Raw genomic sequence first — 57671 nt, forward strand, 5'->3', positions numbered from 1 at the left:
TGCTTTATTATCAACACGTAGAGAATTAATTATGACAGTATATTTAAATGAAGTAAACCAAACATATTTCTGCAACTTTCGTTATAAAAACTATCTTTGTGAACGAAAAGGGAAAACAAAACGAGGTTTCAAAACTTATGATGAAGCACTGAGTTGGGAAATCTTTTTTATGAACGAGAATATGGGATTTGGCGAATTAACATTCAAACGATTATCAAAGATATTTGTCAATGATTCAAAGAACCGTATCATGCAAAGTACCTATTCCAACAAATACAACTATATAAATGCAAGACTATTACCTTTTTTCGGTTGTATGAAAATTGGAGAAATCAAGCCACTTCATGTAAGAGAATGGTAAAACGAAATACTGAAAGAAAAACTTAGTTTAACTTATGTGAAGAATTTAAATGGCACACTTAGTCAGATGATGAAACTTGCGCAACTAATGTTTGATTTACCCGTAAATCTTTGCGACATTGCAAAACCGATTGGCAAGAATATCGTAAGAAGATATCCTATTATTTCTCCATCTGATTTTAAGATGTTACTAAATGCAACTCAAAACAAAGAGTTTAAGCTCATCTTTCAAACATTCTATCTAATTGGATTACGTCTTGGAGAACTACTAGCGCTGACACCACATGATATTAATTTTAAGAACTCAATAATTCATGTAACCAAATCTTTAACAAGGCTTCATGGCATTATAAGAGTATCTGAACCAAAATCAAAAAGTAGTGTTCGTACAGTCACAATTCCAAAATCATTGAACACCCTACTCGAACAATTCGCGAAAGGAATTAATCAAAATGAATTTATATTCAAGATTAATAAAGATGCATTACATAAAGAATTACGTATTTGTTGTGAGAAGATCAACCATTCAAAAATGCGAATCCATGATTTTAGACATTCACATGCATCCTATTTGATTCAAACTTGCACGAATCTATTAGAAGTATCCCGTCGACTTGGTCACAAGAATTTATACACAACACTTAAGACTTATGCACATTACATTCCTGAACTACATAACTCAATACCTAATCGTTTAGAAGAATTATGGAGTAGTTTACAATAGCGAGGGAATAGTAACAAAGTTTTAATACAAATATCAAAATGTCGTTTAAACAAAGGCTATATTGCATGTTAATCTTGGGAATGGTGAGAAAATAATCTCAGTGATGTCATAGTGATGTCAAAAAAATGCATCAATTTGACATCAAAATATTAAAAAAGCCTTTGTTTAAAGGCTTTTTTAACACTGAAAATCATTCCCACTCAGCCACAAGATTTGTCTTTGCATTACCAGCAGTCCCAAACAGAAGGCATTTAGCCACTGTTTTTCCCACCATTCTCCCTATTCCCAAAGTTCCCAGACTTTTTGACATCACTTTGACATCATTAAGTACTTAAATTGCCTATATTACTAAAGATTTATTATATTCACTAATTCACACTATGAAAAAATATTTTTTACCTAGTCTCTAAAGACACAGTTCAATATTGAATTTCAATGTAATCTGTATAAACAACATCAATATTGTATTGTAATTTTGTTGATGATGCATCTCAGAGTCGTTATATCTTACTGCCCCTTTAAGCGAATACCTATTTCTCATATCCAAACTATTCTACTAAATATTCATTGTAAACTTTGGATATTAGAAGTTCCAATGCTTGGCCATTTCCAGCTAACATCTTTTCATACAGTATTAATGATATTACAATCATTTGAAGCATCGATGTATTAGTATTTATTGGATACTCATTTTCACCCCTTTTAAAAAGTATATCCATTAATGAAGACTGATTGTTCAATTAATCAAGGTTCATTCTGCCTTTTTTCATTAACTCTATAAAGGTTGATGTGTTGAATATAAATCGAGCCTTAAAATCATCATTATCCTTTACTCAGTTTTCACTGAAAATAATTGCCGATTCTTCTTCATCAAATTCTTTATAATCAATATCCCAAGAACTTTTAACTCCAGATGTATAGGCATGACCTTGTTGTTCTTAAAAATAATTATCTTTCAATTCTTCATATTTTTTCTTTGCTGAGAACTTTAATTCTTTACTCAGTTTTAAATTCCTTGAGATTGAAAACATTCTCACTTTTTCCATTCTAGAATAATCATTTATTTTAGTTTCATCAATGAATTGTAAAACAATTACTGAAATATTATTTTTATCGTTTTCATTAGATGGATCGGATGGGCTGCACTATAGCGAACTGAAAAGATAAGGAGTAACTGGACTGTCAACAGTCCTTATAAATATTGTCCGTTTTAGTGTTGACATTCCAAACTCTAGATATTTCTTACCATTCTCCTTAGCTTCATCCACTACATATCTTTTCTTATTACGCTCTAACTTCTCTTTAATTATTTCTTCTAAGTCTAAATCTAACTTTTCTGCAAGCATCATTGAATACATGACAATATCTGCAAGTTCATCTTTAGCATTCTCTAGTTCATAATTATCTACATTAAGAACCATATTCAAACAATTATATCATAGTCCGATCTTCTGATTTAGGTATTTTAAAATCTATCCGAGATAGATTTTTAAAAATCAATTAAATCTTCTAATGCATCCTCATTAATAATTGTGATAATTCTATTATTTCGCGATAAATATCTTTCATCTTCTAAAAGTTTAAATTTACGAGATAGCGTTTCTGGTGTCGTCCCTAAAAATGCCGCAAGTTCCTTCATAAGAAGAGGAAGTTTGAATGTCAGACTATTTTGACTTTTACTTAAATTAATAAGATATGTCGCAAGCCTTTCCTCTACTTTTTCCATCACTAAGAATTGTGCTTGTTGTTCAGCCGAAACAGATTTTTGAGCATTTATCTCTAACAGTTTCAAGCTAAGTTGAGGATGTTCTAAAAGAATATTCTGAAAATCTTCTTGTCTTAAAACACATAACTCAGTTTTTTCTAAGGCTTCTCCAAAGAGAATGTCATTCTTAGCCCCAAACAATTGGTTCTCACCTTCATATCCACCTGGCTCTACAACTCTAAGCAGTTGTTCCTTTCCATTAGAAGATAGTTGGTAAACTTTCATATTACCTTTCGCAACGATGATAAGTTCTGAGTCACTGTATGGTGAAAATATTGTCTCACCTTTATCCACAATTACATGCTCGGCAATCTCATTAATCTTTTTTTGATCATCAAGATCTAAATGATTAAACAGTGGAACTAATGTTACACATAAATGTTCATGACTCATAATATACACTTACCTTTCTTTTGCGCTAATTACTTCATATCCTACACTCTCAATAGCTTTTTGGATTTCATCTAAATTTGTTTTTGTTTCATCAAACTCTGTTTTTAACTTACTTGCGTTAAACATAACTTTAGTCTTATCTTCATTAACACCATCAACACGCTTAACGGCACCTTCTATTTTCTGCATGCATGTTGGACATGCTAATTGTTCTAATTGTAAAATCGCTTGTTTCATTATACTGTTCTCCCTTCATTATACAATCTATTTGCTTCCTTCAACAAGTGATATGTTTTTTCATAAGTACCGCAAACATCATTTGGAATCTCATAATTGTTTGTAATTCTTTTGAGAGTTTCAAATTCATAATCAATATCTTTTATATCAACATCAATCTTATATTGTATTTTTACATACAACTCTCTTACAGCCTTTACTTCAGGATGTGCGTCAGCATGAGTTTTTGTAAGTGCTGAAGTAAATAAATCTAAATCTTCTTTGTGGTCGTTCATATAGTCTTTAATTGTCATTGTAACCCTTCTTTCTATCTCTATCCTAAGCAATCTATTGAATTAATAACTTGATATCTATCAATTTATCCTCTTTTCTTATATGCAAGAAGTCTCATACCATTCAAAATCACAACTAAGATACTTGCTTCATGGACTAACATACCAATACTCATGTTCATCCAATTACTAAATAATAAACTTGTGATTAGAATGAGTACTACCCCTACTGCGATTAAGATATTTTCCTTCATGTTTAATACTGTTTTCTTACTTAAAGTATATGCGTAAGATAACTTATCAAGTTGTGATCCTATCAATACAACATCAGATGTTTCAATCGCAACATCAGTACCACTACCTACTGCGATACCAATATCAGCTAACGCAAGCGATGGACTATCATTAATACCATCTCCTACAAAGGCAATCTTATGATTCTTACTTTGTAGATCTTTTATGTAATCAGACTTATCTTGAGGAAGCATATTACCATATGCCTCAGTTAATTCCAATTCTTTAGATACAACATCAACACTTCCTTGATTATCTCCGGATAACATTATCAAGTTCTTAATACCTAAACCTCTTAGTTCATTTAAGGTTTCTAATACACCATCTTTAATTTGATCCTTTATCCCAATCATTGTCACAAGTTTCCCATCAATACTCATTAATACGATTGAGTTTCCTTCATTTTCTAATGTATTTAATTCACTTAATTGTTTTTCAGTGAAGTTAACATGTGGTTCAAGTAGTGAGTAGTTTCCAACGAGAACCTCTTTATCCTCACACATAGATTTAATACCTTTCCCCTTAATAACTTCTGTATTAGAAATATCTTTTTGTTCGTATTCTCCAATATATCTTAAGATTGATTTACCTAGAGGGTGATCCGACTCACTCTCAATACTTGCGAGAATGTTTAGAACTTCTATATCTTCAGAATATTTAATTAATTTGGATACTTCTGGCTTCCCTTTTGTAAGTGTTCCTGTCTTATCGAAAATAAAAGTATTCACCTTAGTGAAATCATGAATCACTTCACTTCCCTTTAACAGAATTCCATTACGGGCACCATTTCCAATACCAGAGACATTTGATACAGGAACTCCTATTACAAGCGCCCCAGGACACCCTAGAACGAGTATCGTCACAGATAGCTCTACATCTTTAGTTATAAGATATATAACAAAGGCTAAAATGAGAACTAGAGGTGTGTAGTACTTTGAAAATTTATCAATAAATCGTTCAGTATCACTTTTCGTATCTTGTGCTTCTTCTACGAGTTCAATAATCTTCCCAAAGGTTGTATCTTCTCCTACCTTATCCGCAATAATTTGCAATGTACCGTTATCTAAGATTGTCCCTGCATAAACATAATCATCCCTTTCTTTTGAAATTGGCTTTGACTCTCCTGTGATACTCGATTCATCGATATATCCCTCACCACTTATTACTCTTCCATCAACGGGAACTCTTGATCCAGTCTTGATGAGCAATACATCATCAACATCAACAAAATCAATGTCCACTTCTTCAAAAGAACCATCGTCTTGTCTTACTAACGCAGTATTTGGAACAAGTTCAGTTAATTCTTTGATCGCTGATCTTGTTTGGGCAATTGTTCTTTGTTCAAGATAAGACCCAAATAAAAACAAGAAAGTTACAATCGAAGATTCTTCGTAGTTTCCAATTACAAATGCCCCAAACACAGCAATAGATACCAATAACTCAATACTGACAACTCTTACTCTCAACGCTGAAATTGCCTGAAATAGTATTGGAATAAGACCAAGTATCGATGCAACAATCAACAAATACTCAGAAATCCTTTCATTTAGAAATATAGAATATATAATAAAAGATACCGTAATAAAAATTCCACTTATAAAGGTAATCCGATTTTTATTTTTAAATACATACTTTTGCATAAATCTTCCCTCCACTAGACTTACTATATCAAGAAGTTCCTTTACTTAACTTGATAGGTATCAAGTTAAGTAAAGAGGAGGACTTATGTATAAGAAAGCTAAAAAATATTTTTTAATTTTCCCAATAATGCTATTGCTTCTAGCATAAATTCCTTTTCTAACGAAGAAAAAGTTGATCTTGACAAAATTAGTGAACTCGCTAAGGGATATAAACTTGCTGAAAATGAGAATGTCAAAGTAAAACTAAGGGATACTTTTCCTCTATTTCCCAGAATAGACAAGAGAAAATACCACTTAACAGTAGGTTCTAATGTCTTAACATAGGCGAGCTGTTGCTACTCCAATGGAATAGTATTACATAAATACTTATGTTATGATTATTTATAAAAAGGGGGGAAATGAAAACACAGAAATACTCTTTATATGCAATAATATTAATTACATTGTTTGCTCTTTACTTTTTACTCACGACACCTAATAATCAAATATTGTATGATATCTCCTTAGGTTTAATATCCGGTAATATTGTTGCAATTACATTAATTCTTATTGAATACTTCAATGAACGAAAACAAGTACTATCCTCTTTCTATGAACTAGCAACTTCTATTACAAGTAATATTGGGAATAATATTAAACATACAAACTAGTACCTGATTTTAGAGAATGTTTTATAAATGATGATATAAATAATACAGATCTGCATGAGATTGTTGGAACATACATCAGTTGTCCCAAAAACCTAAAATCACTTGAAAAGATAATGGACTCTTTTATTAAAGTCTCAACCCTTGCTACAATTGAATTAGGAGATCTTTTTAACGAATATCACACTTTGAAGCCTGTTAGAGAAGTAAATGACTGTGTAAGAAAGCAACTATATAATTCTTTTAATGAAATTAGGAACTTTCTTGAAGAAATATTTATACTAAGCTTTCATTTTAAAACCGAACTTGAATCAGATTCGATAAACTATGAAAATATTGTATACCGATTATTAGAGTTTACAAAAGATAAATATGATTTCGAAAATAAAGATGATTGTACTATTTTTTATACTAAATTTAAATTTGATTTAGATCAACCTGTTAACAAAATCCATCAAATCTTGAATTCAAATTTTGATGCTATACTATTGATAAATACATTTTATGACATCACTTTGACATCTCTCACCTCTGTTTTCCCTCCATTCTCAGAATGGACAAGAGAAAAACCCACTAAACAGTGGGTTTTCGTTTTTTCACTTAGCCAAAATGTTACTACTCCCACTCAGCAACAACATTTGTCTCTGCATTCCTTGCGGTCCCAAATAGAGGGCATTTAGCCACTGTTTTTTCCCAAGATTCCCCCTATTCCCGTGGTTCCCATACTTTTTGACATCATTTTGACATACTGATTCAATTTTGTGAATAGAGGCTTGTTTTTATTCGTATTATTCTCTGTCTTATCTTGCTTTATATTTCGTTCCTCTTCCAGAGCCGATTTTTTCAACGTGGCCTTTTTCGATTAGCCCCTTCAGTAAATTCAAAACTTTATCTTTTCCGAAACCAGTCAAATCAGAAATTTCGCTACTTGACAATATGAATCCATTAGCTAGTCTATCAAACACCTTTTCTTCATCAAATGTGAATTTATCTAGTTTGGTCTCTGTTGGTAAAATAGTAACAATGCTATTTTCACTAACATCAAAGAAAGGCTGATTTTGGATATTGTAATATGACTTTTTAATTCTTAAAATTCCTGTTCCAAACTTTTCTATAATATCAAGCCTAAAAAACACATTTGCAATTATTGGATTTCTAAGCATAGATATATAGCCACTTATATATTCTTCCTTTGTAAGACCTACCGGTAATCCTCCAGGTGAATAGATTTCTATCCTATCATCATACATAGCTATTCTAATGTGAGAACTGATATCCCAACTTCTATGAACGAAAGCATTAGCCACTGTCTCTCGAAACGCCTCTAGGGGGATTAGAAATTTTGTTTCTCTTTTCATTCCCACTATTTGTTCTATTTTATAATATCGAGAAAAGACTTCCTCTGCTTCTTTTAACTGCTTCAAAATAGAGATATTAGATATCGTTGTTCTATACTCAATCTCATTAATACTACTTCCAAATTTTACAATATCAATGCCTGGAAAATTATTGTTATCCGCCAACAACGATGCTGCATTATTATAAATTGAGTTCTTATTAATTAATCCCAGAGTCCTTAAAATATCTGCCTCTTTGGAATCTTTTGAAATTGATAACTGCTGACCTAACTCATGTAATAGAAAGTGAAAAGTTAAATCTTGTTTTTTAGCCGGAAGTTCTTCGAAATATAAATTCTCACCTATCAACGCTAGTCTTCTCAATTCAATCTGATCGACCTCAATGGTGGAAGTCCCATTTCTCTTATATGCTTTACCTTTATAAAAATATGGTTTAAATAGTCCTTCTTTAATTGTTAATGTAATTACATTTGTTTTTCTATCAATACTAAATAAATAATCTGGTTTAGGCTTAATAGAGTCATTAATAGTATTCTCAATATCTAAACAGGATTTATCTGGATCAACAAGACCTACCGCTTCCCCAGCATCAGTCACTCCAAAGAGTATCTTTCCTCCACCATAATTAGCAAAGGCAGCTACAGTTTTTAAAAATGTTTTATTAACTATTTCTTTAAATTCTAATTTTTTACTTTCTTTCATAATCATCACCTCGCATATATTATAGCACAAAACCGACGCAAATATTTGCGTCGGTTTTACATCGGTTACGTCGGTTTTGATTAATATCTTGAAGATAAAGTAAATCTTAATCTTCCTATTACCACTCCCACTCAGCCACGTGATTTGTCTCCCTAGTCCCTACAGTCCCAAATAGCGGAGATCTGACCGCTGATTTTCCCAGTATTCCCATGGTGCCTAGACTTTTTGAAATCACACAACAAGTAAATAATAATCAAGAAATAATTTAGAAAAGATTCAAAATTAAACTGATTTATTTGTTTCAAAAAAAACAACCTCTCCACAGTTCAAACATTAATCGCTGAGGATCAATTGACGAAACTGTATTGCATCAATTAGATTAATTGTAGTAATTTTTGAAACGCAGATTCATCGTGAATATCTTTCTGTTTTATTCACTATCTTTTAATATTAGCATATGAATTATTAATTCAGTTATAAAACTTTTACTTTCAAAATTACAATAATCACAGTCCAAAAAACAGATCTATGGCACTTTCTAGACTACTAAGAACTATTCTTAATATTATTCTTTTTGATCTCTTTCCCAAGTTTCGGCCTCATTGCGATTTGGAAACCTTTGAAACACCTGTCATTAAGCCATTCTCCTATTAACTGCTCTTATAGTAAATTTAGTTATCTCTAGTTTTTGAAAAAAAGTATTTAGAGTCCCGAAGCAATCGCTGTTCTTAGATTTCGACATTACTTTTACATCATTTATACTATTTTTAGACGAGTTACGCTAATTATTAATAAGTAAGCTATTAAGTATCTATATCCATTTGTTTAAAAGTATTGATTCGAATTGATCGACCTTTTATGTTTAAATACAATAGATATTTAGGAAAGTTCTTAGTACACATATTCTAATTCAATCAATGTTGTCTCTCAATGCATTAATAAAGAGTTCATACAACTGACCTCTATCTTTATCATCACTCTGTAAAAAATCATTTAATGCTTCTAACACTACATCGTCAAAATAAAGTTTCACTTTATTTGACTCATTGATTAAGAGTCGTCTAATATCCTCTTCTTGTTTCCAATAGTATGCGCTAGAGTAATCAATTAGATTTAGTGAGATAGTCGTTCTGATTTTATAAAGTTCATTTTTCTTCATATTTCTATGTTCAAGAAATTTAGAAAAATATCCACCAATAAAGACTGTAATAATCAGAGTAATTAGTGCTTGTATCACTGTGTTTTCTGAAAAGTCTTTATCGGATAATTTTAGTACCAAGTCATAAAACAAGTAACAAATATATGCTATCAGACCAAACCCAAATATGACCGCAAAAATACTATAGATATAATAACCTTTTTTATTCTCTTTCATTATATCCCTCCTTCAATTATATTAACATAGGTTGAAAAATAATTATAAGTTCAGCTAGAATTATGCTATGCAGATATTTTATTTATTAACCACTAATTGAGTATTAATTAATGATTTCAATTATTTTTATCGTACCTATGTTTCGTGTTTTCATTATCATATACATATTTTGTTCAATTACTTTTTCAACAAAATACCTAATGGTATTTCACCTTCTAACTAAAACAAGAAGCATGTTAATACTATTTACACAAAAACAGAAACTTACTTAGAAACAATCAGTTATAAAACGGAACAACAAGATGATTCAACTTTAGATAAAGGACTAACTAAAATTAAAAAGATAGACAATGATGAACAGCGCAAGATAGTCGTTGAAAAAACCTATAACAATAAACAAGCAATTAATAGAAAAATAATCAATGATACTGTAGTTACTGAACCTGTTAATGAAATTATTATTGTGCGTACAAAAGAAAAAGATATAACACTAACATATCTATGCCCCGCGAGTTATGACAGAAACAAAGCATGTGATGATACAGTTTATAACTCAGATTTAGACGCTGCTTATTTAGTAATAAAAGCTTGCGACTTATCAATTTGCCAAAATGAAGGACATAATGTTGGATGACAAAAAGTCAACGGAAAGTTCGTTGCTAGATGGAGTTGCCACGCAATTCTGCATAATGACATATCACTTAGTCAATGGGAATATGTTTTATACTTATACGATGATGACGAAATACCATTAAAATAGAAAAACTAAATATTTAAATAAAAGGTACATTAAAAGTGTATTTTTTTTATTGGAACAGGAGGAAGAAAGAATTAACTCGAAGATTAGATCACCCTAAATTAATGAAATAACAATACAATTCAAATATAAGGAGGCAATTAAAAATGAATTTGAATCCAATTAAATAATTTAAAAAGAAATCAATATTACTTGCAGCGGTTTTTGAATGATACTTACAGTATTTAACTTAAGAACGATTACTGCAAATGCATCAACTGTAGATATGGTTGTTGGTAGAGATTATTATGTTACCTATGATTTTGAAAGAACTTCCAACCATCCTAAGTATCACCCCTCTTATAAATACTATGACTGGCATTGGGGAGATTTAAGTGTTGGCGGACAAATTGTATATTGCTTAGATCCTGAAACAAAGATTCCTAGTCCTAATGGCTATACAGCATCAAACTGGAATAATTATACCAAAGCACAACAAGAACGAATGATTTTAATTGCTAACTATGGTGCTGGGTATAATGGTGAAAATAGTGCTAAAATGCGTTTTGCGACTCAGCTTCTTATCTGGGAAGAGTAGGATAAAAAGTAAAGAACTTACGTGCTTATAGTGGAAGCATATTTGATATTTCAAATGAAATTTCACTTATCAACAGTCGCGTTGCAAGTCATACTGCTCGACCTTCATTTCATAACACAACAAGAAAAGTAAAGATTGGAGAGACATTTTCTTTTACTGACTCAAGACTTTAAAGATATTGTGTCAACATTTTTATAATATTTTAAAAAACGTCAAGGGTAAACTCATCAATTCACTTAAAATAGGTCATAAGTTTTCAATTAGCAAAACACCTTTTATTTCTATGTTTTCAAGACTTTTGACATCTTTTTAACATCACAAAGATCTTATTCTTAAAAAAAGACCTCAATTTTTAATTGAAGTTATCTATCTTGTGACTTTTGATGATATATACAATAAATTGCAATAACTCGCAGAGAATAAAATACTTGGTATGAAGATTAGAGATACACATGTTCGTTCTATCAATTCACGATTAATAGCATTATTGAATCATGCTGAAAAATATTATAATCTCCAAAACAACCCTTGTAAAAGAGTTAGATGTATTGGATTTTAACATTAATCTAATATGAACTTTTGGACTAAAAATAAATTTCATAGTTTATCAATCAAGATGATGAATCTGAATGGATATATTGTAACGTTTTATTTTATACCGGACTTAGGGTCTGTGAACTTATTGCTATAAGACTTAGGGACATTGATTTTGTTAGAGGCCGCTTAGATATCAATGAACTAGTTCAGTATATTAACCGTAATTACATATTTACAAAACCCAAGACAAAAAAGGAGAACTTATTGTTACATTACTTATTTTCTTGGTTGATAAAATAAATCGTTGATAGATACTATACTATTGATTTAGATGAACAAGTATTTGTTACGGATTAAGGTAGACTAGCCAACTCTTAAAAGACTATTCTGAAAAAACGGTGTAAAAAGAATTTGAATTCGTACCTTCGACACCCTCACGCACCATTATTAATTGAGCAACGAATACAACCTAATTTGATTCAAGAAAGGCTAGGACATGAAAAAATCGAAACATCCTTAGACACTTATTCTTATCTTTTCCTTAATAAACAGTATCATCTTGCTGACTTCTTTATTACGTTAGCCTTGTCTGAAACTAACGAAGTAATTAATACTGATGGAAGTACTCATGATAATCTGATGATTGGAACAACATCGTAAATTAAACAATAAACTCTTTTGATGAATATTGACCTATTTCAATCATTAAATGGATGTGAATATGTATTTCCAATATCTTTTATATCTACTTTCAATGAAAAATTAATAGTATAAAGCCGTTTTAGTAACATATATAATGTAAAGTACCCAAGACTTTATGACAAGGATACTTTACATTATGTACTGTTAATGGTATTATAGACATATGATAAATAAGGAGGTTTAAATATGAAAAATAATATATTGGAAAAGGCTCAAAATGAAAACAGAGATGAAAGAGAAGAAATGATAAAAACAAAAGCTTTTCACATTGGATGGATATCTGTTTCTCTTGTAATGTTAATATTGATATTTATAAGAGGAGTTCATAATGAGTCTGCTAATGACATAATGATGATATTTATGGCACAAACTAGTGCGGTGTTGTTTTATCAATACGTAAGTATCCCTACTAAAAAATCATATTTATTATTTGGGATTATAGCGCTCATAGGATTTTTACTTGCTTTCGCATCTTTACTATCATCTTATATGGTTTACTAAGTATGAAAAAAGATAATGATAATTTGATACTTAAAAATTACTTAAAGGTAGCTAGAGCAGAGAAAAATATTACTCAAGAAGAACTAGCAAGACTAGTTGGAGTTTCACGACAAACCATAAGTTCAATTGAAACAACTCAATTTTATCCCTCTGCCAAATTAGCTTTAATTATCTGTATCGCCTTAGACAAAAAGTTTGAAGAATTATTTTACTTTGATTGATTATAGTTTTGAATGTTGATCATTTTTAAGTTCGTATTTTTGATTATCTATCATAATTTCTCATTAAAAAATAATTAATATTTTTAATTATATTTAAACTTCTCTTTAAAAAATATTCAACTACAAAGTCAAAATTTGGATAAAAAGCAATCAAAATTGATTGCTTTTATTACCGTTAAGGGTGTCTGATTCTACGGCTTCGTTTTGACATCACTTTGACATCACTCAAGCTCTTTTTCCCACCATTCCCATAATAGACAAGAGAAAAACCCACTAAACAGTGGGTTTTTGTTTTTTAAGTTAGCCAAAATTTTCCTACTCCCACTCAATTGTTGCTGGTGGTTTTGAAGTACAATCATAGACGATGCGGTTAATTCCTTGAACCTCATTTACGATACGAACTGAGATTTTTTGGAGAATATCCCATGGGATACGTGCAAAGTCTGCACTCATTCCATCAATTGATGTTACGGCACGGATTGCAAGTGTGTAATCATAAGTACGTTGATCACCCATGACACCTACACTTCTTAAGTTTGTTAGTACGGTAAAGTATTGCCAGATTTCACGGTCAAGACCGGCTTTCGCAATTTCTTCACGGAGAATGTAATCACTCTCTTGTACAATTTTAATTTTTTCTTCATCGACAGCACCAAGAATACGGATTGCGATTCCAGGTCCTGGGAATGGTTGACGGTGAACGATATGTTCTGGTAAACCAAGAACAAGTCCTAATTTACGCACTTCATCTTTGAAAAGTGTATCAAGTGGCTCAATCAATTTGAAGTCCATATCTTCAGGTAATCCACCAACGTTATGGTGTGATTTAATTGTTTGAGCGGTCTTTGTTCCTGATTCAATAACATCAGTATATAAAGTCCCTTGTGCTAACCATTTTGCATCGCGAAGTTTTTTTGTTTCATCTTCGAATACGTAAATAAATTCGTTACCGATAATTTTACGTTTCTTCTCAGGGTCATCAACGCCTGCAAGTTTGTCTAAGAAACGACGTTGTGCATCAACTTTAATTAAATTCATCTTAAAGTGATCTTGGAATACTTCCACTACACTGTCTGCTTCCCCTTTACGGAGTAGACCATGGTCTACAAAGATACATGTGAGTTGATCACCGATTGCATGGTGTAAAAGTGCTGCAACAACAGCAGAGTCAACACCACCTGAAAGCGCACAGATAACATGTTCGTTACCTACTTTTTCACGGATAATTGCAGTTTGTTCTTCAACAAAATGCTCCATATCCCATCCTGCTTCAGCTTTACATACGTTGAATACAAAGTTTTCTAACATTTCAATACCGTTTTCAGTATTGCGTACTTCAGTATGGAATTGGATTCCATATTGTTTCTTTTCATCATTACCCATCATAACGATGTCTGTATTTTCTGATGAAGCATATACATCAAATCCAGCAGGAACTGCTTTAACTTGATCGCCATGGCTCATCCAAACATTATATGATTCTGGTAATCCTTGAGTAATTGGGTTGTCTTGTTTTACTTCAATCGGTGCTAAGCCGTATTCACGTTTTGAATGTGATTCAACTTTACCACCATTTTGATGTGCCATGAGTTGCATACCATAGCATACACCTAAAATTGGTAATCCAAGTTCAAAAATTTCTTGATCAATGTGATATGCATTATCTGCATACACTGAGTTGGGTCCACCGGATAAAACGATACCAGCGATATCTTTATCTGCGCGGATTTCTTCAGCTGTAATCTCATTATCTAATAATTCACTGTATACGCCTAAATCACGAATACGACGAACAATTAACTGATTATACTGTGACCCAAAGTCTAAAACAATAATCTTATTTGCCATGATAATTTGGTGCCTCCTTCACGTTGTCAACATCGTGAGGGTGACTTTCACGAAGTCCTGCGCCTGTGATTTTCACAAACTGCGCTTTTTGGTGCATTTCTTCAATCGTTCCGCAACCACAGTAACCCATTCCAGAACGTAATCCACCAAGCATTTGATAAATAACATCACGAATTGATCCTTTAAAAGGAACCGTCGCTTCAATACCTTCTGGCACAAGCTTCTTCAATTCAGAAACGCCACCTTGGAAATAACGATCACTTGAACCACGTTGCATCGCACTTAATGATCCCATTCCAACATAACCTTTAACCTTTTTACCAAATACTTCCATTACTTCTCCAGGTGTTTCTTCAGTACCCGCAAGTAACCCACCTAGCATAACACAACTTCCACCGGCTGCAAGTGCCTTTGCAATATCCCCGGATAGTTTAATACCACCGTCGGCAATAACACCCACACCATATTGGCGTGCTACAGAGTAAACATCGTTTACAGCAGTCAATTGGGGAACCCCAACACCTGCTACAACACGTGTTGTACAGATTGATCCAGGACCAACACCAACTTTAATAACGTTAGCACCCGCATAGATTAGATCTGTTGCTCCCTGTGCAGTAACAATATTACCACCAACAATATCTAATTCTGGGAATTCGGCACGAATCATACGCACAGTGTCAATAACACCTTGTGAGTGTCCATGAGCACTATCAACCGCAACGATATCCACACCTGCTTCAACAAGTGCACGTACACGTTCTAATGATGATTCGCCAACGCCAACTGCAGCACCTACACGTAGGCGTCCTTGTGGGTCGATGTTTGCATCCTCGAATGATGATTCAACTTCAGTTTCTTTAACGGCTTTAATCATTGCAGCTTGAGCTTCAACGGGCATGTTTTTGTGCACAAATCCCATACCGCCCAATTTCGCAAGCATGATTGCCATGGCATCTTCAGTAACAGTGTCCATTGCAGCTGAAACAATAGGGATGTTCAGTGTAATTTTATCCGTTAGACGCGTTTGTAATTTAACTTGAGCTGGCACAACTTCTGACTTTGCAGGAACTAAAAGCAAGTCATCGAATGTGTAAGCTTCTTTAATTACTTTACCATTCATCATATTCATCTACCTCCATAAACTTATGGTATATTATACATAAAAGAACGCTAATATGAAAGCAAAATGTGCTAAAATAGTGAATATGGAAACTAAAAAAATAAAACTCGCGATTTTTGACATTGATGATACCCTCATCAAACGCGGAAAAGTCAAAATAGAAACAACAGCAGTTCAAGCAATTAACGATCTTAAAGCGAAAGGAATCGAAGTGATGATTGCGACCGGACGTGCTTTTTACTTCATCCATGATGATATCCACGAAACGATTAATCCTGATTACTATGTCACGATTAATGGAGCGTGTGTCTATGATCATAATAAGGATGTAATTTTTAATGTGCCAATGGTGCGCAGTGAGGTCAATGCAATTATTGACTATTGCAATCACCACGATATTGGTTTAGCCATGAAGATGCAGCAGGATATGCGTGTCTATCGAAATCTTGAAATCTTTCAAACGGTTTATATGCAAGGCAGTGAAAAACAAGACATTCTTGTGGATTATTCAGATGCTAAGTCTATCGAAGAAGGTGATGAAGTCCCTATGGGTCTCTTTTTAATGGGTGATGAATCCCTCATCGAAGCCTCAAAAGCGCTATGTCCCGATGGTCATTATGCCAAAGCCTATGCCGATGCCTATGATATATATTCAAACCGTGCTGGTAAAATAGCTGGTATCAAAATTGTATTAGACCGTCTTGGTTTAACATGGGATGAGGTCATCGCATTTGGTGATGCCGCCAATGACCTCACAATGCTTGAAATGGCTGCTATTGGGGTTGCCATGGGTAATGCACCTGAACATGTTAAGGAAGCAGCAGACTATGTCACAACCGATATTTTAGATAACGGCATCTATAACGCAATTCATACATTATTCTAAAACGCCGTACCAGGCGTTTTATTGCTTTCAAGGGGGATCTATGAAACCAACACTTTACACACTTTGCCTGCTCCTTTTATTAAGTGGGTGTCACAAAGAAACAAAACAGTATTCGAAAACCGAAGGGGCAATTGGATCGGATGTCTTAGAAGTAGAACATCTCGAAAACGTGGTCGTACCCGAACTTTTACGGCGCTACCAAAACATCAGTGTGGTTGACACACCGCCCATTGAGGAAGAAATTCTTGATGAGACGGATACAGAAGATGATGCGGATTCGAATTTAGAACAAGCGGATATTTCATCCTATGGCATCAATTATAATTATAATGGCGACAAACCCGATCTTTCTCACCCAATGATTGCAGGTATGCCTAGCAAACTGCGTCAATATTTCTATGCATTTCGTCGTGGCTACCACGAGGTTCCAGAAGGTTCGTATGCGTATGTTATGCCACATGAACCATATATCTATTTACTTCAAGATTGGATGATTATGGATACAGAAAGCATGTATCATGAGATGGCTCATTTATACGGATTTGCTACGGGAGCTCATGATACTTTAGAGTGGGAAGCAATCTATTTGCAAGAATGGCAAGATGGCACCTATGGATCCACAAACACATATGAAGCCTTTGCGGAATCCGTTGCTGGTTATTTTATCACACCGGATCTTTTGGATGGAAAACCACAGTCAAGAGCTTATGTACATCAAATCTTTAAAGATTCCGAAAAACCGATTATCCCTCAAGGTGCTCATTAATCCTTATGAGTAGACACAGTTGTTTTTAAATCAATGCTGAAACGCATAATAGCCTCATTGTTGAATGATAACGAACAGCGTAGGAACTAACATGTTTAAATGTCTTTGAATGCATGACAGTCCTTTATGGACACGAAAAGGAAAGTGAAATGATGGTTGAGGCTAACAACTGTGTCCACTCATAAATGAACTCAAACCAAGATTCACCCTAAAAACATTTTTATTCATCCCAAAACATTTATAATGAAATGAATTGCCTTCTTATTCTTAGAGAAAACCCCTTATCCACATTTATTGGATAAGGGGTTTTATTTTGTATCAAGAGCTATTTACGTCGACAAAACACATCAAACATCAATGTGATTGTTTAGATTTCAGTACCAATTCCCAATTCGCGTGCTTTTTCATAAATCTTATGAGCCACCACAACATCAAGAACTGCAGTTCCTACAGATTTAAAGAATGTAATTTGATCATCTCGTTGACGTCCTTTTGAACCATCAAGTGCTAAGGTACCCATTTCCACAAAATCTTCTTTTGTTTTAAGATTTTGTTCAAGAGCACTCAAGACATCCCCAGCTTCTGCGAAAACGCCATCAAATGTATCAACCACAACAACATCTGCTTTCGCAATCGCTTCAACAGGAACTTCTTTCATTTCAGAAGTATAAGCACCCACACCATTAACGTGAGCACCTGGTTTCACAAGCGAACCGTCAAATACTGGACGTTTTGATGTTGTAACTGCAGTAATAATATCCGCATTTGAAATGGCTGCATCAACATCTTCAACTAAATAAATTTCAGTATTGTATGACGCAAATTTTTCATTCATGCGTGCTACAAATTTTTCCGCAAATTCACGGTTAAGATCCACAACACCCACACGGTCTAAATCACGAACAACAAGCATCGCTTCTAGTTGAGATTCCGCTTGTCCACCTGCTCCAATTAAAACTGCTTCTTTCGCATCCGCACATGCAAGGTAATCCGTTGCCGCACCTTGAACAGCACCCGTTCTTAATTGTGTTAAATATGTACCATCGATCATGGCACAAACTTCACCCGTTTCCCCATCAAGAAGCACCATTTGTGCAGGTACTGCTGGTTTTCCAAGACTTGGATTATTTGGGAACACTGAAACAATTTTAATTCCTGTAGTATTCAACTCTGAAACATAAGCAGGCATAAATAAGTTTTGTCCATTTTTCGCATCAATATTTGTACGAAGGGGTACAGTTGTTCCACCTTCTGTATACATGCGTAACGCTTCTTTATCTGCTTCAATTGCTTCTTTCATTGAAAATATATTTTCGATATCACTTTTACTAATAACTAACATCATAGCCTCCTAGTTTGCTTCTACCAATTTTTTTGATTTAAAGAACTCTTCATAAATCATGCTTGCTCCACTATAAAGTAGAATTCCCGCTACAAGCCATTGTAACATACTTACATCTAACGACTTCACAAGGAAAACCGCAATAAGAACCCCTAATACTCCAAGTGTTGAAGTGAAAAGCGTAATCTTACGGCTATATTCTCCAAATTTAATAAATTGCATACTTCCAACAGGAACTGAGAATGTTGCAGCACCCATCATAATTGGGAATGCAACCCCTGGGTTAAGACCCATTCCATAAACCGTAACCATTGTTAGTGCATAAGAACCAATACCAATATTATTTAAAGCACCAAAGATAAAGATTAAGATTGCAGTCACAACAAGTTTCACGCCATAAAGTCCTGTAGCAGTTCCACCTGATGGAATAATATTCATTTTACCTGCAACAATTAATGTTGATGCAATTACAAGACCAATACCAATGAATTTACGAATCAATTCAACAGGTAGCTTCACAACAAAACGTGGTCCGACATAAGCACCTAAAATTTGTGCTCCAATACATACAAGTAATGTTGTAAGATCGACTTGAATTCCAGAGATGTATGATAATGCCATAACCGCTACGGGTAAAACACATTGTGTATTTAAAGTACCTGGTAAGCGTTTATCATCAACCCATTTTAATTTACGGTATAACACAGTTGAAATCGCAAAGTCTGAAATTCCAAATGTTGATAAGAAGAACATAATAAATGATGAGATTGCAAGACCTACAGTTGGTGCAGGTTCTGCTTTTGTTTCTTCGCGGTGTGCTAATAAATCCATTACAAATTTTACTAAGAAGGCTCCGTTAATTAAAACGATGGCTCCTAAAATCATTCCTAACATATTGTTTTCTCCCTTAGAATAGTGTTTTTATTTTGAGTAAGTCGGGTCCAAATTCTTTCTTCGCTTCTTCATCTAACGCATCAATTAATCTTAAGCAGTATGCATCATGACGTACATTCTCTTTGGCTAAAAACACCATGCTGGGTGCTTTTGTCCACAAGACCTCTACATTTTGTGGCTCAATATGACCAAAGATTAAAGCCTCATCATCCACAACAAGATTAATCCAACGACATCCACGGTTTTCCGCTAACATCGCTTCCTCAAAACCATGAGCGTAAACGTGTTTTAAATCCACATCGTAGTTCTTATCCTTGCTGTAAAGAATCACGACAAGATTTCCAGATCGCGCCTCAAACTGCTTAAGTTCATCATAAATGAGCGGTAAATCTTCTTCCCAAACTTGTAAAAGAACGGTTGATTTCGCATCACTAATCAAACGACGACAGCGGTTAAAGACGTTCTCATAACCCTTTAAACTCCATAACTCCGTTGATTCAATTTTATGACTAAAGCGTTGTAATTCATCCGAAACATCACCAAGACGATCATTCATTTGATATTTAAAGTTATCAATGACCTCTTGTATATCCACAGCACTATAATGCACAGGATCTGTTTGTTTAGAAACCAATACAGCACCCTTATCTCTAAGGCTCTCGAGTATGTTATACACCTTAGATCGGGCTACTCCTGATAATTTACTGGCTTCATATCCCGTCATCGGATTGTTCTGTAAAAGCGTTAAATAAACTTTTGACTCTGATTCTGAAAAGTTTAAACTCTTCAATAATGAAACAGCTTTTTCCATTTGAATCACCTCATTTTTGTAGTAGCTACTTACAGGTACTATTATAAACATCTTCATGAAGTGATGACGACTGTTTCAACACTCAAATACGATAAAATTTATAAATATCTGAATAAAACACTCAAAATACACGTTACTTTGTGAAATTCATAGCAAGGTTCTACAATAAACTTCATAGTTTCTTCACGGACATGCATAAAAAAAACTGGTTTCCCAGTTTATAAATCGTATTCAAATGATTATTTTCGACGTTTCCCAAGATATTTAAGCACAAGCGATACCAAGACACACGCCATCGCAATGTATAGATACCATTGTTGTTTCGTGAAAACCCCAATAAAGACAAAGATTAACGAAGCAATACTTAAAGCGAGGGATGCAATTTCCGTTTTCTCATTCGCTTGTTCTTCTTTCACAGCAGCTTGTTTTAACTGTTTTTTACTTACATGTTCCCCAGGAACACGGTTTTTCTTTTCACGTGATTTACGACCCATGATATGTCCTCCTCATTTAAAGTTACCCATCACATCATATTTACTTGATGATGCATACACTACATTTTAAACACTAAACGACTTTATTTCAATTCATCATGACATAAGAAAAACTACACTGGGTGTAGTTTAATCAGTCATTGCCCATTCCGGTAACACATTCCCACGGCGAACTAAAATTCCTTTTTGATAATCCGTTTGGTTAATAAAACGAATGGTCTCAAGTTCTTCCGCTTCGGTACAACCCCATAATAATTTCACTTCTAAATCTCTCTTTAAAATATCAGCGACAATCATCACAGCATCTGCACTTGAACGTTTTAAACTTCCCTTAAATACCTTGATTTGATCTGTATCTTCAAGATACCCATAGTCAACAGGATACACCATATTCATATACTTAGGATGGTGAGACCCTTTGACTTGAGAAATTACTACATTTGTTGATAATACGAGTGAATCGATTTTCTGCCAAAAATAACCATTGTTTAATAATTCCTGCATGTACATCATCCTTATCTCTCTACTGGTGATATTATAACCTTTGTTTCATAAAATGTAAATATATGATATTTTTCATGAAAAATGTTTACAATTAATCACCCTTTATGCAAACCGTGATTACAATTCCTGCTTCGCCTTGGCGCCTTAACTCCAAAAAAACCACAAATCTTACGATTTATGGTTCTAATTTTAAGAGCGTTTGATTCGCATAATTCGCACGGCATTAAGAACTGCAAGAATGCTTACACCAACATCCGCAATGACGGCCATCCACATTTTCGCTAGTCCTAAACTCCCCAATACAAGCACAAGAATCTTAATAACCATAATCAAGATAATGTTCATGTATGTAATGCGTTGCGTTTTCTTTGCAATGTCAATGGTCTCAAGAATTTGATGCGGGTTGTCATTAACTAATACAACATCAGAATATTCAATTGCGAGATCGTTTCCGACTGCACCCATCGAGAATCCAACATCACTCAGTCCTAATACCGCAGCATCGTTCATACCATCCCCGGCATAAGCCAGGGTTGCATTGCGTTCTGCTTTGATTTTTGAAAATTGTGACACTTTATCTTCAGGAAGTAATTCTCCATAGGCATCATCAATTCCCATATCCTTCGCAACCCGATCCACAACACTTTGACGGTCACCACTTAACATGACACTGAAAATATGACGTTTATGTAAATCTTGGATTAATTGTTTACTGTCTTCACGCAGTGTATCATCCAATTCAATACCACCAATTAGGACATCATTTAAAACCACAAGGACCGAAGTCATGTCACTTTCATAACTGCTTACATCATAGCCTTCTTCTTTGACGTTTTTAAGCGATCCTACAAAAACAGATTCACCATCCCAAAGTCCACGAATTCCTTTACCAAAGACTTCTTTAACTTCAGAAACACGTTCTAAGTTTACAGGTTTGTTGTAGGCACTCACAATCGCTTTCCCAATCGGGTGATTTGAATACGATTCTAAATGAGCAGCAATTTCTAAAACATCATCACGACCTGAAACATGTGTCACGACGAGTTCCCCTTTGGTAAGCGTTCCCGTTTTATCAAAGACAACACCATCGACGGCTGCGAGCGCTTCAATCGATTCGCCACCTTTAATTAAAATACCCGATTTACTTGCGCGACCAATCCCTGCAAAATAACCAAGCGGAATGGACAGAACTAGAGCACAAGGACAACTGATTACCAAGAAGACGAGACCACGATAAATGCCATCATAAGCCACACCTGTTGTGATTCCGACATATAGCATGATAACAAGCGCGAGTACAAATACGATTGGTGTATAAATACGTGAGAATTTCGTCATAAAGATTTCTGTTTTCGCTTTATTATCTGAAGATGCTTCAATCAATGTTAACATCTTCGAGATTGTGGAATTTGAGTATTCTTTCGTCACTTCCACCTCGATTGGCGATGAAAGGTTTATGGATCCGGAAAGAATGGTATCCCCTTCAAAAATATTTTCAGGCATCGACTCACCTGTTAGTGATGACATATCGAATGTTGTATTCCCTGAAACTACAAGACCATCCAAAGGAACTTGATCGGAAGGATTAATACGAATGCGATCACCAACCTGAATCACTTCACAGGCTACAATCTCCTCAACGCCATCCACAAGTTTACGTGCAAACTGCGGGCGTTTATTCAGTAAGGCTTTAATCGAAGCACGGGAATCATCGACAGCTTTATGTTGGAAATACTCACCAACACTATAGAAGACCATAACACCTAATGCCTCACCGTATTCACCAATTGCAAGTGCTCCGAGTGTCGCTACCGACATCAAAACGTTTTCATCAAAAAATTGTTTTCGTGATAAACCACTGACAAATGCTTTGAGTACTGGCCATCCAACTACAAAATATACCGCAATCGTGACTCCATTTAGCCATGGCGCCTCGACAAATAATCGTAGGGCAATGATAAACCCACCCAGCCAAATAAAGGGTGACATCCCTGCATCATCGTGATCATGACCTTCATGGTCATCTTTAGAATGGTCTTGAAGACCACCTTCTAAGGCTACACCGATGTTTTCAATACTCTGGATGGAATTGGTTACATTCTTTACAAATTCATCATCCACATCAATACCTTCTTTGATTTTGATTTTTGCTTTTCCCAAAACTACATCAACACGTGCATCTTCAATATAATCTTGCTTTTGAAGTTCACGTTCAATTTTACCGGCACAATCGGCACAATGTAATCCATCCAACTCAAATTTAACTTCTTTAATTGTTTTCATCGTTTACTCCTTTACGTGATCAAGTGCTTGACTAAAGATTTGCATTACGTGACTGTCTGCTAATTGATAGTAAGCATTTTTCCCAACTTTTGAACTTCTCACAAGATTCATCTTTCGAAGTGATGCCAACTGATGTGAGACCGCAGATTGCGTCATACCGAGAATTTCCGCTAAATCATCAACACAAACCGTTTGATGTGACAAGATCGTAAAGATTCTTAAACGGGTTGGATCCGCAAACATTTTAAACAACATCGACAAATCAGTATATTCATCTTCGGCTAAAAGTGTTTCTTGGAGTGTTTTTATTTCATCATGTTCTAATTCTTTTTGATTCATAATCCGGGTTCCTTTCATATGAGTAGTTGTTCATGTATTCATATTATACGTTGCTTTAAAGAAAACCACAAGCCCAAAACGTCAAAAAGTGGCGATGCCATTCGTTCGCATCACCACTTATTTTTATACTGTTTCTAAATCTCCTAAACGCTTAATGATATCCAAATCATGAATGCGTTTTTTTCGTGTAGCATAGTGCTTGATGATTCCTAAATCGTTACCATTTAGTAATTGAATCTTATTGGATTCTGCCAGCTTGCGCGCTTCCTCTGTGTAATTCGCATTTGAAAGAATAACATGAGCATCTGCCTGTTCATAGTAAGGAGATGACAGACCTTTAATTACGGATTGCTGATCAACCCGTGACTTCATGTATAGAATGCGAACATAGTAGGTAAACCCATCAGCACGATAAAGAACCATCTCCGATGGATTCACTTCGTGTTCACGTCCCAACACTGTATAACAAAACTTACTGAGTAAATCTTTGGTATACTGGTAAAACTGTAAATCCGTTTTGATATGAGCACAAGCGAGATCTAAAGATTGATCCCGTTCTTTTTCTTCCTCAAAAGCTTGAAACGTATCCACATATTTTGATTGATAATCTCTAAAGTATGCCTCATAGTTTTCAAGTTGTCTCAAAATCCAAATAATATCTTTGGATTTAGTCATTGAAATTTTTGATCCACGTCGGATGCATGCATGCACAATTGGACGTGTAATACTCTCATGGGCACATTCTGGGTTCTTCGCATAATATTCCAACCAATTACAGATATTATCATGAAGACTCTTCTCGGAATCCACAACCACATCATTAAAAATCGAACGGCCATCTTGATCATATTTACTATGATAGAAATCATTCACAAGATATCGGTATTCAAATTGCACACGAATACCCGGTAACGGATCGACGGCATACACATCATTTGTTTCATGATAGACACCGACAACAGAATCCGTTTTATAACACGCTTCTGAGAGAATTTTATATAAAGGATGACGCGCATCCAAATTCATCGCAATGCGTTCAAAGAATAAAAGTTTTGAAATCGCAATAGCACTCGCAATTGTTACGAAAACTGTATTTACACGTGTTGTACGAAAAAAATCAGGCGTTCCTTCCGGTAATTCAATTGATTCATTTAAGAGATAATCACTGAGACGATGAATCTCTAAGAAACGATTATCAAACATGCTTTTCGGACCGTTAAAATTATAGCGATCATTTTCAATTTCTTTGTTTAAACGATTCCAATCTGATGGATCTAAAATCCACTGAGTTAACGTTATTAAATAACGCACATCGATACCCTTTAAAAAGTTCTCATAGGTATCAAAGTTAAGACTGTGTCCAAATACATTTTGAACGCATGTATCAATACGGATTGGTTTCACAAGCTTGGCTTGATTTTCAACACGTCGTTGGATATCTAGAATTTTAGATATCTGACACATCGTTTGATAGGACTGTAGTTCTAGGGCATTACGAAATGCTTGTTCTTCAGTAAAATGTGTTTGTTGTTTCACAGGTCGTTTGGGACGAACACATTTCCCAGGCCATCGCCACCAATTTAAAATCCCTAGACCAATACTCCAAACAATAATAAGCCCCATATAAATGTAATATAAATCAAAAACACGTAAAACAGGATACGATAAAATCCACATTATGACCGATAAGGACGCTAATGCGAGTAACATTTGTCCTGGGATACACATACAAATCTCATACTTCTGACCAAGTTTTGTTAATTCACCACTAATCATAAACCCAAGAATCATCAACATCAGTCCCAAGCCATGCATTTGAATGGATATCTCCAGTTTTCCTGGTGCGAGGAAATAAAAACATGCACCTAAAGCAAGAATTGCTCCAGCTAAAAACACAATAAAGCCAAGAAGCATCTGAAACCTCTTAAAAATCTTCATAGAATTCCCCTCTTCGTCCTTTATAATAACAGTTTTAAACGCTTTGAACATAGAAAAAACAAGCAAAAATGCTTGTTTCGTTATTTTTTATCTAAAAGTGAGCCAATCGCATCCCCAACACTTGGGAAATCCGCAATTCCCATCGCTTTAACCGAAGGTTCACCTTCAGAAACCACAAAGCCACAGAACGCTTTAATCATCGGAATATCATTATAACTATCACCCATTGTATAAATAGGACCGTCGAAGTGGTAGTAATCTATTATTTTCTGTAAGCCCGTTGCTTTTGAAATCCCACGCATTCCAATATCGACAGCACTCACATTTTGATATGCAACAACACCAAAATCACAATACTTATTATTTATATAATTCGTAAGCCCTAATGCTCTATCTTGTGATGGAGTCACAACATACAACGCTTGAACACCGCCGTCATTTTTTAAATCTGATAAATCGGTGAGTGGAATATTAGGGGTCACAGGTTGAATCGATGCATCCATAACCACACGACTTAAGCGATACCCATCATTAACACCATAAAACGAAACACCAAAGGCTTCCAGATCTGCGATCATCGTATCCACCACATTTTGATTTAGATCACTGATAAATAATTCCTGATAATCATGACTTAAGACAACACCACCATTAATTCCAACAATAAAATCAACAGGTATCCCAAATTTATCAATTTCCGCACAGATTGAATGAATTGTACGACCCGTCACAATCCCAAACTTATGCCCTAATGCTTGAAATGCCTTAATCGCTTCAAGATCTTTCGGGCTGACTTCTGAATTTCGAAAAAGAGTTCCGTCATAATCACTGGCAAACACTTGAATCATGCTTTAAGACCACGCTTGATACCGCGAATATAACTAATCATATTCATTCCCGCTATACATCCATCTCCAACTGCCTTCGCAATTTGTTGGACACCAAAGGTACAATCCCCAGCTGCATACAATCCCGGCATATTTGTTTCCATATTCTCATTCACAAGAATACGACCGTTCTCTACACCCAAGCCTAATTTATTCGCTAGATCCGTTGTCGTTGCAGATCCAATCGCAACAAAAATACCATCCAGATCAATAATACCTGATTCCATTTCTACGCCAGAAACCTTCTCCTCACCGACAACAGTTTTTACTTTTTCTTCAAGGATGATACAGCGTTCGTCAAAAGTTCCGGTCACTGGTTCACCATTTGTAAGCACGTATACTTTCGATGCAATCTCAACAAGTTCCGCTGCCTCATGGGCTGCATACTCTGCACTCCCAACCACCGCAACGGTTTTACCACGATAGAAAAATGCATCACAAACTGCACAATAAGAAACTCCGCGTCCATTATAATTTCGAATTTTACGAATTCTCGGAATGTTTCGATGTGATCCGGTCGCAAGCAAAACACTGATGGCTTTATACGTCTCATTAATTGTCTCAACACAATATCCTTCCCCATCAAAACTAATGGATAACACTTCATCCGTTACCACATCAATTCCCAGTTCAATGGCTTGATTAATCCCCCGTTCAACCAATTCGACACCACCAATTGATGTGAAACCATAGAAGTTATCAACATCACGAGCCGTTTCACTAGCACCCAAATCTTTTCCTATTACAGTTGTGTCCACATTCCCACGTTTAAGATACACGGCAGCTTGTATCCCTGCTGGTCCCTTACCAATTATTAATGCATCGGTTTCTTTCATAGATATCTCCTTCAAACTCTTTCAATTATATGATATATAATTTTCGCATTCAAGTTTGATGTTTTTAAAAAAAGTGAAAGTTTTTATTGAAATTAAAAATCATAGCGTTATAATATAAAGGCAAACGCTCCGTTAGCTCAGTCGGTAGAGCAACTGACTCTTAATCAGTGGGTCCACGGTTCGAGCCCGTGACGGAGCACCATTGAGTTTATTACACCACTTTCGAGTGGTTTTTTTATGCTTATATACAAAAAAAGTTAGCGTTCCCTTGGAAACGGCTAACTGTTTTCTAGATATTTATTTCGATTTCAAGGACATCATCTTCGTGAAGTTCATGCTTTTGAATTAATCCTTCGACATGTGTAAATACATACGCTTTACAATGATTATGTTCTTTAAAAATATGCGCTTTTGAACCTTCATAAATCATTGCAACTCCATTTTCCAAAGCAATCCCTGGCATTGTCGGATAAGCTTTATAAAACTCATCAAAGGTATCACGCCCCGCTTCATTATAATGGGGTACATGCACTGCTTGAATAAAGCCAAGACAGGAGGTCATGATAAACTTCCAATCCTCTTGATTATGAAACGATTCGGAATCACTATGACTGTACTGATACCAACAGTTTGATCCTGCACTTAATCCCGCAAGAATAATACCGCGATGATAAGCATCTTTTAAGACATGATCAATACCACGTTGACGCCACAACTTAACCATCATGCGTGTATCGCCACCACCAACATAAATCAAATCAGTATTTAATAATTTATACTGAATCACAGCTTGCGATGGAGACTCCGAGACAAGTTTTAAAACATCCACAACACAACCTAGTGCTTCAAATCGTTGTGTAAGCGACTCAATATATTCAACACCATCAGAGCTTGCCGTCGGCAACACAAGTACACGCGGATGCTCCTTGTGTGTCATTGCTACTAATTCTTTTTCAATTGCGGGTGCACTCCCAAATACATCGGTGCCCCCACCGATTGTTACGATTGTTCCCATAAAATCACCTCTTTGATATATGAGATTAACACAAGATTGCTTAAAACACAAGAAATTTAAAACACCACTAAACCCAAAACGTTATTTGTGATCTTTATCTTTTAGACCCAATAAGCCATATAGAAAGTGTTCATTCAACATTATAAATACAAATAAAATTACAACAATCCCCGTAATTTTAACCTCTAGATCAAATGCCATAAAAAAGATTGCGCAAATAAGAATCTCAACCGACCAAATCATGATTTTTTTTGAATCCTTCATAGTGATCACACTCCTATACGTATTATAACACTCTCCCCTCAAAACCAAAAATATTAATTGAAGGACGGCTTTATCTAGCGTATGATAATTGAAAGAGATTGGAGATTTTGAATATGTTGAAGGTTGTTGAGTTGGAAAATGAAGTTGTACATCATTCTTTAAAATTAATTGGGAAGCGATATACAGAAGCTGATCAGGAAAATGGGATGTATCAAAACCAATGGAAAACATGGTTTGAAGGTGATTTGTTTGAGGATGTTATGAAAGACTGTGCACCGCATTATGCATCACCCATCGGATTCGTTGCGGAAGATGATGCTTATTGGATCGGACAAATTTTCAGAAGTGATGCTCCGGTACCTGCGACGTACGACAGTTATTCATTACCCAATGGTGTACTTGTTAATGTGTTTATTGAAGGTTCAACTCAAAATGGTGAACTCTTTGAAACACCGCTTGTTGATTTCGCTTGGAATCACCTAAAGGAAGCAAAAGTGATTGAACCGGAACGTCAACCTAAGGTGATACTGGAACGTTATGAATATTTTGACCCCAGCCAAGAAAAAACAATTATGATTATTGGATTTGTAATTTAGAGCATGCTATATGCTCTTTTTTTATGGATAACCTATGCTTAAAACATCAATTATGTCATAATACTTGTAATATAAAGGAGACACTTATGAAACATCTTATTCATGATTTAGAAACACTTTTAAATATTAAAAGTCCTACTGGGAATACTGAAGAAGCTGTACGATTCTGCGAAAAACGCTTCCAATCCCTTGGTCTTAAAACGTATCGAACAGTTAAAGGTGCGCTGATTGCGACCTTAGAAGGTGAATGTACTGAGAAAGAAGTTACCTTATCGGCACATGTTGATACTCTTGGTTGTCTTGTTAAGGAGATTACAACCGATGGTAAACTACGTCTTACTCAATTGGGTGGCTATGCATGGGCTACGATTGAAGGTGAACATGTCGCAATTGAAACCTTATCGGGAAGTTTTTATTCGGGAACAATTCTTACGAATGTCGCGTCTTCTCATGTCCATGGTGCCTTAACTTCCACAACAGAACGCACTCAAAAAAACTTGGAAGTTCGTATTGATGAGAAAGTTAAAACATACGATGATGTTATTGCTTTAGGGATTAATGTCGGTGACTATGTCCATTTAGATCCACGTTGTAAAGTAACCGAGAGTGGCTTCATTAAATCTCGTCATCTCGATGATAAAGCATGTGTTATAGCCTTATTTGGGATGGCCGAACACTTTGTATCCACAAAAACAAAACCAAGCTATACAACCAATTTCTTTATCTCTACATACGAAGAAGTAGGACATGGCTCCAGTGCCGCAATCCCTGAAAAAACATTTGAATTTATTGCGGTTGATATGGCTGCACCTGGACAAGGACAAACTTCAGATGAATTTTCAGTTACAATCTGTGCAAAAGATAGCAGTGGACCTTACGATTATGAACTTCGTAAACGACTTGTATCGCTTGCTTCACAAAACAACATCCCACACAAGATTGATATCTATCCTTACTACGGATCTGATGCATCTGCTGCATTACGTGCTGGATATGATTTTAAGGCAGGACTCATTGGACCTGGCGTTGATGCATCCCACAGTTTCGAACGCACACATGAAGAAGCCATCCAAGCTACAATAGATCTTGGTATTGCATACCTCAATTCATAATTCTAACCAAATCCAACGATTTGGTTTTTTTTAAGAGCAAGATTCATATCTTTTCGATGCATGTTTAATTTGTGAAATGAATCGAATAAAAGACAAAATATGTCGATTTACCGCTAATCTAGTAATTATACTACGCATTTATTGTGAACACTTTGAAAATTGTAAGCGTTTACTTGACACTTCATAAAAGCAAGTCTATACTGAAATTATAGGATAATGATATATAAAGAATTGTTTAGGGGTGCTAGGGTATGAATAATCTTTATTTCGAACATTATAGTTTTAGTCGTGCAGATTCGCCATTGATTGTGGAACATTGTGAGTTTGATCTCTCAACTGCAACCAATGCTTTTTACTGGCATAATGACTTTGAAATCATCTTAGTCAAAACCGGGCTCTGTGAGATTGATATTGAGGATGAGGTCTTTACAGCAATGAAAGACACCGTCGTTTTTATTAATCCCGGACAAACACGACGCATTGTACCAAAAACTGAGGGAATAACACTTGATCGCTATATCATTGATCACCGTTATCCTGAAAATTTTAATCTTGATTTAGAACACAAACAGTTTGAAACAATCTCACTGAGGCCAGAACTTGTAGCTATGCTGCATGTGATATCACTTGAATACGATGCAAGCCTCAATGACGCAACATCATCACTCAGTCCCTTAACGTATTCCCTCTTTGATATGTTGGTTAAGTACCAACCACGAAAACCCGTTCACACTGATCGAAAACATTCAAAAATCGATATCGTGAAGCAAGGAATTCAATATATGCATAAAAATTACAAAGAGGAATTAACACTCGATCAAATTTGTCGTGATATTGGTATTAGTAAATTCTATTACTGCCGTCTTTTTAAAGAAGAAACGGATACAACGATCAATAACTACCTCAATGAGGTAAGGTGTCATTATGCTTATGAATTATTAAGTGAGTCAAACCTACGTGTGGGAGAGGTTGCTAAAGCCTGTGGCTATAATTCTACTTCTTATTTTACCAAAATATTTAAACATTTATTTGGCTATCCTCCTTCACATGTGGAGAAAACTGTCGTCTAGTCCTTATTTAAAAAGCAGCTGAGTCCGTCGGCTGCTTTTTATGTGCACTCTCCGCTCTTAATTTTTCAGATGATGTTACAATACTTGTGAAGTAAAAAGGAGATTGTAATGAAAATATTATTTGCAGGTGCGGGTGCCATGGGTGCTCGCTTTGGTGCCTTATTGCACCGTAGTGGTAATGAGATTGTTTTTGCGGATGGTTGGCAAGCACATCGGGATGCAATCAACGAACATGGACTGAAGATGATTATTGATGGCGTTGATGAAGGTTTTGTTAAAATCCCTGCCGTTCTACCAAATCAAGTCGAAGGAACCTTTGATCTTGTCTTTGTCTTTACAAAAGCCATGCACTTGGATGCTATGATGCAAGATATTAAACATGTTATTACTGATAATACACGAGTTATCTGTTTATTGAATGGATTAGGGAATGTTGAGGTTATTGAACGATATGTTCCTAAAGAAAATATCTTTTTAGGAGTAACCGTATGGACGTCCGGTCTTGGAGGCCCTGGTATTGTGGATGCAGTTGGTACCGGTGCTATTGAACTCCAACAAGTTCATCAAACCCCATCACCCTTTAATGAAGAACTCCTTAAGACCTTAAACCAAGCAGGGCTTAATGTTGTTTACAGTGATGATGTGAAACAATCAATTTGGAATAAAGTTGCTTTGAATTCTGTACTGAATACCTACTGTACATTGATTGACTGTAATGTTGCTGAGTATGGACATTATGAAAACAATCGCATCCTCACTGAACTTGTAGTCGATGAAGTAATTGCGGTTGCAAATGCAGAAGGAATTGTGCTTGATAAAGATGCCTTGGTATCAAAAATAGAAGCTGTATACGATCCTAAAAAGGCCGGTAATCATTATCCATCCCTTTACCAAGATATGGCTGCAGGACGTAAAACAGAGATCGATTATCTCAATGGAGCGATTGCACGACTCGGAACAAAACACGGTATCGCGACCCCTGTTTGCTTAGCAATTACTCATATGATTCACGCTAAAGAAGGCGTAAAGAAAACACATCGTTAGATGTGTTTTCCCTAAATTCAAATCTCAACCGCACCACCCAAGGTGCGGTTGTTTTTGTATAATAAAAGGAGCCCACCCGACTAAAAGGAGCTCCCATATGAAGTATAAACAATTAGATAAAAAAATGAAAGACCAAATTGATATTCTATTAAGCATCGGCTATTCTATGCGCAAGGCAGCACGTAAACTCAATATATCTCATTCTACGATTTCTAGATATAAAAATAATGTCTATAAGAAACGAACGATTGATATCCGAGACAAATATTCCCACTTAATCGAATATCTGCATTCTCACTATGATCCTAAAGTTCATTCGGTAGAAGTATGTTTGAGTAACTATAAACGCTATCATCCATATAAACCGTGTGTTACATCGCAGCAAGTCTATAACTGGATTAACCAAGGTAAACTTGATATAAAACCAAATAGAATGTGCTATAAACGTCGAAAACGCAAAAAAAGAATTAGTGGAATGATGAATCACTTAAGATGGAACTTGGAAGAGAAAACGGTACTTCCAATTAGCCTTAGACCTAAATACATTGAGGAACGTAACGAGATTGGTCATCTCGAAATCGACTCTATAATCGGTAAGAAACATGAATCTGCAGCGATTATATCCATTGTAGACCGCTGCTCAAGAATGACCTGGCTTATTAAAGCAGAATATCGATATGACTATTACACATCAAACTTAATTCGAAAATTTATTGAAGAGAATAATATAACAACCAAATCAATAACAGTAGATAACGGACTTGAATTTAAAACACTAGGAATTACAGCCAAGCGGTTGGGTGTGAAACTATATAAGTGTGATCCATACTGTTCTTTTCAACGTGGAACCAATGAACGAGCGAATGCAATCGTTAGAAGGTTTATACCAAAAGGAAAATCAATGTATGATATAGCGCAACAATATCTTGATGATATTTGCTTCAAAATTAACTCAATGCCGCGAAAAATATTTGACTTCAAAACGGCCTATGAGATAGACTTTAATAAAAGTAAAAGTGGTGCGGTTGAGATTTGATAAAAGAAAAACACATCGTTAGATGTGTTTTCTTTTGTCATAAGTTTCAATCAACGTTGTAATCCGTTCATGTGTAATCTCGCAATTGTAGGGTTCGACTAAATAATCCTGTGCCCCTTGAACTAAAAGTTCCAAGGTGCGCTTAGGACGATAACGAGTTGTTAAGATGACAATGGGTTTGTGATAATTTTGATTGAGCCACGAAATCAATGCTGCCCCATCATGATCACAATAATCTATATCCACCAAAAAACAATCCGTATCCTCTGATTGAAGTGGAAACGTATGTACGCATTTCACACACCATGTTGGATCGAAACAATCCAGTATATCCAGATTCTCATGATGACTAATTATCGTGATTGTATACATGTCTTTAACTCCTTGGTTTATTATGATGCATCGTTTTAATTAGGAAAGTGTCTTGTTTAGTTTTAACCTTGATAAAACCTGCAAGTTCCTTAATCCCTGTCGATTCTATAATAATATAAGAAATTTGAAGTCGTATTGCAATCTGTTCGACACAATCAATCAGAATTTGACTAATAATTGGATCATTTACAGATTGAAGCGTTTCTATTTTATTAATTATAATAGTCGATGCTTCATCAACTTCATATACTAAAAAACCGATAAATGATTTTGGTGATGAAACCGTAATGAGTCCTTCCGTTTCACGAAGCGTCAAAGGCTTAAAATCTTTATGGAGTTCCGTTATAATCTCAGGAATTTGATGCATTGACCAAACGACACCGCTATAGAAATCATGATTTCTTAACGTCCATTGTGAGCGCGTTATGCCATACGATACCGAATCATAGTAGACACCCTTATAATAACGAGCCTTTTCAATTACTGCTTCACGTTTCAAACCTAATTTGTCACCAATTCGTTGCATACCTAGATTCCCTGACCATGTCACAAAACCAATGCGCTCGACTTCGTAATATAAAAATGCTTCATGAATTAATTGTTTCATGATTACTGTCCCAATTCCCTTTGACCAGTAAGTTTCATCAAAAATATCAAAACCACCATTCATCCAACGCGTGCGTTGATCTTGCCAATAAAGAGATGCCCGTCCAATAATCACATTATCATACAGAATCACCAAAGAGCGGGGATTATTTAGATAAAAAGGTGCTTCATGTTCAATAAATTCACGCAATGACATTTGTTGGTATTCCTCAAAATATGGGGCATCCAAATCACACCACGCATAATGATCTTCCTTAGCAGACAATTCCCAAACACGTGGTAAATCCGCATGACGAAATGGCCTGAGTTTGATCTTAGTCTCTAAAAAACTTTGTTTGGGTTTAAAACGTTCCCAAGTTAATTCCATCAGTAATTGACTTGGACGGTAGCCCTCAGGTGGATCAACTTCAATAAAACCAAGTGAGTTATACAAATGAATCGCGATGTGATTATCTGGGCTTGGGTCGACGTAGAGTTTTACGCATGAAGTCTTTTTGAAAACTTCCTGAATCAACCAACTTAAAGCATACCCACCTACATGAAATCGATGATATAGTTTAATATCAAGCTGCGCATAGGTATCAACAATTCGATAAAATAATTCACCGACATATTCTGTATTTTGGAATACACTAAAATGAAATGTGTTAGGGTTCGCGTGAATCTGCTGATACCATGTGTACATGGCTTCATCATCCATCACCAAACCCTCTTCAAAACCAACATGATACATTATTTGCGGATCTGCCCATAGACGTTGAAGATTTTTTAAGTCACGTTCCGTCGTAGGTTTAATGTCTATATTTAGACTCTGTTTAATCGAATTCATCACATCACCTCTTTTCTAAAGAGAATATACCATAATGATATGATTTTAGGTAGATTCTGTTATCAATATGTACTAAAAAGATACAAAAAAAGAGTCAATGACTCTTTTAAGCAATCGGTGCAAGCAATACTTTACCGGTACCACGATACACATTCACAAAACCTTCGCCAGAAACAGCAGAACCCATTAGGCTTTTTGTGGATTTTTCAACGCGGAAATCAAGTGATCCAGACCATGCAATCGCAAAGTTTCCATCGATTCGAATTTCATCATCTTGAAGTTCCACAACAATAAGCTCTTCCCGCGGAACAGGGCTTTCCAGCACTGCAACACCATGACCTTCTAATGCAAGGTTAAAAAGTCCTTCACCACCCATCATCGCAGATGAGAAGTTACCACGTGAAACCACTTTTTGCTTGATATCGGAATCGCATGCTAGGAATAAGCCATCTTCGAGCACAATCTTTCCCCAATCTTCTACGCGTTCAAGCAGAATATGCTTGTATGTTGGTTCTAACATCAAATAGCCTGTACCTGAATAGCGAGGTTTTGCTGCTGATTCTTTTGTTACAGAACCTTTAATTGCTTTCCCAATAAAATCACCAACACCTTTTACGTCTGCCCCCATTTTCACATCACCAGCAGACCATTGCATGGCACCGGCACTCACCGTAACAGCTTGGTTTTGAAGTTGAATATACACTTGACGCTTACGAATATTCATTTCAGATGCATAGTATGCTGCAATTGCACTTTCTGCACTTACACTTAAGTCTTTTTGGTATTCCAATACTTTAAAGCATCCCATGGAAGCTACTTCCACAATGTTACTGTTATCCTGTAAATTTTTAATTTGAATCATCATCTTCTCCTTAGAATATAAGGGTATCCTACCAAATTTTTATGTACAATAGTGTTCATACGACCTAAATGGGTCTATTTTTGTGCTTAATGAAAAAAAAGACTGATTAATCAGTCTTTTCGTTTCCAAATATTGCTTCCGCAAGCGCTCTACCTTCAATCGTGTCCGCAAGGCCACCTTCTCCGGTTTCTCGGAATTTACTTGGTAACGCTTTCCCTACTTTGTACATTGCTTCCACAACCGTATCCGGAGTTAAAGCACTTTCAACACCAGCAAGTGCCATATCAGCCGAGACTAAAGCTTGCGATGCGCCTAAGGCATTTCGTTTAACACACGGCACTTCCACAAGACCTGCAACAGGATCACAAATAAGACCCAGCATATTTTTAATTGTCATTGCAAAAGCATGAGCACACATTTTTGGTGTTCCACCCAAGGCATCCACAACCGCAGCACTCGCCATTGCACTTGCACTACCAATTTCTGCTTGGCATCCACCTGTAGCTCCTGAAATGGATGCATTGTTGGCAACCACCAAACCAAATCCTCCTGCTACAAACAGGAAATTAATTTCTTGTTCTCGCGTCAGGTTATAACGTTCTGAAACTGCGGACAACACTCCTGGCACAACACCTGCACTACCGGCAGTTGGTGTTGCACAGATAATCCCCATTGCAGCATTAACCTCATTGGTTCCTACAGCATTTTGAACAGCCGTCATGACCGTAGGACCACAAATCGATTCACCACGGTTAAGATATTCAGCAATTTTTGTAGCATCGCCACCAGTTAGGCCCGTCGTCGATTTTACACCACGTTTCCCTTGTTCAATAGTCCGCTTCATTACGTCAAGCTGAGACCCCATACGTTCTACAATCACCTCGCGTGATTCTTCAGAACGCTTCATTTCAACTTCAATTATTGTTTCCGATAAGCTCCCACGTTGTGTAGCTGTATCAACTAATTCTTGGATTGATTTAAACATAATATCTCCTATTTCGCAATGTAGAGAACTTCATAAATATTCTCCACACATCGTAAACGATCCAGTGATGTTTCCAAATCATCTTGATCTAATTCAATAACCATGTAAGCCTTTTTACCTTTTTCTTCGCGATCCACTTTCATAGACCCGATATTAATGTGCATGTCACTCAAAATCGTCGCAACATTCGCAATCATACCCGGACAGTCTTCATGGAAAATTAGGATTGTAGCGACACCACCGTCAATTTCAACCTTGGTTCCATTGATTTCAGTAATCTTAACATTACCGCCACCAATTGATATCCCTACTACCGTACATTTACGTCCGTCTTTATGCATTACAATTTTCGTTGTGTTTGGATGATCTACCTTATCCACTAAAGGAATAAAGGTTACCTTCATACCTTCTTCTTGCGCAATTAACAGTGATTCATGCAAACGTGCATCATCCGGATCCATCCCTAAAAGACCACCCGCCAAAGCAACGTTTGTACCATGTCCTTTATACGTTTTCGCAAACGATTCATATAAATAAATATTGGCTCGCTCTGGACATTCTCCAAAAATACTGCGTGCGATCTTTCCAATCCGTGCCGCACCAGCAGTGTGAGAACTACTTGGTCCGGCCATAACTGGCCCAATAATATCAAATACAGACTTAAAATCTTGACTACTCATAATGGACCCTCCTTACGCACATTATAACGATTTTCACTGCGTATCACAACACATCACTGCATAAGAAAAGCACCTTATATTCTTCATTTTTTGAATACAAAGTGCTTAGATTTATTTATACTGTACTGCGATAGCTTCAATTTCTATCATCCCGCCCATAGGTAATGCTCCTACTTGATAAGCTACCCTAGACGGAAACACACCTTTAAACGAGTCTGAATAGATCTCGTTTACTACTTTAAAATCGTCTATATCCGTTAATAAAACAGTTGTTTTAATAACAGATTCCATATTACTCCCACCTGCTACAAGAACTGCGTTCAAGTTATCAAGTGCTTGACGAGTCTGAGCCTCAATACCATTACAAAGCTTATTTGTATTTGGATCAATACCAAGTTGTCCTGATGTAAATATTAATCCCTCGAACATTTTTCCTTGCACATAAGGACCAATAGCTTTTGGTGCATTTTCCGTACTAATTGATTTCACTTGTGTCTCCTTTATAGTTTATGTAATGCTCAACAAATTTATTCATTGCTTCTTTTACACTTTCAGTGTCCATTGCAACATTTATGCGTAAACACTGTTTGTAGTTATCCACAAAACGGGATCCAGTCTCCAACAATACTCCAGTTCTTTGAGCAAGATCAATCACATAAGCATCCATATCTTGAATACGAGGACAATATAGCCAGACTAAGTATCCTGACTCCGGCTTAATTACTTGCATGTCTGTATTCTGAATTACGTCGTATAGACACGAGATGTTGTCCACCACACAATCTTTCACGGTTTCCATCCAGTTATATCCTTCTTCATATGCGATACGCGTCGCTTCCATCCCAATACGATTAATGGAAATATGGTAACGATTAAAATGAGCTTGGATTTTATTTCTAAGGGACTCATTAGGGCACAACAAATAGGAACTATTCAAACCTGATAGATTAAATGTTTTATTTGCTGAAGTACTAACAACTATTTTGTCATAATCATTTTTGAATTTAAGAATTGAGTTAAAGGTGTATCCTTCATGAACAAAATCAGCATGAATCTCATCTGATACCAAAAGCACATCATATTTCTTACAAAGATTAACCAATGATTCTACGGTTCCATAGGACCAAACTTTTCCAGAGGGATTATGTGGATTACAAAACAATATTGTATCAATAGAACTTGTTAGAATTGTATTTTCTAACTCCTTAAAATCAATATCATAATTATTATCTTCAAATGTCAAAGGAAAGTTGAAACGCTTACCAAAATGATCAGCAATAGATTGAAATACGCCGTAGACTGGTGTCATCAATAGTATATTACCTTTTTGATTCAGCGTATCCATAACAAAATGTAGCGATGTAATTGTACCATTGGCGGGAATAATCCAATCCAACTTAATAGCTAGATTATGATTATCTTTATGCCACCTGACGATCGACTGATAGTATGAATCTGTAACGTCAAAATATCCAAAATCATCTTGTTCAATTATTGCTTTCAAATGTTCAATAATTCTATCGTCATGTCGAAAATCCATATCAGCAATAAACATTGGATAAACCTGTGTTGGTTCTTCTATCTGAAACCTTTTTGAAATATAGGTTTTATCCCATTTTTTCGAACCATTACCAATTCGTTCGAGGGTTTTAATACTTTTCTTCATTACTAACTTCTTCTTTCTCTCTTAATTCAATAAATCTTGCCATTAATAGATCCATCGCAATATGTGCATTTAGTCTTGTATCAATATCATTATCTAGATCTTTACTCTGTGATGTTTGGATAATGTGAGTAGCCATCATTCCGATAGGAGAATCTGGAACTTCAGTTATAAGTATGATATCAATTTTTCTCAAATTTGCCTCAACGACTGCTTCAACAATTTCAGGCGGTCTTCCGCTACGGGATAAGACAAATAGAACATCTTCTATTGGAACCAGTGCGCGTGCTGATAATCTCATAAAACGAGAATCGTCGTATTGCTCAGCTGTTTTTCCGTAAAGTTGTAATTTTATTTGAAACATCTTTCCAAGAAAATTACTCATTCCCATTCCATAAATAGTAATTCTTTTTGCATAAATCATTTTTTGTACAATGTCATCAGTAATGGTCTTTGTTGCCAGTTCATAAGTATGTGTAAGCATATCTACATATGGGATTCGTGTATATGCAAAAACCTCATCCTGAACGACACGCCCAAAAAAATCATCTTTAAAATATGTAAAACTGTCATAACCCAGTTTTTTTGTAAAGCGATGAACACTTGTTTTTGATACGTTAAATCGATCTGCAATATTTTCTATCGTAAAATGCCTATATTCGAATGATTCAAAATTATCTAAGAGATTACGGAGAAGTTCTTTCTCCATAAAAGTAAGACTATGTATATGAATTGAAATTTGTTTTTGTAAACTCATAGCAACTCCTCCGTTTCCCTTAAATTATACATTAACTTTATTGAATATGTTCTTCCTCAAGATATTGGTTATCTAATGCCTTAACAAATGGATAGTAAATAACTGTTGAGACAGCAATACAAATTATTTGTACAACTGCTCCTTGCCATCCGGCTACCAAAAAGCCTGAAAAAATTGGTGGAGTTGGCCATGGAGCTATAACACCATTAAACATAGGCATAAAACCAATCATCATAGCAAAATATGCTATGAGAACTGACACCATAGGTGCAATAGTTACTGGAATTAACATCAAAGGATTAAAAACGACTGGTAATCCGAAAATGATAGGCTCGTTAATATTAAATAATGACGGTACTCCAACTAGTTTTGACATTGTTTTCAAACGTGAGGAGCGTGCTACTACCAGCATTGCAATAACTAATCCTAGTGTTAACCCTGCACCCCCTATTGTTGCAAATTGATCAATCATTTGTATTGTACCAACATTTCCAGTAGCCATAGTCAAGTTTCCAGCTTTAAACAATTCTAAGTTTTTAACTGAGTTTGCATTTAGTAGTGGATTGACCACAGAGTTTACAACAGTTGGATGAATTCCAAACCACCATAAGAATCCGTTCAAACCAGCTACAACTGTAATGGCACCAATTGAAGATGTTAATCCTTCAAGCGGAATTTGGATAATCTGATATATTAGTTCTGGAAATGAACCAGCAAAAACTTTTGCAATCCCTGCAAAAATAAGACTAATAATTACAACTACGATTCCCGGAATTAATGCACTAAAAGACTGAGATACCATTGAAGGTACTGATTCCGGCATCGTGATAACCATTTTTTTCTCAACACAGAATCGAACAATTTCAACTGTAACAAAACCCATAATAATAGCCGTTATAACTCCTTGTGTCCCTAGCCAAGTAAAAGATAATACGCGACCTATAACTTCTCCCGACTCAGCCACAACCGATTTTGGCAATACTACTATATACGAAACGAGCGCTAATATCATTGTTGATAATGCGTCCAATTTATAATCTTCTGCAAGTCGATATGCTATAGTCCCTGTTAAAAAGAACCCCATCATATTAAACGTTGCTCGATAAGCAGAGTCCAAATATGATGTCCATTCTGAACCAAAGATTCCAGCCATGAATTCAGCATAGCCTGGTAAAGGGAAATCGGTAATCAACAAGAATAATGATCCAATAATCGTGAGTGGCATAATTACCAAAAACCCAGATTTTAGTGCATTAAAATAGCGTGTATTCGTTAACCTTGCAACACGTGGAACCATTTTTTCTTCAATAAATTGAATAAATCGATCCATTCTCTCCTCCTTGACGATAATTAATGTTATCGTTTACATTTCTATTATAGATGAAAATTTTCCAAAAGATATTCAAGCATATGGGAAATTTTCCAGATAAAATAAAAAAAAGCATATACTGAGTATGCTTTTTCTATCTTATTAATTGTAATGATCCATTGGATATGTTAGATAATGGATTTCCTCAAGTTTTTCGGCAGTAATAAACCCTGCTGGTGCATCAAGGACTTGTGGTATACGATTCACAACCGTCGCACATGTATGGCCTACAGTATCGGGTTTTTCTACAGAGAATACAACATCTGGATCTCCGACAATCTTCCACTCACAAAGATCCCCATCATTTTCACCATAAACTTTCCCAATACATTGGACTTCAAGTTCTGGACCTTGATGTGTCAGGATAGTGGTGACCGCTGACATACCGATTGCATCGCCTGCTGGAATTTCTCTTCCTAAAGTCTCCGAGTAAATAGCTTGTTCAAGGACATAAGGAACACTTTTTTGTGAGATTGACTTTATGGTCCATCCCATTTTCGCGCAAATTCCTTCGCCCGCATTCCACATATAGCTTGGTAAACTTTCTGCTTGCGCAATCTCTTTTTCAAACTTTTCAAGATCATAACCTGCACCATGTGCTTCCGCCAATGCAAGTCCGTAATCTTCTACGTTATAGCTAGCCGTTCCATACATTTTTTGAATATGATTCACGCCCCCTGCTACTAAACATGGCATGTTAATCCAATAAATATCCTGCATACCACTTCCCGTAATGGTAATATTATAATCTTTCGCAAGACGATCAAGACGGTTTGTTTCCGAAGGTGCGGTTGTCCAAGGATAGATTGCTTCTTCACATGTGGTAATGACGTTCACACCGTGAATTGCACAGGTCTCAAAAATTGAATACATATCATTCATATAACTAAATACGGTCACAATCGCAACATCCGCATCACATTCAGACAATACCTTATCCGCATCATCGGAAATAAGCACGCCAGTTTTACGTCCTAAATTCGCAAAGTCTCCAACATCCATCCCAACTAATTTCGGATTCGCATCAATCGCTCCAACGATTTCTGCTCCATGATCAACCAAATTACGAACAATAACTTCAGCCATTTTACCACAGCCGTATTGTATAACGCGTATTTTTTCGTGTTTCATATCTAAGCCTCCTATTTTCTTGATATTTATTTCACAACTATAGTATAATGTCTCTAGTAAGGTGAGAGTCAAGGAGGGTTTATGCAAAAGTTGAGAATTGGTGAAATTGCACGATTAAATGACGTTTCCATTCAAACATTACGCTATTATGATGAAATCGGTCTTCTTAAACCGGCTTCAATCGACCCTGAAACACACTATCGCTATTATACAATTGAACAGTCTGCCACCCTGGATATGATTCAATTTCTCAAAAGTCTTGATTTCAATCTTTCTGAGATTCATGACATTCTCAAACAAAAAATCAGTCTTGAATCTTTAAAAAATTCTTTAAAAACGAAAGAAGAAACGCTTCTTGAAGCACATCGTACCATTATTCATCAAATTCAATCCATTCATCGTTTTATGGAAACCACAAACTTGTATACACAAAATATGGACAAACATTGGATGGAAATCAGTTCATTTCACAAACGTCATATCTACCGATATCCCATTACTCAAAATATATATGAAATGTCCATTGATGAGTATGAATATGCGCTCAGAGATTTTAAACACCATCTTAAAGCCATCACTGCATTTAATCGTGTTGGTTCGATTATGTCTCAAGATAACTTCATCCATCAACAATTCGATTCCAAAGAACTTTTTGTATTTGTGGATGATCCCACACAGGCAAATGATAGCCTACCACAAGGAGATTACGCCGTCTTCTTCTGTCAGTCCTTTGAAGATGAAACGAAAGCAATGCATACATTTCATCGCTTAATCCGCGAACAAAATTTAATCATTAACGGGGATTATATTTGTGAAGTCCTTTACGAAATGCCTAATACCAATTCAGGTCGTCGTGATATGTTTATTCGGCTACAAGTACCCGTTCTGCTTGATGTCGACTGTTATTGACAAAAAAAATACTGCAACCTTTCATTTAAACTTGAAACAGTTGCAGTATATTAATTTTGAAACACAGGAGCTCATAATAACGCCCCCACTAAACCTTGTTCTTACTTAATATCCCAGCTAATACGAATTGATTGGGTAACGGTTAAGTCATTTGCGGTCATGGTTGAACCCATCATATCCGCACTTGCCATACGATGCATCGGTCTTGCACCTGAATGATTCATATATTCCATATCACAAATATGACCCAGACGAATGCCTGAAGTATCCGCAATCAATTTTGCCTTATCGTTTGCTTGATTAATTGCGAGAATCAGAGCATCATCATCGGCTTTCGTTGAATCTTTTAAGAAATAGGAAAGACTAAAATTAAAGTCATCGCTGGTTCTTAAATGATCTAACAGTTCTGACATTTTCGTAAGATTAATATTGTCTTCAAATACAAGTCGTTGAACACACCGGAACAACTTTGGTTGATTATCTGAAGGTTGTAGAATTGAAACTTCAATCCCAGATGTCTTAATCAAACTGATATTAAACTCCACCCGCTTAAATGCTTTCACGATATTCTCATATTGCGCTTTTAAAGCATCAAATGAACTCGCATACGATGCACCATCTTGCACTAATTCATAACTAAAGCGCATCATATCCGGTGTTACATACACACTGCCTGATCCTTCAATCGTTAATTTATTACTCATATTAATCACCTCTCTCTTTAATGATACAGTATAATAGGTGAAAAAAAAGTTAAATGTGCTATATTTTAATAAAGGAGTCAATAATGAAAAAATTAAATTTCAAACAAAAACTGATGGTAAGCCTAGCTGTTCTCGTCATTACCATCCTCGCTTTTATCGTAATGACCTTCTTCGTTTTTAAAGTTCCCTTTCAAATGGATATTTTATTCAATGAAGTTGTCTTAGCACTTGTCGTATCGCTCTATGCATTTTTTATGATTCAATATGGATCGTGGGTCGGTATCGTATGTTTTATTTTAGGAATGATTGCATCATTTTGGGCACTTGCTTTCTCTGTTGCACGTTCTGGCGGCAATGCAATTGCCTTTAATGGTTTGTTTATATGGATTATTGTTATGTTGAGTTCTAATATTATCGGATTGATTCTGGACTTAGTTTGGAAATCAAAACGTAAAGCTAAACGAATTGAGAAAGCAGCAAAAGAAACGCTTAAGCAAGAGCGACTTGAAGCAGAACGTGAATTGTTAGAGTCACAAACTGAAGATGCTCCTTCAATTCACTTAAATGATATTACCGTCGATGATCCACTTGAAGATAAAGAAAACAACGTTGATTAACGTTGTTTTCTTTTTTTTATGATTTAAAGGTAATTATTCCTGAATCTACATCAATGGATTCGATTTGAGCCTGACAATAAAGATCATGACCTTCATCGATTAACATTTGATATCCTGGTTGGAAATTCTTCGAAATACAAATACCCGTAGCAACCAGAGATGCATTTGCCTGAGTAAGAAGTTTATCCACATTATGCACAACACTTCCTTTCGCAAGGAAATCATCGAGAAGAATAACACGTTTTCCTTCAATAAGATGCTTTGGAACGGTTAAATGATAACCGTTTTTCTTTGTGAATGAAAAACATGATTGTTGGATAAACTTAGGGTCATCTTTTTCAGTTAAACTTTTCTTGATAATGATCAGAGGTTTGTTTGCATATAAAGCTGCGAAAACACTGGGTGCAATTCCCGATGTTTCAACCGTTACAAACAAATCAAAGTCATAATCTGCATAAAAATCTGCGAAGTCCTTTCCTAAAGCTTCCATGACTTTAGGATCAACTTGAGCATTAAGGAACGAACTCACATCTACAATTTCTTCAGATTTAACTTTACCTTTTTCTTGAATTATTTCTTCGAGTAATTTCATGGGTACCTTCTTTCAATTTTACTTAGTATTATACTACAACGTACAAATATATGCTATTGAAATTAGGGTAATAAAATGCATAATCTTTGGAAGTTCTTTCCCACGTCCCGCAAAAATCATACACATTTCATAGGAAATAAATCCTAAAGTTAACCCTAAAGCGATTGAGCCGGTCAATGGCATCATCACGATTGTTAAGAAGGCAGGAATAATGTTTTCAAATCCTGAGTGCCATTCAATATTTGTGATGTTTTGCATCATAAAGATTCCAATCACAACCATTGCTGGTGTTGTGACAGCTGGCGTTACAAGAGATAGCAATGGATAGAAGAACATAGAGAGTAAGAACAACACCGCAGTTACAACCGCCATGAGTCCTGTTCGTCCACCATTAATAATTCCTGATACAGATTCGATATAGGTCGAAAGATTTGATGTTCCAAAAAGAGAACCTACAAACGTTCCAAGGGCATCTGCCATATAAATACGATTGTTGTTTTCAAATTCTTCTTGTGGAATATGTGGAATTTGTGATGCTGCAGCGGATAATGTTGTTGCAGTTCCAAAGAAGTCTAAAAATAAGAAAGTTAAAACCACAATAATCGCTTGTGGATTCAATAAGTTTGGTAATTCCTTCACCGCCACAAACATGGTCTCATGAACCATTGTTTGGATCGGTTCAACAGGAAAGACTATAGGGCTCCCTGCTGGTAATTGAGGTAAAGTCGCAACGACATCAGGGGTCATTGATAACACGCCAAGGTTAACCCCTAAACGCATCAACAAGCCACAAATTGCAGCACCAACCATACCTAAGAAAACTGCGTATTGGTTTCCTCGAACCAAGAAAAACGCTGCGGTAATAATTCCCACAAATGCAATAATAACATTTGGATTATCAAATCCACCAAAGGTAATAAACATCCCTGGATCCGGAACAATAATCCCTGAGTTTTTAAAACTTACAAAAGCAATAAAAATACCGAGACCCACCGTTCCTGCTTGCTTAATGGTTAATGGAATCGATTTAATAATTTTCGAACGAACCCCCGATGCAGCAAGAATGATAAATAGAATCGACGATGCAAGCACCGACGCCAAAGCCGTTTGCCATGAAATCCCCATTTGCATGACAACACTAAAAGCAAAGAATGCATTCATCGACATACATGGTGCAAGCCCAAGTGGAAACTTCGCATAAAGCCCCATAATTAACATTGCAATTGCCGAGGAAATAATGGTTGCGATGAAGACCGCATCCTTCGGCATCCCTGCTTGTCCTAAAATAATCGGATTAACGAAAATAACATATGACATTGAAAGAAATGCCGTTAACCCTCCTGCAAATTCGCGTTTGATTGTCGAACCTGCTTCTTCAATCCCAAAATACTTATTGAGAATATTTTTCACGTAATGTCCTCCTCTTCCTCAATATATAAAAAAACTGCCATTATATGTGGCAGAAAGAGACGTGAAAATATCCTATCATGAAGATAAGGCTCTTTTGCCATAGTTTACATCTTTACGGGATGTAAGTAGAAACTTCCGGACCATATTACCAGAAATATATGGAGTTTTTTCATACCTTAAGACTAACACGCACCGGTACAACATGCAAGCCTTGATAACTGCTATTTATTGTATAAATTTCAATGAAAACGATATCACTTTGGGATTATGAGATTTTATTGTAGCATTTCTTATGTTGGGATGATTATGTCGCACAAAAAAAAACCCACTCTTTCGAGTGAGTTTTATCAAAGTTTAATTATTTTTTGATATTGAAGAATGTGTTAGCACCTGAATATTTAGCTGCTGAACCTAATTCGTCTTCGATACGGATTAATTGGTTGTATTTAGCTAAACGGTCTGTACGTGACATTGATCCAGTTTTGATTTGACCTGCGTTAAATGCTACTGCGATGTCAGCGATTGTTGCATCTTCTGTTTCTCCTGAACGGTGTGAAACTACTGATGTATATCCTGCACGTTTTGCCATTTCCATAGCGTCAAATGTTTCTGTTAAAGTACCGATTTGGTTAACTTTAATAAGGATTGAGTTTGCAATTCCTTTTTCGATACCTTCTGCAAGAATTGCAGGGTTTGTAACGAATAAGTCATCACCAACGATTTGGCAACGGTCGCCAATACGATCTGTTAGACGTTTCCATCCATCCCAGTCGCGTTCTCCTAAACCATCTTCGATTGATACGATTGGGTATTTGTTTAAGAATCCTTCATACATATCGATCATTTGGTCAGCTGTTAATTCTTCGCCGCCTGATTTACTTAATACATAAACACCTTTTTCTACATCGTAGAATTCTGAAGCAGCAACGTCCATTGCAAGAACGATATCTTCACCTGGTACAAAACCAGCGCGTTTGATAGCTTCAACAATAACTTCTAAAGGTTCTTCGTTTGATGCTAAGTTTGGTGCAAAACCACCTTCGTCCCCAACAGCTGTAACATGACCTTTTTCTTTTAATACTGATTTTAATGCGTGGAATGTTTCAGCACCCATACGGATTGCTTCTTTAACTGATTTTGCACTGATTGGCATAATCATGAATTCTTGGAAATCAACTGATGAGTCAGCATGTGAACCACCATTGATAACGTTCATCATTGGAACAGGTAATTCTTTTCCGTTGAATCCACCTAAGTATTTGTAAAGTGGCATATCGTAGAAATCAGCTGCAGCAATAGCACAAGCCATTGAAACACCTAAGATTGCGTTAGCACCGAATTTTGATTTATCGGGTGTACCGTCTAATTCGATCATAGCTTGGTCAATTAAGTTTTGTTGTGTTACGTCAAAGCCGATTAATTCTTCAGCAATGATATCGTTAACGTTTGCAACAGCTTTTAATACACCTTTACCGCCGAAACGTGATTTATCACCATCACGAAGTTCTAACGCTTCGCGTTCACCAGTTGAAGCACCTGATGGTACCATTGCGCGTCCGAATGCGCCTGATTCTGTAGTTACTTCTACTTCAATTGTTGGGTTACCGCGTGAGTCCATGACTTCGCGTGCATAAATATCAATAATACTTGGCATGTTATATCCTCCTGAGCCTCTATTTATTCTTTTATTAACTCGTTAATAAATTATTTAATTGCATCGATGATTGCTTTGAATGAATCCACTTGAAGTGAAGCTCCACCAATTAATGCACCATCAATGTCTTCTTGTGACATGTATTCTTCAATGTTTTCAGGTTTAACTGAACCACCGTATTGAATACGAACTTTATCTGAAACTTCTGCTCCAAATAAGTTTTTAACTTCGTCACGAACTAAAGCACATGTGTTTTGAGCAATCTCAACTGTTGCGCTCTTACCCGTTCCAATTGCCCAAACAGGTTCGTATGCGATCACGATGTTTTGAACATCGTCTGCATTTAAACCACTTAAGCAACCAGCAACTTGTTTACGAACAACTTTTTCAGTTTTATCTGCTTCAAATTCAAATAATGTTTCCCCAACACAAACGATTGGAGTCATACCATTTTCAATTAATACAGCTGCTTTTTTATTAATGTTTTCATCTGTTTCGTTGAAGTATTGACGACGTTCTGAGTGTCCGATAACAACCCATTTTGTGCCAATTTCTTTTAACATTTCAACTGAAATTTCCCCTGTATAAGCACCGTTTGCTGCCCAGTGAACATTTTCAGCTGCAATATGTAAGTTTTTAGCATTTGCAATGGATGCTTGTAATGCTGTGAAAGGCACTGCCACACCAAAGTCTGCTTTATCTGTAACAAATGCATCAACACCTTGAACGAATTCAGTTGCTTCTGCAATCGTCTTATTCATTTTCCAGTTACCAAAGATAATCGGTTTTCTCATGTTTTATTTATCCTGAATTGCTGCAATACCTGGCAATTCTTTTCCTTCCATAAATTCTAAACTTGCTCCCCCACCTGTTGAGATGTGAGTAATTTGGTCTTTGAATCCTAATTGAATTGCTGCGGCTGCGGAATCTCCACCACCGATAACACTCAATACATCAGGAAGTTCTGTAATTGCTTTACAGATTGACAATGTTCCTTGAGCAAATGCGTCAAATTCAAACACACCCATTGGACCATTCCAAACAACAGTTTTCGCACCCTGTAATTCTTTTTCGAATAATTCGATTGTCTTAGGACCAATATCAAGTCCCATCATATCTGCAGGAATTTCATTTGAAGGCACAACAACTGGTGTTGCATCTGGTGCAAATTCCTTAGCAACAACAGTATCAACTGGCAATACTAATTTATCGCCTGCTTTTTCCATAATTGCTTTCGCTACATCAATACGGTCCATTTCAACAAGTGAAGTTCCGATTTCGTAACCTTTTGCTTTGTAGAATGTATAAGCCATTCCACCACCAACAATAACTTTGTCAGCTACGTCTAATAAGTTTTCAATAACATTAATCTTGTCGCTTACCTTAGCACCACCTAAAATCGCTACGAATGGTCGTTTTGGTGAATAGATTGCTTCTGTTAAGAACTTAACTTCTTTCTCAACAAGGAATCCAAGTGCTGAAGGAAGATGTTGTGCAATCCCTACAGTTGAAGCATGTGCACGGTGAACAGATCCAAATGCATCTGTTACAAATAAGTCTCCCAAACTTGCCCAGTATTGTGATAAGTTGTCGTCGCATTTGCTTTCGCCAACTTCATAACGTGTGTTTTGCATTAACACGATGTCACCATCAGCCATAGCTGCAACAGCATCTTCTAACGCACTACCACGTGTAACTGGAACAAACTTAACATTTGTTTCCGGCATTAATTCCTGTAGTCTTACTGCAACAGGTGCCATATCATTTTTAGCTTTGTCTGCTTCAGTTTTTTCTGAATCCTTATGATTTACTTTCCCCAAGTGTGACATAAGAATAACTTTTGCATTGTTTTCTACCAAATATTTGATTGTTGGAAGTGCACCATTGATACGGTTATCGTCTGTAATAACGCCATCTTTTAATGGAACGTTAAAGTCAACACGTACAATGACTTTCTTACCAGCAACATCCAAATCACTGACAGTTCTTTTTGTCATAATTGCCTCCTTATTTACCTTTCCCATTATAACAAATACAAATGGGTTTCTCAATGAAATCATGTGCAGTAGTTTACGCTTTCACACATGAAAACGGTTTAAAACCAATATTTTCACACTTATATGATTGTTGCTTGTGCAAATCCGTCTTTGCTTCATATAGTTATTCATGATTTTTTCTACTAAATTGCTTTATTTTTACTCGAAAATAAGAAAAACAGGCTATTTTACAGAATAGCCTGCTGATTGAATTGCTTGTTTTGCTGCATGGACGGTATCGTTTGATCCTTCAACCGTTACGGATTTATTAGCCAAACTGATCGTATAATCCACACGTGTGTTATCCAATTCTTCTGAAATACGTTTAACGCATCCCTCACACTTCATATTATCGACAAAAATTATATGCTTCATAGCTACCGCCTTTCTCTTATATTTTAATCTTAAAGCGACGTAAACGCAATGCATTTGAAACAACACTTACGGAACTTAAAGCCATAGCAGCACCTGCGATCATTGGATCAAGAAGTGGGCCTTGAAATAAGACTTTAAAAACACCAGCTGCAAATGGAATTCCGACTACATTATACGCAAACGCCCAGAATAAGTTTTGTTTAATATTACGCATCGTTGCTTTACTGAGAGCTAATGCATTCACAACATCTTTCAAGTTGTCTTTCATAAGCACAATTTTCGCCGACTCAATGGCTACATCGGTTCCGGTACCGACTGCAATCCCAACATCGGCTTGAACCAAGGCGACCGCATCATTAATTCCATCTCCGACCATTAAGACATGTTTACCGTGGCTTTGAAGTTCTTTAATTTTGGCTGCTTTTTCCTCAGGCATCACTTCTGCTAAGACATGGTTGATGCCAATTTGATCAGCAATTGCGTGTGCCGTATCACGATGATCACCGGTAAGCATAATGACATCATAGTTCATATCTTGTAATGCTTTTACGGTTTCAATCGACTCGGTTTTAACGGTATCCGCTACCGCTACAATCCCCATTAATGATGTTTGATTTGAAACGTACATGGCTGTTTTCCCTTCTTGAGATAAACGCTTCACATCCGCTTCATAACCATTTGTAGGAATGCTTAACGAATTCATTAATGCTTCATTTCCAATAGCAATGATTTTTCCACCAACACTTCCTTGAAGTCCTTTTCCAGAGATCGATTTGAATGATTCAATGGGTAAGACTTTAAGATTACGTTGTTCTAGCTCCGAAACAAGTGCATGTGCTAACGGATGTTCAGAAGCATTTTCAAGTGAACCAACATACGTTAAGAATTCATCATCAGGTAAGTCTGTGATGATATCGGTGACAACCGGTTTTCCGTGTGTTAAGGTTCCTGTTTTATCGAAAACAACGGTATCAATATGCGCTGCAGCCTCAAGTGCTTCCGCTGATTTAATAAAAATACCATTTTGTGCACCCACTCCAGTTCCAACCATAATCGCCGTTGGTGTTGCCAGTCCAAGTGCACATGGACATGCAATAACCAATACGGTTACGAAAATTGTAAGCGCACGTTCAAGGTCTTTTGTAGCGATAAACCATAAAATTCCAGAAATAAGCGCAATGACCATCACAACAGGAACAAACACACCCGCTACTTTATCTGCGATTTTTGAGATTGGTGCTTTTTCATTTTGCGCATCTTCAACTAAACGAATAATTTGCGCAAGTTTTGTATTTTGATCATCAACGGTCACTTCAATGACAAGACGACCGTTAAGGTTCATCGTACCCATCACAACATCATCATTGCGTGTTTTATCAACCGGAATACTTTCTCCGGTTAACATTGACTCATCGACCGCACTTTCTCCTTCTAAAATTCGTCCATCCATTGGAATGGATGTACCCGGTTTTACCAGCAGATGATCACCAATTCGGATTTCATCCGCATCAATTTCCACAACACCGTCATCACGGATCAAAAGTGCCGTTTCTGGTTTAAGATTTAATAACGCTTTAATGGCACTGGTTGTCTTCGCTTTACTGCGAGACTCCATGGTTTTCCCCAGACGAATCAGCGCTAAAATTACCGCAGCAGACTCAAAGTAGAGATGATGTACGAAATGCGCTTCGCCATTTAAAATTTTGAAGAATCCGTAGAAACTGTAAAGCATTGCACTTCCAGTTCCAATCGCAACTAAAGAATCCATATTAGGATGTCCTTTGAATAATGTTTTGAACCCTCTTCTGAAATAATCACGGTTTAACCAAACAATCGGTACCGTAATGATGATTTGTAAGAGGGCATTGTTTAATGCATTAAGATTTGGATCGATAAAGGATGGTAATGGGAGTTTATAGGTAAACATTTGTCCCATTGTAATATAAAGCATGGTAGCCGCTAAGATTAAACTAGAGTAAAGCGCACGATTCTCTTTTTGATCTTGGTGTTTTTGAGAATCCGTGGATATCGCTTCAACTTCATCCAAACGGCTTGCACCATAGCCTTGATTTTCAATCGCTTGAATCATATCCACTAGCTTTAGTTTATGTGGATCATAGGTAACACGAGCACGTTCCGTCATTAGATTGACACTTGCGGACGAAACACCTTCTAGGTGTTGGAGTACACCTTCCACATTCGCAACGCAAGATGCACAGGTCATATCAGTAAGTTTGAGATCGACTGTTTTTTCTTGAATTGGATTGGGGATTTCAAGGCCATATCCCTGATCTTCAACCGCTTGGATTAAATCAGCTTCAGGAATTGTGTTTTGAGACGTAATAACGGCTTGATTGGTAAGGAGATTAACCTCAACATGTTCAACCCCCTCAACACCTTGTAATGCTTTTTCAACTTGGCTTTGACAGGATGCACACATCATCCCCGTTACGTTATAGGTTTTTTTATCCATCATCTTTGTCCTCCTTTATCGTTTACATTTGTAGTTTATCATGACAATTCTTTGATGGCAAGTGCGATGACTACAAATGTAGTTTGAATAGAAACAAAAAAACTCACCGATTATCGATGAGTTCCGTTTTTAGAATTTTAAAGAAATTGCTGTATCCAACGCAATCTTCATCATATTTGTGAATGAGAGTTGACGTTCCTCAGCTGAAGTCACTTCTTGTGTTACAAATGAATCTGAAATTGTTAGAAGACATGCTGCATGTTTGTTTAATTTCTTAGCATTTGCGAAGAGTGCAAATGATTCCATCTCAACACATGTAACACCATGATTCTTTGCAAGTTCTTGCCATGTAACACCGGAGTCGCGATAAAAGACATCACTTGAATGAATGCGTCCTTCTTGCATTGGAATTTCTAATTTTTGAGCAGAAGCACGTAATTGATCATTTAACATCTTACTTGGTTCAAGGACATCTTCTTCATATCCAAATCCAACTTTCGCAAATGAAGATTCACTATATGCACTGTCTGAAAGAATCACATCATAAACATCAAGTCCTTCAACATACGATCCTGCTGAACCAATACGAATAATTGCTTCAACATCAAATTGTGAATAAAGTTCATAAGAATAAATTCCGATACTTGGTTGTCCCATTCCTGAACCCATTACCGATACTTCAACGCCTTCATACGTTCCTGTATATCCAAACATATTACGAACATCGTTAAATTGTTTCACATCTTTCAAAAATGTTTCCGCAATAAACTTTGCACGAAGTGGATCTCCAGGCATTAATACAACCTTAGCGATTTGCCCTTTTTCAGCATTAATATGTGGTGTAGCCATAAATATAAATTCCTCCCATTAATTTATTCAATTATAACATAGCCTTGAAAGAGATTCATTACCTTTGGTGTAAAGAACGAAAATGCACATAATTCACCAACTTAGCTATAAATACCCTAAATATCGATAAACATTATAAAAAAGCACCAAAAAAACCGGAAACCCACTGTGATTTATTTGCATATGTTATATAATTCACATAGTAAGGAGGTTGTCATGACAATGAGCCATAAAAAAATAAAAAAACAACGAACCATGCTCTATTTTATGCAGGCAGCCAAAGAAATTGTAAATACCGAAGGCATGCAAGCAATTACCATCCGAAAAGTCGCAGACATTGCCGGATACAACAGTGCTACCCTCTATAATTACTTTGAAAATCTTGACCAACTTATTGCCTTCGCAATGATCCATACCATCACCGATTACCTGAGTGACCTTGAAACCATAATCAACTTAGAACTGAATGCACTTGATAAGTATTTATTAATGTGGCGATGTTATTCCGACTGGTCTTTTAAAGATCCTGAAATCTACACGTACGTATTCGATTCTGATAAATCTGATGAAATTTTAAGTCATATGGATGCTTACAACGCAACGTTCCCGCTGCATAAAACCAAACCCGCAAAACACATCAGTGATCTTGTCTTAGGGCAAGGAATGAAACGGCGTAACCAACTTTCAATAGACCCTTGTGTCGAAGCGGGATATTTTCAAGCCGATGATGTTTCTACAATCGTGAATTTTGCCTATATTATGCATCAAGGGATTATCCGTCGTATTCTTAAAGGGTCCTATACCAGTGATAAGAATCACGTTGAAGAATTCCTCGATTATTTTGTTTCCTTTCTTCGAGGGTACGATCAAACACAAAGTCTAACTGCTGACACGGTCACTACAATTCTAGCCTTTGATATTCCTAAAAAAACACATCAACCGGAACTGACCTAGTTCCTTGGGACTAAAGAAAAAAACCTCTTGTATGAGAATTATTGTAAAATAGTTCAATATAGGAGGTTTTTATATGGGAACACGAACTATGCATAGCTATGAGACAAAGATGAAAGTTATAGAAATGAAATTGGCAGGCTACTCAAGCAGGTTTATTCAGACTGAACTTGGAATAAAAAATGTAACACAAGTCAAAACATGGTGGAGATGGTATCGAAATGGTGAACACTACCGATTTTCTCAACCTGTAGGCAAGCAATATACTTTTGGAAAAGGGCCTGAAGGAGACACGGTCGAAGAAACACAAAGACTTAGAATTAAATCTTTGGAGCAACAAATTGAACTATTAAAAAAGTATTTGGAAAGAGAAAGGATGTGGTTCCTGAAATAATCATCAAGCTCGTTGAAGAGTATCGCAACACTGTATCTATTAAAGATATCTTGAATCTTTTTGGGGTACCTAAGTCAACGTATTACCGTTGGACTAAAAAAGAGCAACTTGAGTCTAATAATTATTCTGTCAATGAAGCATTAGTAATTGAACTTTGTAAAGAAAATAAATTTCGTTATGGATATCGAAAAATAACTGCATTAATTCGAAAAGAAAGAATTATCAATAAGAACACTGTTCAAAAGATAATGCAGAAACACCAATGTCAATGCCGTGTTAAGGTCAAACGGTATAGAAAAAACAAAAATCCGAAGATCATTATGCCCAATATCATTAATCGCGACTTTAAATCACTACGTCCTCTAGAGAAATTGGTGACAGATATCACTTACATCCCTTATGGCCATAAGATGCTCTATTTATCTACGATCATGGATTTATATAATGGTGAGATTATTGCGTCTACATTGAGTGACAGACAAAACCTAGAATGTGTGGTTGATACATTAAATCAACTTCCGGATATCGTTCAGCCATGTATTCTTCATTCTGATCAAGGGAGTGTCTATACATCAAAAGAGTATCAACTCAAAGTAAAAAATAAAAGCATTACCATGAGTATGTCCCGTAAGGGTACACCCGCTGATAATGCTCCTATCGAATCGTTTCATGCCTCGCTAAAGTGTGAAACATTCGAATTAAACCCAGACCTAAAGGGTTCTACTGAAATTGTATCACAAACTGTGATAAACTATTTAAAATATTACAATGAAAATCGAATACAAGAAAAGCTAGGATATCAATCTCCCGTAAATTATCGGTTAACTTCATCCTAACTTGGTTTTTTCTTTAGTCCCAAGGAACTAGGTCAGTTCCACCCTAAGCGGTGATGTGTTTTTTATTTTTTAGAATATAATCATCGAAAGTACAAACATAAAGACCGTACCAACAATCATTGGAACCGATGTACGTTTAACAATATCAAACGGTTCTTCTTTTGTTGTTCCTGCAACAATCATCACAACGGCAGATACCGGTGAGACAGCACGTAGTAAGTTTCCTGCAAGTCCCATTGGCACAGTAACCGCAAATGGACTAATGCCCGCTGCTGCAGCAAGAGGAACCATAAGTGGTACCATTGCATAGAAGAGTGCCATTCCACTACCACTCAAGAGCACAATCAGTGCTGTAAAGAGAACGAGAATCAATGGTAAGACAAAGCCAGATGCTTGGGTTGTTTGCATTACCGTTTGAAGTTGGGTAATTAAACCAATTGCTTTAAGACCATTCACAAAGGTTGAAG

60 protein-coding genes, 1 tRNA gene and 1 riboswitch (1 of these 62 cut by a window edge) are annotated in these 57671 nt (G+C 36.1%); of the genes, 20 read left to right on the forward strand and 41 right to left on the reverse strand.

The window, feature by feature from the left end; all coding sequences use genetic code 11:
* Window positions 1-31 precede the first annotated feature (31 nt).
* Window positions 32-361 carry an N-terminal phage integrase SAM-like domain-containing protein gene (locus tag NMG63_RS06940; protein WP_254006774.1) on the forward strand — a complete coding sequence of 110 codons (330 nt, stop codon included), beginning with the start codon at window positions 32-34 and terminating at the stop codon, window positions 359-361.
* 36 nt (window positions 362-397) lie between these two features.
* Entirely contained in the window at window positions 398-1084 is a 687-nt protein-coding gene (locus tag NMG63_RS06945; protein ID WP_254006775.1) for a site-specific integrase, read from the forward strand.
* A gap of 1145 nt (window positions 1085-2229) precedes the next feature.
* Here the strand turns inward: NMG63_RS06945 and NMG63_RS06950 are convergent.
* The 5 genes from NMG63_RS06950 to NMG63_RS06970 form a co-directional block, all read right to left on the reverse strand.
* Window positions 2230-2505, reverse strand: a complete 276-nt coding sequence (locus tag NMG63_RS06950; protein WP_254006776.1) for a MazG-like family protein — start codon at window positions 2503-2505, stop codon at window positions 2230-2232.
* A 68-nt stretch (window positions 2506-2573) separates the two neighbouring features.
* A complete protein-coding gene (locus NMG63_RS06955) occupies window positions 2574-3242 on the reverse strand; it encodes a Crp/Fnr family transcriptional regulator (protein WP_254006777.1) in 669 nt (222 codons plus the stop codon).
* A 9-nt stretch (window positions 3243-3251) separates the two neighbouring features.
* Window positions 3252-3479, reverse strand: a complete 228-nt coding sequence (locus tag NMG63_RS06960) for a heavy-metal-associated domain-containing protein (protein ID WP_254006778.1) — start codon at window positions 3477-3479, stop codon at window positions 3252-3254.
* Complete coding sequence (locus NMG63_RS06965) at window positions 3479-3772, reverse strand: iron-sulfur cluster repair di-iron protein, ric (RefSeq protein WP_254006779.1); 294 nt, start codon at window positions 3770-3772, stop codon at window positions 3479-3481. The genes NMG63_RS06960 and NMG63_RS06965 overlap by 1 nt, the downstream gene beginning before the upstream one ends.
* Before the next feature lie 65 nt (window positions 3773-3837).
* Window positions 3838-5685 (reverse strand): heavy metal translocating P-type ATPase, encoded by a 1848-nt coding sequence (locus NMG63_RS06970; protein ID WP_254006780.1) that lies wholly within the window; start codon window positions 5683-5685, stop codon window positions 3838-3840.
* A 763-nt stretch (window positions 5686-6448) separates the two neighbouring features.
* Here NMG63_RS06970 and NMG63_RS06975 point away from each other — a divergent pair.
* Window positions 6449-7012, forward strand: coding sequence for a hypothetical protein (locus tag NMG63_RS06975; RefSeq protein WP_254006781.1), 564 nt, complete (start codon window positions 6449-6451; stop codon window positions 7010-7012).
* Window positions 7013-7132: 120 nt separating this feature from the next.
* Here NMG63_RS06975 and NMG63_RS06980 read toward each other — a convergent pair whose 3' ends face one another.
* Complete coding sequence (locus NMG63_RS06980; protein WP_254006782.1) at window positions 7133-8392, reverse strand: ATP-binding protein; 1260 nt, start codon at window positions 8390-8392, stop codon at window positions 7133-7135.
* 910 nt (window positions 8393-9302) lie between these two features.
* Complete coding sequence (locus NMG63_RS06985) at window positions 9303-9767, reverse strand: hypothetical protein (protein ID WP_254006783.1); 465 nt, start codon at window positions 9765-9767, stop codon at window positions 9303-9305.
* A 244-nt stretch (window positions 9768-10011) separates the two neighbouring features.
* Between NMG63_RS06985 and NMG63_RS09225 the strand changes: the two genes are divergently transcribed.
* The 5 genes from NMG63_RS09225 to NMG63_RS07005 all read left to right on the forward strand — a co-directional run bounded on the left by NMG63_RS09225 (window position 10012) and on the right by NMG63_RS07005 (window position 13062).
* Window positions 10012-10401, forward strand: coding sequence for a G5 domain-containing protein (locus tag NMG63_RS09225; RefSeq protein WP_367399276.1), 390 nt, complete (start codon window positions 10012-10014; stop codon window positions 10399-10401).
* Window positions 10402-10732: 331 nt separating this feature from the next.
* Window positions 10733-11101 (forward strand): thioester domain-containing protein, encoded by a 369-nt coding sequence (locus NMG63_RS06990; RefSeq protein WP_254006784.1) that lies wholly within the window; start codon window positions 10733-10735, stop codon window positions 11099-11101.
* A gap of 948 nt (window positions 11102-12049) precedes the next feature.
* Entirely contained in the window at window positions 12050-12298 is a 249-nt protein-coding gene (locus NMG63_RS06995; protein WP_254006785.1) for a site-specific integrase, read from the forward strand.
* Window positions 12299-12526: 228 nt separating this feature from the next.
* A complete protein-coding gene (locus NMG63_RS07000) occupies window positions 12527-12841 on the forward strand; it encodes a DUF6442 family protein (protein ID WP_254006786.1) in 315 nt (104 codons plus the stop codon).
* A 2-nt stretch (window positions 12842-12843) separates the two neighbouring features.
* Window positions 12844-13062 carry a helix-turn-helix transcriptional regulator gene (locus NMG63_RS07005; RefSeq protein ID WP_254006787.1) on the forward strand — a complete coding sequence of 73 codons (219 nt, stop codon included), beginning with the start codon at window positions 12844-12846 and terminating at the stop codon, window positions 13060-13062.
* 315 nt (window positions 13063-13377) lie between these two features.
* On the opposite strand, the gene guaA is transcribed toward NMG63_RS07005, so the two are convergent.
* Together guaA and guaB are read right to left on the reverse strand one after the other, a co-directional pair.
* Window positions 13378-14910, reverse strand: coding sequence for a glutamine-hydrolyzing GMP synthase (guaA, locus tag NMG63_RS07010; RefSeq protein WP_254006788.1), 1533 nt, complete (start codon window positions 14908-14910; stop codon window positions 13378-13380).
* Complete coding sequence (gene guaB / locus NMG63_RS07015) at window positions 14900-16036, reverse strand: IMP dehydrogenase (protein ID WP_216822549.1); 1137 nt, start codon at window positions 16034-16036, stop codon at window positions 14900-14902. The genes guaA and guaB overlap by 11 nt, the downstream gene beginning before the upstream one ends.
* A gap of 82 nt (window positions 16037-16118) precedes the next feature.
* Here guaB and NMG63_RS07020 point away from each other — a divergent pair, with 82 nt between their 5' ends.
* Complete coding sequence (locus tag NMG63_RS07020) at window positions 16119-16919, forward strand: Cof-type HAD-IIB family hydrolase (RefSeq protein ID WP_254007559.1); 801 nt, start codon at window positions 16119-16121, stop codon at window positions 16917-16919.
* Window positions 16920-16959: 40 nt separating this feature from the next.
* On the forward strand, window positions 16960-17685 hold the full coding sequence (locus NMG63_RS07025; protein WP_123171177.1) for a hypothetical protein: 726 nt from the start codon (window positions 16960-16962) through the stop codon (window positions 17683-17685).
* Window positions 17686-18052: 367 nt separating this feature from the next.
* Here NMG63_RS07025 and NMG63_RS07030 read toward each other — a convergent pair whose 3' ends face one another.
* From NMG63_RS07030 to NMG63_RS07075, 10 genes are all read right to left on the reverse strand, one after another.
* Window positions 18053-19027, reverse strand: a complete 975-nt coding sequence (locus tag NMG63_RS07030; protein WP_254006790.1) for an ornithine cyclodeaminase family protein — start codon at window positions 19025-19027, stop codon at window positions 18053-18055.
* A gap of 9 nt (window positions 19028-19036) precedes the next feature.
* Window positions 19037-19921 carry a sulfite exporter TauE/SafE family protein gene (locus NMG63_RS07035; protein WP_254006791.1) on the reverse strand — a complete coding sequence of 295 codons (885 nt, stop codon included), beginning with the start codon at window positions 19919-19921 and terminating at the stop codon, window positions 19037-19039.
* A gap of 13 nt (window positions 19922-19934) precedes the next feature.
* Window positions 19935-20732 carry a TrmB family transcriptional regulator gene (locus NMG63_RS07040; RefSeq protein WP_123171175.1) on the reverse strand — a complete coding sequence of 266 codons (798 nt, stop codon included), beginning with the start codon at window positions 20730-20732 and terminating at the stop codon, window positions 19935-19937.
* 239 nt (window positions 20733-20971) lie between these two features.
* On the reverse strand, window positions 20972-21226 hold the full coding sequence (locus tag NMG63_RS07045) for a hypothetical protein (protein WP_123171174.1): 255 nt from the start codon (window positions 21224-21226) through the stop codon (window positions 20972-20974).
* A gap of 129 nt (window positions 21227-21355) precedes the next feature.
* Window positions 21356-21730, reverse strand: a complete 375-nt coding sequence (locus NMG63_RS07050) for a hypothetical protein (protein ID WP_013853249.1) — start codon at window positions 21728-21730, stop codon at window positions 21356-21358.
* A gap of 189 nt (window positions 21731-21919) precedes the next feature.
* A complete protein-coding gene (locus tag NMG63_RS07055) occupies window positions 21920-24013 on the reverse strand; it encodes a heavy metal translocating P-type ATPase (RefSeq protein ID WP_254006792.1) in 2094 nt (697 codons plus the stop codon).
* A 3-nt stretch (window positions 24014-24016) separates the two neighbouring features.
* A complete protein-coding gene (locus tag NMG63_RS07060; protein ID WP_254006793.1) occupies window positions 24017-24352 on the reverse strand; it encodes an ArsR/SmtB family transcription factor in 336 nt (111 codons plus the stop codon).
* A 123-nt stretch (window positions 24353-24475) separates the two neighbouring features.
* Window positions 24476-26290: a restriction endonuclease gene (locus NMG63_RS07065; protein ID WP_254006794.1), complete on the reverse strand. Its 1815-nt coding sequence runs from the start codon at window positions 26288-26290 to the stop codon at window positions 24476-24478.
* Between the two features lie 80 nt (window positions 26291-26370).
* Complete coding sequence (locus NMG63_RS07070) at window positions 26371-27138, reverse strand: HAD family hydrolase (RefSeq protein WP_254006795.1); 768 nt, start codon at window positions 27136-27138, stop codon at window positions 26371-26373.
* Complete coding sequence (locus tag NMG63_RS07075) at window positions 27135-28013, reverse strand: NAD(P)/FAD-dependent oxidoreductase (protein ID WP_254006796.1); 879 nt, start codon at window positions 28011-28013, stop codon at window positions 27135-27137. The genes NMG63_RS07070 and NMG63_RS07075 overlap by 4 nt, the downstream gene beginning before the upstream one ends.
* Window positions 28014-28139: 126 nt before the next feature.
* On the opposite strand from NMG63_RS07075, the gene NMG63_RS07080 reads away from it, so the two are divergent.
* Window positions 28140-28215: transfer RNA gene (locus NMG63_RS07080), tRNA-Lys, on the forward strand.
* 87 nt (window positions 28216-28302) lie between these two features.
* On the opposite strand, the gene NMG63_RS07085 is transcribed toward NMG63_RS07080, so the two are convergent.
* A complete protein-coding gene (locus NMG63_RS07085; protein WP_254006797.1) occupies window positions 28303-29028 on the reverse strand; it encodes a Type 1 glutamine amidotransferase-like domain-containing protein in 726 nt (241 codons plus the stop codon).
* A gap of 81 nt (window positions 29029-29109) precedes the next feature.
* The gene (locus tag NMG63_RS07090) at window positions 29110-29292 is read right to left on the reverse strand and encodes a hypothetical protein (RefSeq protein ID WP_254006798.1); all 183 of its coding nucleotides are present in this window, start codon (window positions 29290-29292) and stop codon (window positions 29110-29112) included.
* Between the two features lie 113 nt (window positions 29293-29405).
* Here NMG63_RS07090 and NMG63_RS07095 point away from each other — a divergent pair, with 113 nt between their 5' ends.
* The 5 genes from NMG63_RS07095 to NMG63_RS07115 all read left to right on the forward strand — a co-directional run bounded on the left by NMG63_RS07095 (window position 29406) and on the right by NMG63_RS07115 (window position 34150).
* Window positions 29406-29888 carry a hypothetical protein gene (locus tag NMG63_RS07095; RefSeq protein WP_254006799.1) on the forward strand — a complete coding sequence of 161 codons (483 nt, stop codon included), beginning with the start codon at window positions 29406-29408 and terminating at the stop codon, window positions 29886-29888.
* Between the two features lie 86 nt (window positions 29889-29974).
* A complete protein-coding gene (locus tag NMG63_RS07100) occupies window positions 29975-31000 on the forward strand; it encodes a M42 family metallopeptidase (protein WP_254006800.1) in 1026 nt (341 codons plus the stop codon).
* A 251-nt stretch (window positions 31001-31251) separates the two neighbouring features.
* Window positions 31252-32070 carry an AraC family transcriptional regulator gene (locus NMG63_RS07105; RefSeq protein WP_254006801.1) on the forward strand — a complete coding sequence of 273 codons (819 nt, stop codon included), beginning with the start codon at window positions 31252-31254 and terminating at the stop codon, window positions 32068-32070.
* A 108-nt stretch (window positions 32071-32178) separates the two neighbouring features.
* The gene (locus NMG63_RS07110) at window positions 32179-33114 is read left to right on the forward strand and encodes a ketopantoate reductase family protein (RefSeq protein ID WP_254006802.1); all 936 of its coding nucleotides are present in this window, start codon (window positions 32179-32181) and stop codon (window positions 33112-33114) included.
* Between the two features lie 97 nt (window positions 33115-33211).
* Entirely contained in the window at window positions 33212-34150 is a 939-nt protein-coding gene (locus NMG63_RS07115; protein ID WP_254006521.1) for an IS30-like element ISErh4 family transposase, read from the forward strand.
* Between the two features lie 18 nt (window positions 34151-34168).
* On the opposite strand, the gene NMG63_RS07120 is transcribed toward NMG63_RS07115, so the two are convergent.
* The 10 genes from NMG63_RS07120 to NMG63_RS07165 form a co-directional block, all read right to left on the reverse strand.
* Complete coding sequence (locus NMG63_RS07120; RefSeq protein WP_254006803.1) at window positions 34169-34522, reverse strand: response regulator; 354 nt, start codon at window positions 34520-34522, stop codon at window positions 34169-34171.
* A 4-nt stretch (window positions 34523-34526) separates the two neighbouring features.
* A complete protein-coding gene (locus NMG63_RS07125) occupies window positions 34527-35957 on the reverse strand; it encodes a GNAT family N-acetyltransferase (RefSeq protein WP_254006804.1) in 1431 nt (476 codons plus the stop codon).
* 106 nt (window positions 35958-36063) lie between these two features.
* The gene (locus NMG63_RS07130; protein WP_254006805.1) at window positions 36064-36819 is read right to left on the reverse strand and encodes an AIM24 family protein; all 756 of its coding nucleotides are present in this window, start codon (window positions 36817-36819) and stop codon (window positions 36064-36066) included.
* A gap of 106 nt (window positions 36820-36925) precedes the next feature.
* The gene (sdaAA, locus tag NMG63_RS07135) at window positions 36926-37804 is read right to left on the reverse strand and encodes an L-serine ammonia-lyase, iron-sulfur-dependent, subunit alpha (protein ID WP_254006806.1); all 879 of its coding nucleotides are present in this window, start codon (window positions 37802-37804) and stop codon (window positions 36926-36928) included.
* An 8-nt stretch (window positions 37805-37812) separates the two neighbouring features.
* The gene (gene sdaAB / locus NMG63_RS07140; RefSeq protein WP_254006807.1) at window positions 37813-38484 is read right to left on the reverse strand and encodes an L-serine ammonia-lyase, iron-sulfur-dependent subunit beta; all 672 of its coding nucleotides are present in this window, start codon (window positions 38482-38484) and stop codon (window positions 37813-37815) included.
* A 111-nt stretch (window positions 38485-38595) separates the two neighbouring features.
* The gene (locus tag NMG63_RS07145; RefSeq protein ID WP_254006808.1) at window positions 38596-38973 is read right to left on the reverse strand and encodes a Rid family detoxifying hydrolase; all 378 of its coding nucleotides are present in this window, start codon (window positions 38971-38973) and stop codon (window positions 38596-38598) included.
* Window positions 38960-40150 carry a MalY/PatB family protein gene (locus tag NMG63_RS07150; protein ID WP_254006809.1) on the reverse strand — a complete coding sequence of 397 codons (1191 nt, stop codon included), beginning with the start codon at window positions 40148-40150 and terminating at the stop codon, window positions 38960-38962. Before NMG63_RS07150 ends, NMG63_RS07145 begins: the two co-directional genes overlap by 14 nt.
* A complete protein-coding gene (locus NMG63_RS07155) occupies window positions 40134-40904 on the reverse strand; it encodes a MurR/RpiR family transcriptional regulator (protein WP_254006810.1) in 771 nt (256 codons plus the stop codon). The genes NMG63_RS07150 and NMG63_RS07155 overlap by 17 nt, the downstream gene beginning before the upstream one ends.
* A 37-nt stretch (window positions 40905-40941) precedes the next feature.
* Complete coding sequence (locus NMG63_RS07160; RefSeq protein WP_254006811.1) at window positions 40942-42234, reverse strand: PTS sugar transporter subunit IIC; 1293 nt, start codon at window positions 42232-42234, stop codon at window positions 40942-40944.
* A 141-nt stretch (window positions 42235-42375) separates the two neighbouring features.
* Window positions 42376-43404: an NAD(P)H-dependent amine dehydrogenase family protein gene (locus NMG63_RS07165; RefSeq protein WP_254006812.1), complete on the reverse strand. Its 1029-nt coding sequence runs from the start codon at window positions 43402-43404 to the stop codon at window positions 42376-42378.
* An 81-nt stretch (window positions 43405-43485) separates the two neighbouring features.
* Here NMG63_RS07165 and NMG63_RS07170 point away from each other — a divergent pair, with 81 nt between their 5' ends.
* Window positions 43486-44313 (forward strand): MerR family transcriptional regulator, encoded by an 828-nt coding sequence (locus NMG63_RS07170; protein ID WP_254006813.1) that lies wholly within the window; start codon window positions 43486-43488, stop codon window positions 44311-44313.
* A gap of 101 nt (window positions 44314-44414) precedes the next feature.
* On the opposite strand, the gene NMG63_RS07175 is transcribed toward NMG63_RS07170, so the two are convergent.
* Window positions 44415-45017, reverse strand: a complete 603-nt coding sequence (locus NMG63_RS07175) for an SIMPL domain-containing protein (protein ID WP_254006814.1) — start codon at window positions 45015-45017, stop codon at window positions 44415-44417.
* Between the two features lie 83 nt (window positions 45018-45100).
* Between NMG63_RS07175 and NMG63_RS07180 the strand changes: the two genes are divergently transcribed.
* Window positions 45101-45634 (forward strand): hypothetical protein, encoded by a 534-nt coding sequence (locus tag NMG63_RS07180; protein WP_123171151.1) that lies wholly within the window; start codon window positions 45101-45103, stop codon window positions 45632-45634.
* Between the two features lie 16 nt (window positions 45635-45650).
* On the opposite strand, the gene NMG63_RS07185 is transcribed toward NMG63_RS07180, so the two are convergent.
* The 8 genes from NMG63_RS07185 to deoD all read right to left on the reverse strand — a co-directional run bounded on the left by NMG63_RS07185 (window position 45651) and on the right by deoD (window position 55023).
* On the reverse strand, window positions 45651-46226 hold the full coding sequence (locus tag NMG63_RS07185) for a phosphoribosyltransferase family protein (RefSeq protein ID WP_254006815.1): 576 nt from the start codon (window positions 46224-46226) through the stop codon (window positions 45651-45653).
* 33 nt (window positions 46227-46259) lie between these two features.
* A complete protein-coding gene (locus NMG63_RS07190) occupies window positions 46260-47636 on the reverse strand; it encodes an NCS2 family permease (RefSeq protein ID WP_254006816.1) in 1377 nt (458 codons plus the stop codon).
* Window positions 47637-47716: 80 nt separating this feature from the next.
* A riboswitch (purine riboswitch) is annotated at window positions 47717-47818 on the reverse strand.
* Window positions 47819-47994: 176 nt separating this feature from the next.
* A complete protein-coding gene (eno, locus tag NMG63_RS07195) occupies window positions 47995-49290 on the reverse strand; it encodes a phosphopyruvate hydratase (RefSeq protein ID WP_254006817.1) in 1296 nt (431 codons plus the stop codon).
* A 50-nt stretch (window positions 49291-49340) separates the two neighbouring features.
* A complete protein-coding gene (gene tpiA, locus NMG63_RS07200; protein ID WP_254006818.1) occupies window positions 49341-50084 on the reverse strand; it encodes a triose-phosphate isomerase in 744 nt (247 codons plus the stop codon).
* Window positions 50085-50087: 3 nt separating this feature from the next.
* On the reverse strand, window positions 50088-51287 hold the full coding sequence (locus tag NMG63_RS07205; protein WP_254006819.1) for a phosphoglycerate kinase: 1200 nt from the start codon (window positions 51285-51287) through the stop codon (window positions 50088-50090).
* A gap of 222 nt (window positions 51288-51509) precedes the next feature.
* Entirely contained in the window at window positions 51510-51701 is a 192-nt protein-coding gene (locus NMG63_RS07210) for a heavy-metal-associated domain-containing protein (RefSeq protein WP_003774894.1), read from the reverse strand.
* 16 nt (window positions 51702-51717) lie between these two features.
* Window positions 51718-54174 (reverse strand): heavy metal translocating P-type ATPase, encoded by a 2457-nt coding sequence (locus NMG63_RS07215; protein ID WP_437124119.1) that lies wholly within the window; start codon window positions 54172-54174, stop codon window positions 51718-51720.
* A 129-nt stretch (window positions 54175-54303) separates the two neighbouring features.
* Window positions 54304-55023, reverse strand: coding sequence for a purine-nucleoside phosphorylase (gene deoD / locus NMG63_RS07220; RefSeq protein WP_254006821.1), 720 nt, complete (start codon window positions 55021-55023; stop codon window positions 54304-54306).
* A 222-nt stretch (window positions 55024-55245) separates the two neighbouring features.
* Here deoD and NMG63_RS07225 point away from each other — a divergent pair, with 222 nt between their 5' ends.
* On the forward strand, window positions 55246-55977 hold the full coding sequence (locus NMG63_RS07225; protein ID WP_254006822.1) for a TetR/AcrR family transcriptional regulator: 732 nt from the start codon (window positions 55246-55248) through the stop codon (window positions 55975-55977).
* 73 nt (window positions 55978-56050) lie between these two features.
* Window positions 56051-57204 (forward strand): IS3-like element ISErh1 family transposase gene (locus NMG63_RS07230; RefSeq protein ID WP_123171090.1). Its coding sequence is split into 2 segments (ribosomal slippage): window positions 56051-56324 and window positions 56324-57204, totalling 1155 coding nucleotides; the frame shifts between segments, so codons are not numbered across the junction.
* A 69-nt stretch (window positions 57205-57273) separates the two neighbouring features.
* Here NMG63_RS07230 and dcuC read toward each other — a convergent pair.
* Window positions 57274-57671, reverse strand: the final stretch of a protein-coding gene (dcuC, locus tag NMG63_RS07235) for a C4-dicarboxylate transporter DcuC (protein WP_254006823.1). The gene runs 982 nt beyond the window's last position; only the last 398 of its 1380 coding nucleotides appear in the window; its start codon lies off the right edge, out of view; its stop codon occupies window positions 57274-57276.

It is taken from the genome of Erysipelothrix amsterdamensis (assembly GCF_940143175.1).
GTDB classification, from domain to species: domain Bacteria; phylum Bacillota_I; class Bacilli_A; order Erysipelotrichales; family Erysipelotrichaceae; genus Erysipelothrix; species Erysipelothrix amsterdamensis.

What these genes read in the sequence shown, in the direction of transcription:
- NMG63_RS07025 (WP_123171177.1), top strand. Translation starts at nt 16,960, where the DNA reads ATGAAACCAACACTTTACACACTTTGCCTGCTCCTTTTATTAAGTGGG.
- NMG63_RS06985 (WP_254006783.1), bottom strand. Translation starts at nt 9,767, where the DNA reads ATGAAAGAGAATAAAAAAGGTTATTATATCTATAGTATTTTTGCGGTC.
- sdaAA (WP_254006806.1), bottom strand. Translation starts at nt 37,804, where the DNA reads ATGTTTAAATCAATCCAAGAATTAGTTGATACAGCTACACAACGTGGG.
- guaB (WP_216822549.1), bottom strand. Translation starts at nt 16,036, where the DNA reads ATGATGAATGGTAAAGTAATTAAAGAAGCTTACACATTCGATGACTTG.
- NMG63_RS07125 (WP_254006804.1), bottom strand. Translation starts at nt 35,957, where the DNA reads ATGAATTCGATTAAACAGAGTCTAAATATAGACATTAAACCTACGACG.
- NMG63_RS07065 (WP_254006794.1), bottom strand. Translation starts at nt 26,290, where the DNA reads ATGAAGATTTTTAAGAGGTTTCAGATGCTTCTTGGCTTTATTGTGTTT.
- NMG63_RS06950 (WP_254006776.1), bottom strand. Translation starts at nt 2,505, where the DNA reads ATGGTTCTTAATGTAGATAATTATGAACTAGAGAATGCTAAAGATGAA.
- NMG63_RS07155 (WP_254006810.1), bottom strand. Translation starts at nt 40,904, where the DNA reads ATGAGTTTACAAAAACAAATTTCAATTCATATACATAGTCTTACTTTT.
- NMG63_RS07000 (WP_254006786.1), top strand. Translation starts at nt 12,527, where the DNA reads ATGAAAAATAATATATTGGAAAAGGCTCAAAATGAAAACAGAGATGAA.
- NMG63_RS07115 (WP_254006521.1), top strand. Translation starts at nt 33,212, where the DNA reads ATGAAGTATAAACAATTAGATAAAAAAATGAAAGACCAAATTGATATT.
- NMG63_RS07150 (WP_254006809.1), bottom strand. Translation starts at nt 40,150, where the DNA reads ATGAAGAAAAGTATTAAAACCCTCGAACGAATTGGTAATGGTTCGAAA.
- guaA (WP_254006788.1), bottom strand. Translation starts at nt 14,910, where the DNA reads ATGGCAAATAAGATTATTGTTTTAGACTTTGGGTCACAGTATAATCAG.
- NMG63_RS07030 (WP_254006790.1), bottom strand. Translation starts at nt 19,027, where the DNA reads ATGTTAGTTATTAGTAAAAGTGATATCGAAAATATATTTTCAATGAAA.
- NMG63_RS06965 (WP_254006779.1), bottom strand. Translation starts at nt 3,772, where the DNA reads ATGACAATTAAAGACTATATGAACGACCACAAAGAAGATTTAGATTTA.
- NMG63_RS07005 (WP_254006787.1), top strand. Translation starts at nt 12,844, where the DNA reads ATGAAAAAAGATAATGATAATTTGATACTTAAAAATTACTTAAAGGTA.
- NMG63_RS07180 (WP_123171151.1), top strand. Translation starts at nt 45,101, where the DNA reads ATGAAAAAATTAAATTTCAAACAAAAACTGATGGTAAGCCTAGCTGTT.
- NMG63_RS07085 (WP_254006797.1), bottom strand. Translation starts at nt 29,028, where the DNA reads ATGGGAACAATCGTAACAATCGGTGGGGGCACCGATGTATTTGGGAGT.
- NMG63_RS07095 (WP_254006799.1), top strand. Translation starts at nt 29,406, where the DNA reads ATGTTGAAGGTTGTTGAGTTGGAAAATGAAGTTGTACATCATTCTTTA.
- NMG63_RS06955 (WP_254006777.1), bottom strand. Translation starts at nt 3,242, where the DNA reads ATGAGTCATGAACATTTATGTGTAACATTAGTTCCACTGTTTAATCAT.
- NMG63_RS07100 (WP_254006800.1), top strand. Translation starts at nt 29,975, where the DNA reads ATGAAACATCTTATTCATGATTTAGAAACACTTTTAAATATTAAAAGT.
- NMG63_RS07040 (WP_123171175.1), bottom strand. Translation starts at nt 20,732, where the DNA reads ATGGAAAAAGCTGTTTCATTATTGAAGAGTTTAAACTTTTCAGAATCA.
- NMG63_RS07055 (WP_254006792.1), bottom strand. Translation starts at nt 24,013, where the DNA reads ATGAAAACAATTAAAGAAGTTAAATTTGAGTTGGATGGATTACATTGT.
- NMG63_RS07050 (WP_013853249.1), bottom strand. Translation starts at nt 21,730, where the DNA reads ATGCAGGAATTATTAAACAATGGTTATTTTTGGCAGAAAATCGATTCA.
- NMG63_RS07170 (WP_254006813.1), top strand. Translation starts at nt 43,486, where the DNA reads ATGCAAAAGTTGAGAATTGGTGAAATTGCACGATTAAATGACGTTTCC.
- NMG63_RS07210 (WP_003774894.1), bottom strand. Translation starts at nt 51,701, where the DNA reads ATGAAGCATATAATTTTTGTCGATAATATGAAGTGTGAGGGATGCGTT.
- NMG63_RS06975 (WP_254006781.1), top strand. Translation starts at nt 6,449, where the DNA reads ATGGACTCTTTTATTAAAGTCTCAACCCTTGCTACAATTGAATTAGGA.
- NMG63_RS06990 (WP_254006784.1), top strand. Translation starts at nt 10,733, where the DNA reads ATGATACTTACAGTATTTAACTTAAGAACGATTACTGCAAATGCATCA.
- NMG63_RS07110 (WP_254006802.1), top strand. Translation starts at nt 32,179, where the DNA reads ATGAAAATATTATTTGCAGGTGCGGGTGCCATGGGTGCTCGCTTTGGT.
- NMG63_RS06970 (WP_254006780.1), bottom strand. Translation starts at nt 5,685, where the DNA reads ATGCAAAAGTATGTATTTAAAAATAAAAATCGGATTACCTTTATAAGT.
- NMG63_RS07020 (WP_254007559.1), top strand. Translation starts at nt 16,119, where the DNA reads ATGGAAACTAAAAAAATAAAACTCGCGATTTTTGACATTGATGATACC.
- NMG63_RS07120 (WP_254006803.1), bottom strand. Translation starts at nt 34,522, where the DNA reads ATGTATACAATCACGATAATTAGTCATCATGAGAATCTGGATATACTG.
- NMG63_RS06960 (WP_254006778.1), bottom strand. Translation starts at nt 3,479, where the DNA reads ATGAAACAAGCGATTTTACAATTAGAACAATTAGCATGTCCAACATGC.
- NMG63_RS07185 (WP_254006815.1), bottom strand. Translation starts at nt 46,226, where the DNA reads ATGAAATTACTCGAAGAAATAATTCAAGAAAAAGGTAAAGTTAAATCT.
- sdaAB (WP_254006807.1), bottom strand. Translation starts at nt 38,484, where the DNA reads ATGAGTAGTCAAGATTTTAAGTCTGTATTTGATATTATTGGGCCAGTT.
- NMG63_RS07175 (WP_254006814.1), bottom strand. Translation starts at nt 45,017, where the DNA reads ATGAGTAATAAATTAACGATTGAAGGATCAGGCAGTGTGTATGTAACA.
- NMG63_RS07160 (WP_254006811.1), bottom strand. Translation starts at nt 42,234, where the DNA reads ATGGATCGATTTATTCAATTTATTGAAGAAAAAATGGTTCCACGTGTT.
- NMG63_RS07215 (WP_437124119.1), bottom strand. Translation starts at nt 54,174, where the DNA reads ATGGATAAAAAAACCTATAACGTAACGGGGATGATGTGTGCATCCTGT.
- NMG63_RS07045 (WP_123171174.1), bottom strand. Translation starts at nt 21,226, where the DNA reads ATGGGTCGTAAATCACGTGAAAAGAAAAACCGTGTTCCTGGGGAACAT.
- NMG63_RS07035 (WP_254006791.1), bottom strand. Translation starts at nt 19,921, where the DNA reads ATGTTAGGAATGATTTTAGGAGCCATCGTTTTAATTAACGGAGCCTTC.
- tpiA (WP_254006818.1), bottom strand. Translation starts at nt 50,084, where the DNA reads ATGAGAAAACCGATTATCTTTGGTAACTGGAAAATGAATAAGACGATT.
- NMG63_RS06980 (WP_254006782.1), bottom strand. Translation starts at nt 8,392, where the DNA reads ATGAAAGAAAGTAAAAAATTAGAATTTAAAGAAATAGTTAATAAAACA.
- NMG63_RS07205 (WP_254006819.1), bottom strand. Translation starts at nt 51,287, where the DNA reads ATGACAAAAAGAACTGTCAGTGATTTGGATGTTGCTGGTAAGAAAGTC.
- NMG63_RS07165 (WP_254006812.1), bottom strand. Translation starts at nt 43,404, where the DNA reads ATGAAACACGAAAAAATACGCGTTATACAATACGGCTGTGGTAAAATG.
- NMG63_RS07225 (WP_254006822.1), top strand. Translation starts at nt 55,246, where the DNA reads ATGAGCCATAAAAAAATAAAAAAACAACGAACCATGCTCTATTTTATG.
- NMG63_RS07105 (WP_254006801.1), top strand. Translation starts at nt 31,252, where the DNA reads ATGAATAATCTTTATTTCGAACATTATAGTTTTAGTCGTGCAGATTCG.
- NMG63_RS07070 (WP_254006795.1), bottom strand. Translation starts at nt 27,138, where the DNA reads ATGATTCAAGTGTTTGCCAGTGATTATGACGGAACTCTTTTTCGAAAT.
- deoD (WP_254006821.1), bottom strand. Translation starts at nt 55,023, where the DNA reads ATGGCTACACCACATATTAATGCTGAAAAAGGGCAAATCGCTAAGGTT.
- eno (WP_254006817.1), bottom strand. Translation starts at nt 49,290, where the DNA reads ATGCCAAGTATTATTGATATTTATGCACGCGAAGTCATGGACTCACGC.
- NMG63_RS07130 (WP_254006805.1), bottom strand. Translation starts at nt 36,819, where the DNA reads ATGATTCAAATTAAAAATTTACAGGATAACAGTAACATTGTGGAAGTA.
- NMG63_RS06940 (WP_254006774.1), top strand. Translation starts at nt 32, where the DNA reads ATGACAGTATATTTAAATGAAGTAAACCAAACATATTTCTGCAACTTT.
- NMG63_RS07090 (WP_254006798.1), bottom strand. Translation starts at nt 29,292, where the DNA reads ATGAAGGATTCAAAAAAAATCATGATTTGGTCGGTTGAGATTCTTATT.
- NMG63_RS07060 (WP_254006793.1), bottom strand. Translation starts at nt 24,352, where the DNA reads ATGAATCAAAAAGAATTAGAACATGATGAAATAAAAACACTCCAAGAA.
- NMG63_RS07075 (WP_254006796.1), bottom strand. Translation starts at nt 28,013, where the DNA reads ATGAAAGAAACCGATGCATTAATAATTGGTAAGGGACCAGCAGGGATA.